The organism is Pseudomonas sp. R3-57 (assembly GCF_051132065.1).
GTDB lineage: Bacteria > Pseudomonadota > Gammaproteobacteria > Pseudomonadales > Pseudomonadaceae > Aquipseudomonas.
Window position 1 is genome coordinate 1084217 of sequence record NZ_CP071655.1, and the last position, 56321, is coordinate 1140537.

The 56321-nt window shown below is 59.8% G+C and carries 53 protein-coding genes, 1 other RNA gene and 1 riboswitch (2 of these 55 running past the window's edge); of the genes, 37 read left to right on the forward strand and 17 right to left on the reverse strand.

Going from position 1 to position 56321, the window contains the following annotated elements; genetic code table 11:
* Both J3P93_RS05070 and hemH read left to right on the forward strand, forming a co-directional pair.
* Positions 1 to 92, forward strand: partial view of a TIGR01777 family oxidoreductase gene (locus tag J3P93_RS05070; RefSeq protein WP_434595591.1) — the final stretch only. The gene continues 811 nt to the left of window position 1, outside the view; only the last 92 of its 903 coding nucleotides appear in the window; the start codon falls outside the window, past its left edge; it ends in the stop codon at positions 90 to 92.
* Positions 93 to 105: 13 nt separating this feature from the next.
* The gene (gene hemH / locus J3P93_RS05075) at positions 106 to 1131 is read left to right on the forward strand and encodes a ferrochelatase (RefSeq protein WP_434595593.1); all 1026 of its coding nucleotides are present in this window, start codon (positions 106 to 108) and stop codon (positions 1129 to 1131) included.
* A 136-nt stretch (positions 1132 to 1267) separates the two neighbouring features.
* Here hemH and J3P93_RS05080 read toward each other — a convergent pair whose 3' ends face one another.
* Together J3P93_RS05080 and upp are read right to left on the reverse strand one after the other, a co-directional pair.
* Entirely contained in the window at positions 1268 to 2542 is a 1275-nt protein-coding gene (locus J3P93_RS05080) for a uracil-xanthine permease family protein (RefSeq protein WP_434595595.1), read from the reverse strand.
* Positions 2543 to 2544: 2 nt separating this feature from the next.
* Positions 2545 to 3183: a uracil phosphoribosyltransferase gene (gene upp, locus J3P93_RS05085; protein ID WP_090286199.1), complete on the reverse strand. Its 639-nt coding sequence runs from the start codon at positions 3181 to 3183 to the stop codon at positions 2545 to 2547.
* A 164-nt stretch (positions 3184 to 3347) separates the two neighbouring features.
* Between upp and J3P93_RS05090 the strand changes: the two genes are divergently transcribed.
* From J3P93_RS05090 to J3P93_RS05100, 3 genes are all read left to right on the forward strand, one after another.
* Entirely contained in the window at positions 3348 to 3905 is a 558-nt protein-coding gene (locus tag J3P93_RS05090) for a hypoxanthine-guanine phosphoribosyltransferase (RefSeq protein WP_090286198.1), read from the forward strand.
* Positions 3906 to 4089: 184 nt separating this feature from the next.
* The gene (locus J3P93_RS05095; protein ID WP_434595597.1) at positions 4090 to 4569 is read left to right on the forward strand and encodes a hypothetical protein; all 480 of its coding nucleotides are present in this window, start codon (positions 4090 to 4092) and stop codon (positions 4567 to 4569) included.
* A 63-nt stretch (positions 4570 to 4632) separates the two neighbouring features.
* Positions 4633 to 4920: a PA4642 family protein gene (locus J3P93_RS05100; RefSeq protein ID WP_434595599.1), complete on the forward strand. Its 288-nt coding sequence runs from the start codon at positions 4633 to 4635 to the stop codon at positions 4918 to 4920.
* Between the two features lie 79 nt (positions 4921 to 4999).
* Here the strand turns inward: J3P93_RS05100 and mqo are convergent, their stop codons facing one another.
* Positions 5000 to 6508 carry a malate dehydrogenase (quinone) gene (gene mqo / locus J3P93_RS05105; protein WP_434595601.1) on the reverse strand — a complete coding sequence of 503 codons (1509 nt, stop codon included), beginning with the start codon at positions 6506 to 6508 and terminating at the stop codon, positions 5000 to 5002.
* Between the two features lie 706 nt (positions 6509 to 7214).
* On the reverse strand, positions 7215 to 7448 hold the full coding sequence (locus J3P93_RS05110; RefSeq protein ID WP_090286191.1) for a hypothetical protein: 234 nt from the start codon (positions 7446 to 7448) through the stop codon (positions 7215 to 7217).
* A 205-nt stretch (positions 7449 to 7653) separates the two neighbouring features.
* Between J3P93_RS05110 and J3P93_RS05115 the strand changes: the two genes are divergently transcribed.
* On the forward strand, positions 7654 to 8238 hold the full coding sequence (locus J3P93_RS05115; protein ID WP_008086137.1) for a YajG family lipoprotein: 585 nt from the start codon (positions 7654 to 7656) through the stop codon (positions 8236 to 8238).
* Between the two features lie 193 nt (positions 8239 to 8431).
* Here the strand turns inward: J3P93_RS05115 and J3P93_RS05120 are convergent, their stop codons facing one another.
* Positions 8432 to 8638, reverse strand: a complete 207-nt coding sequence (locus J3P93_RS05120; RefSeq protein WP_008083982.1) for a hypothetical protein — start codon at positions 8636 to 8638, stop codon at positions 8432 to 8434.
* 193 nt (positions 8639 to 8831) lie between these two features.
* On the opposite strand from J3P93_RS05120, the gene J3P93_RS05125 reads away from it, so the two are divergent.
* Entirely contained in the window at positions 8832 to 9110 is a 279-nt protein-coding gene (locus tag J3P93_RS05125; protein WP_090286189.1) for a hypothetical protein, read from the forward strand.
* Positions 9111 to 9170: 60 nt separating this feature from the next.
* Here J3P93_RS05125 and J3P93_RS05130 read toward each other — a convergent pair whose 3' ends face one another.
* A complete protein-coding gene (locus J3P93_RS05130; protein WP_434595604.1) occupies positions 9171 to 10334 on the reverse strand; it encodes a 1-acyl-sn-glycerol-3-phosphate acyltransferase in 1164 nt (387 codons plus the stop codon).
* A 141-nt stretch (positions 10335 to 10475) separates the two neighbouring features.
* Between J3P93_RS05130 and J3P93_RS05135 the strand changes: the two genes are divergently transcribed.
* The 4 genes from J3P93_RS05135 (at position 10476) to J3P93_RS05150 (ending at position 12881) form a co-directional block, all read left to right on the forward strand.
* On the forward strand, positions 10476 to 10658 hold the full coding sequence (locus J3P93_RS05135) for a CPXCG motif-containing cysteine-rich protein (protein ID WP_332766007.1): 183 nt from the start codon (positions 10476 to 10478) through the stop codon (positions 10656 to 10658).
* Positions 10659 to 10667: 9 nt separating this feature from the next.
* On the forward strand, positions 10668 to 10928 hold the full coding sequence (locus J3P93_RS05140; RefSeq protein WP_203419448.1) for a putative signal transducing protein: 261 nt from the start codon (positions 10668 to 10670) through the stop codon (positions 10926 to 10928).
* A 36-nt stretch (positions 10929 to 10964) separates the two neighbouring features.
* Positions 10965 to 11588: an SOS response-associated peptidase gene (locus J3P93_RS05145; RefSeq protein ID WP_434595607.1), complete on the forward strand. Its 624-nt coding sequence runs from the start codon at positions 10965 to 10967 to the stop codon at positions 11586 to 11588.
* A gap of 474 nt (positions 11589 to 12062) precedes the next feature.
* Positions 12063 to 12881, forward strand: a complete 819-nt coding sequence (locus J3P93_RS05150; RefSeq protein ID WP_434595609.1) for a M48 family metallopeptidase — start codon at positions 12063 to 12065, stop codon at positions 12879 to 12881.
* A gap of 100 nt (positions 12882 to 12981) precedes the next feature.
* Here J3P93_RS05150 and J3P93_RS05155 read toward each other — a convergent pair whose 3' ends face one another.
* From J3P93_RS05155 to J3P93_RS05165, 3 genes are all read right to left on the reverse strand, one after another.
* Entirely contained in the window at positions 12982 to 13566 is a 585-nt protein-coding gene (locus tag J3P93_RS05155; protein ID WP_394506834.1) for a TMEM165/GDT1 family protein, read from the reverse strand.
* Positions 13567 to 13654: 88 nt separating this feature from the next.
* Positions 13655 to 13779, reverse strand: a riboswitch (yybP-ykoY riboswitch).
* Positions 13780 to 13830: 51 nt separating this feature from the next.
* Positions 13831 to 14829 (reverse strand): methyltransferase, encoded by a 999-nt coding sequence (locus tag J3P93_RS05160; RefSeq protein ID WP_434595611.1) that lies wholly within the window; start codon positions 14827 to 14829, stop codon positions 13831 to 13833.
* 33 nt (positions 14830 to 14862) lie between these two features.
* Positions 14863 to 15828, reverse strand: a complete 966-nt coding sequence (locus tag J3P93_RS05165; protein WP_434595613.1) for a 2-hydroxyacid dehydrogenase — start codon at positions 15826 to 15828, stop codon at positions 14863 to 14865.
* Positions 15829 to 15919: 91 nt separating this feature from the next.
* On the opposite strand from J3P93_RS05165, the gene J3P93_RS05170 reads away from it, so the two are divergent.
* The 5 genes from J3P93_RS05170 to J3P93_RS05190 all read left to right on the forward strand — a co-directional run bounded on the left by J3P93_RS05170 (position 15920) and on the right by J3P93_RS05190 (position 25216).
* Positions 15920 to 16549 (forward strand): LysE family translocator, encoded by a 630-nt coding sequence (locus J3P93_RS05170; RefSeq protein ID WP_434595615.1) that lies wholly within the window; start codon positions 15920 to 15922, stop codon positions 16547 to 16549.
* A gap of 453 nt (positions 16550 to 17002) precedes the next feature.
* Positions 17003 to 18685 carry a fatty acid--CoA ligase gene (locus J3P93_RS05175; protein ID WP_434595617.1) on the forward strand — a complete coding sequence of 561 codons (1683 nt, stop codon included), beginning with the start codon at positions 17003 to 17005 and terminating at the stop codon, positions 18683 to 18685.
* Between the two features lie 337 nt (positions 18686 to 19022).
* Positions 19023 to 20912 (forward strand): DUF1302 domain-containing protein, encoded by a 1890-nt coding sequence (locus tag J3P93_RS05180; protein ID WP_434595619.1) that lies wholly within the window; start codon positions 19023 to 19025, stop codon positions 20910 to 20912.
* Positions 20913 to 20939: 27 nt separating this feature from the next.
* Positions 20940 to 22304, forward strand: a complete 1365-nt coding sequence (locus tag J3P93_RS05185; protein WP_090286162.1) for a DUF1329 domain-containing protein — start codon at positions 20940 to 20942, stop codon at positions 22302 to 22304.
* Positions 22305 to 22480: 176 nt separating this feature from the next.
* Positions 22481 to 25216, forward strand: coding sequence for a LuxR C-terminal-related transcriptional regulator (locus tag J3P93_RS05190; RefSeq protein ID WP_434595621.1), 2736 nt, complete (start codon positions 22481 to 22483; stop codon positions 25214 to 25216).
* Positions 25217 to 25300: 84 nt separating this feature from the next.
* Here the strand turns inward: J3P93_RS05190 and J3P93_RS05195 are convergent, their stop codons facing one another.
* Positions 25301 to 30883 carry a matrixin family metalloprotease gene (locus tag J3P93_RS05195; RefSeq protein ID WP_434595623.1) on the reverse strand — a complete coding sequence of 1861 codons (5583 nt, stop codon included), beginning with the start codon at positions 30881 to 30883 and terminating at the stop codon, positions 25301 to 25303.
* 201 nt (positions 30884 to 31084) lie between these two features.
* Between J3P93_RS05195 and J3P93_RS05200 the strand changes: the two genes are divergently transcribed.
* Complete coding sequence (locus tag J3P93_RS05200; protein WP_434595625.1) at positions 31085 to 31729, forward strand: MBL fold metallo-hydrolase; 645 nt, start codon at positions 31085 to 31087, stop codon at positions 31727 to 31729.
* A gap of 117 nt (positions 31730 to 31846) precedes the next feature.
* Positions 31847 to 32578: an OmpA family protein gene (locus J3P93_RS05205; protein ID WP_434595627.1), complete on the forward strand. Its 732-nt coding sequence runs from the start codon at positions 31847 to 31849 to the stop codon at positions 32576 to 32578.
* A 227-nt stretch (positions 32579 to 32805) separates the two neighbouring features.
* Here the strand turns inward: J3P93_RS05205 and J3P93_RS05210 are convergent, their stop codons facing one another.
* Positions 32806 to 33240, reverse strand: coding sequence for a YhcB family protein (locus tag J3P93_RS05210; RefSeq protein WP_016773251.1), 435 nt, complete (start codon positions 33238 to 33240; stop codon positions 32806 to 32808).
* A gap of 144 nt (positions 33241 to 33384) precedes the next feature.
* On the opposite strand from J3P93_RS05210, the gene J3P93_RS05215 reads away from it, so the two are divergent.
* From J3P93_RS05215 to zapE, 3 genes are all read left to right on the forward strand, one after another.
* Positions 33385 to 34014: an alpha/beta hydrolase gene (locus J3P93_RS05215; RefSeq protein ID WP_434595629.1), complete on the forward strand. Its 630-nt coding sequence runs from the start codon at positions 33385 to 33387 to the stop codon at positions 34012 to 34014.
* A gap of 24 nt (positions 34015 to 34038) precedes the next feature.
* Entirely contained in the window at positions 34039 to 35394 is a 1356-nt protein-coding gene (locus J3P93_RS05220; protein ID WP_434595631.1) for a tryptophan--tRNA ligase, read from the forward strand.
* A gap of 90 nt (positions 35395 to 35484) precedes the next feature.
* Positions 35485 to 36579 carry a cell division protein ZapE gene (gene zapE / locus J3P93_RS05225; RefSeq protein ID WP_090286153.1) on the forward strand — a complete coding sequence of 365 codons (1095 nt, stop codon included), beginning with the start codon at positions 35485 to 35487 and terminating at the stop codon, positions 36577 to 36579.
* Positions 36580 to 36775: 196 nt separating this feature from the next.
* On the opposite strand, the gene J3P93_RS05230 is transcribed toward zapE, so the two are convergent.
* The gene (locus tag J3P93_RS05230; RefSeq protein WP_172833317.1) at positions 36776 to 37672 is read right to left on the reverse strand and encodes a GlxA family transcriptional regulator; all 897 of its coding nucleotides are present in this window, start codon (positions 37670 to 37672) and stop codon (positions 36776 to 36778) included.
* A 250-nt stretch (positions 37673 to 37922) separates the two neighbouring features.
* Here J3P93_RS05230 and J3P93_RS05235 point away from each other — a divergent pair, with 250 nt between their 5' ends.
* A complete protein-coding gene (locus J3P93_RS05235; protein WP_434595634.1) occupies positions 37923 to 39059 on the forward strand; it encodes an acyl-CoA dehydrogenase family protein in 1137 nt (378 codons plus the stop codon).
* Between the two features lie 107 nt (positions 39060 to 39166).
* On the opposite strand, the gene J3P93_RS05240 is transcribed toward J3P93_RS05235, so the two are convergent.
* Positions 39167 to 40207 carry an NADP(H)-dependent aldo-keto reductase gene (locus J3P93_RS05240; RefSeq protein ID WP_093098461.1) on the reverse strand — a complete coding sequence of 347 codons (1041 nt, stop codon included), beginning with the start codon at positions 40205 to 40207 and terminating at the stop codon, positions 39167 to 39169.
* A gap of 244 nt (positions 40208 to 40451) precedes the next feature.
* Here J3P93_RS05240 and rplM point away from each other — a divergent pair, with 244 nt between their 5' ends.
* From rplM to J3P93_RS05275, 7 genes are all read left to right on the forward strand, one after another.
* Positions 40452 to 40880, forward strand: a complete 429-nt coding sequence (rplM, locus tag J3P93_RS05245; RefSeq protein ID WP_003228062.1) for a 50S ribosomal protein L13 — start codon at positions 40452 to 40454, stop codon at positions 40878 to 40880.
* Positions 40881 to 40894: 14 nt separating this feature from the next.
* Complete coding sequence (gene rpsI / locus J3P93_RS05250; RefSeq protein WP_003228056.1) at positions 40895 to 41287, forward strand: 30S ribosomal protein S9; 393 nt, start codon at positions 40895 to 40897, stop codon at positions 41285 to 41287.
* 275 nt (positions 41288 to 41562) lie between these two features.
* Positions 41563 to 42156: a ubiquinol-cytochrome c reductase iron-sulfur subunit gene (gene petA / locus J3P93_RS05255; RefSeq protein WP_007917031.1), complete on the forward strand. Its 594-nt coding sequence runs from the start codon at positions 41563 to 41565 to the stop codon at positions 42154 to 42156.
* Positions 42156 to 43367 (forward strand): cytochrome b, encoded by a 1212-nt coding sequence (locus J3P93_RS05260; protein ID WP_042608381.1) that lies wholly within the window; start codon positions 42156 to 42158, stop codon positions 43365 to 43367. The genes petA and J3P93_RS05260 overlap by 1 nt, the downstream gene beginning before the upstream one ends.
* Positions 43367 to 44149, forward strand: coding sequence for a cytochrome c1 (locus J3P93_RS05265; RefSeq protein ID WP_093098468.1), 783 nt, complete (start codon positions 43367 to 43369; stop codon positions 44147 to 44149). The genes J3P93_RS05260 and J3P93_RS05265 overlap by 1 nt, the downstream gene beginning before the upstream one ends.
* A gap of 145 nt (positions 44150 to 44294) precedes the next feature.
* Positions 44295 to 44912: a glutathione S-transferase N-terminal domain-containing protein gene (locus J3P93_RS05270; protein WP_090286143.1), complete on the forward strand. Its 618-nt coding sequence runs from the start codon at positions 44295 to 44297 to the stop codon at positions 44910 to 44912.
* A gap of 16 nt (positions 44913 to 44928) precedes the next feature.
* A complete protein-coding gene (locus J3P93_RS05275; RefSeq protein WP_208939826.1) occupies positions 44929 to 45342 on the forward strand; it encodes a ClpXP protease specificity-enhancing factor in 414 nt (137 codons plus the stop codon).
* A 51-nt stretch (positions 45343 to 45393) separates the two neighbouring features.
* Here J3P93_RS05275 and J3P93_RS05280 read toward each other — a convergent pair whose 3' ends face one another.
* The 4 genes from J3P93_RS05280 to J3P93_RS05295 form a co-directional block, all read right to left on the reverse strand.
* Positions 45394 to 45972, reverse strand: coding sequence for a BON domain-containing protein (locus J3P93_RS05280; RefSeq protein WP_203419433.1), 579 nt, complete (start codon positions 45970 to 45972; stop codon positions 45394 to 45396).
* Positions 45969 to 46562, reverse strand: coding sequence for a phosphoheptose isomerase (locus J3P93_RS05285; RefSeq protein WP_236484915.1), 594 nt, complete (start codon positions 46560 to 46562; stop codon positions 45969 to 45971). The genes J3P93_RS05280 and J3P93_RS05285 overlap by 4 nt, the downstream gene beginning before the upstream one ends.
* Before the next feature lie 104 nt (positions 46563 to 46666).
* Positions 46667 to 47029: a YraN family protein gene (locus J3P93_RS05290; protein ID WP_434595639.1), complete on the reverse strand. Its 363-nt coding sequence runs from the start codon at positions 47027 to 47029 to the stop codon at positions 46667 to 46669.
* The gene (locus J3P93_RS05295; protein ID WP_434595641.1) at positions 47029 to 48840 is read right to left on the reverse strand and encodes a penicillin-binding protein activator; all 1812 of its coding nucleotides are present in this window, start codon (positions 48838 to 48840) and stop codon (positions 47029 to 47031) included. Before J3P93_RS05295 ends, J3P93_RS05290 begins: the two co-directional genes overlap by 1 nt.
* Positions 48841 to 49017: 177 nt before the next feature.
* Between J3P93_RS05295 and rsmI the strand changes: the two genes are divergently transcribed.
* From rsmI to J3P93_RS05335, 8 genes are all read left to right on the forward strand, one after another.
* A complete protein-coding gene (gene rsmI, locus J3P93_RS05300; RefSeq protein ID WP_434595643.1) occupies positions 49018 to 49923 on the forward strand; it encodes a 16S rRNA (cytidine(1402)-2'-O)-methyltransferase in 906 nt (301 codons plus the stop codon).
* Between the two features lie 73 nt (positions 49924 to 49996).
* Positions 49997 to 50350: RNase P RNA component class A (gene rnpB, locus J3P93_RS05305), an RNA gene on the forward strand.
* Between the two features lie 401 nt (positions 50351 to 50751).
* On the forward strand, positions 50752 to 51207 hold the full coding sequence (gene mraZ / locus J3P93_RS05310; RefSeq protein WP_007917012.1) for a division/cell wall cluster transcriptional repressor MraZ: 456 nt from the start codon (positions 50752 to 50754) through the stop codon (positions 51205 to 51207).
* Complete coding sequence (gene rsmH, locus J3P93_RS05315; protein WP_418951622.1) at positions 51204 to 52151, forward strand: 16S rRNA (cytosine(1402)-N(4))-methyltransferase RsmH; 948 nt, start codon at positions 51204 to 51206, stop codon at positions 52149 to 52151. The genes mraZ and rsmH overlap by 4 nt, the downstream gene beginning before the upstream one ends.
* A complete protein-coding gene (ftsL, locus tag J3P93_RS05320; protein ID WP_016773269.1) occupies positions 52148 to 52441 on the forward strand; it encodes a cell division protein FtsL in 294 nt (97 codons plus the stop codon). The genes rsmH and ftsL overlap by 4 nt, the downstream gene beginning before the upstream one ends.
* Positions 52441 to 54180 carry a peptidoglycan D,D-transpeptidase FtsI family protein gene (locus J3P93_RS05325; protein WP_203422138.1) on the forward strand — a complete coding sequence of 580 codons (1740 nt, stop codon included), beginning with the start codon at positions 52441 to 52443 and terminating at the stop codon, positions 54178 to 54180. Before ftsL ends, J3P93_RS05325 begins: the two co-directional genes overlap by 1 nt.
* On the forward strand, positions 54180 to 55643 hold the full coding sequence (locus tag J3P93_RS05330; protein WP_434595647.1) for a UDP-N-acetylmuramoyl-L-alanyl-D-glutamate--2,6-diaminopimelate ligase: 1464 nt from the start codon (positions 54180 to 54182) through the stop codon (positions 55641 to 55643). Before J3P93_RS05325 ends, J3P93_RS05330 begins: the two co-directional genes overlap by 1 nt.
* Positions 55636 to 56321 carry the 5' portion of a UDP-N-acetylmuramoyl-tripeptide--D-alanyl-D-alanine ligase gene (locus J3P93_RS05335; RefSeq protein ID WP_434595649.1) on the forward strand. Its footprint extends 682 nt past the window's final position, so only the first 686 of its 1368 coding nucleotides appear in the window; its start codon is at positions 55636 to 55638; its stop codon lies beyond the right edge, outside the window. The genes J3P93_RS05330 and J3P93_RS05335 overlap by 8 nt, the downstream gene beginning before the upstream one ends.

A 56321-nucleotide genomic window follows, 5' to 3' on the forward strand; every position in this document is an offset into this window, starting at 1 on the left:
AGGCCATGCCGGTACGCTTGCTGGAAGCGGGCTTCACTTTCCAGTTCACGGATTTACGCGCGGCTCTGGACGATCTCTCCAGCCGCCTCTGAAATAGGACGTTGCATGACCGATCACGCCTTGCTTCTGGTCAACCTGGGTTCCCCGGCCTCGACCTCGGTGGCCGATGTGCGCCGCTACCTCAATCAATTTCTGATGGACCCGTACGTCATCGACCTGCCATGGCCGGTGCGGCGGCTGCTGGTGTCGCTGATCCTGATCAAGCGCCCGGAGCAATCGGCGCATGCCTATGCTTCGATCTGGTGGGAGGAGGGTTCGCCGCTGGTGGTGCTCAGCCAGCGTCTGCAACAACAAATGACCCAAACCTGGAAGCATGGCCCGGTCGATCTGGCGATGCGTTATGGCGAGCCGTCGATTGAAACCTGCCTGCTGCGTCTGGTGAAGGCCGGGCACAAGAAGATCACCCTGGCGCCGCTGTATCCGCAGTTCGCCGACAGCACCACCACCACGGTGATCGAAGAAGCCCGACGCGTTTTGCGCGAGCACAAGCTCGATGTGCAGCTGTCGATCCTGCAGCCGTTTTACGACCAGCCGGAATACATCGATGCGCTGGTAGCCAGCGCTCGCCCGCATTTGCAGCAGGATTTCGATCACTTGCTGCTGAGCTTCCACGGCTTGCCGGAGCGGCATCTGACCAAGCTCGATCCGAGCGGCAATCATTGCTTGAAAGGCGCCGATTGCTGCCAGACCGCGTCGCCGGCGGTGCTGGCGACCTGTTACCGCGCGCAGTGTTTCCGCACCGCCGCCGAGTTCGCCAAAAGCATGGGCCTGGCGGACGGCAAGTGGTCGGTGTCGTTTCAGTCGCGCCTGGGGCGGGCAAAGTGGATCGAGCCGTACACCGAAGCGCGGCTGGACGAACTGGCAAAAAGCGGCGCGAAAAAGATTTTGGTGATGTGCCCGGCGTTCGTTGCCGACTGCATAGAAACGTTGGAAGAGATCGGCGATCGCGGCAAGGAGCAGTTCCGCGAAGCGGGGGGCGAGGAGCTGGTGCTGGTGCCCTGCCTGAATGATGACCCGCAATGGGCCAAGGCCTTGGCAACGCTCTGCGAACGCGCGCCGCTGGCCCTCTGATAATCGAGCCCGGCTGACCGGATGATCGTTCCCACGCTCCGCGTGGGAACGCAGCCCGTGACGCTCCGCGTCACTGGACGCGGAGCGTCCCTAGAGGCATTCCCACGCAGAGCGTGGGAACGATCATGGGACAGGTTTAGATCAGCGGCTCATCCGCTTTCTTCTGCTTCCAGCCGTCATTGCCCGGCAGGATCAGGTTCAGCGCAATCGCCACCACCGCGCACAGCGCGATGCCTTTGAGACCGAAGTCGTCAGGGCCGGTGCCGGTGCCGACCAGCACACCGCCAATGCCAAACACCAGCGTCACCGAGACGATCACCAGATTGCGTGCTTCGCCCAGGTCGATCTTGTGGCGGATCAGGGTGTTCATCCCCACCGCAGCGATCGAACCGAACAACAGGCACAGAATCCCGCCCATCACCGGCACCGGAATGCTCTGCAGCAACGCGCCGAACTTGCCGATGAACGCCAGGGTGATGGCGAAGATCGCCGCCCAGGTCATGATTTTCGGGTTGTAGTTCTTCGTCAGCATCACCGCGCCGGTCACTTCGGCGTAGGTGGTGTTCGGCGGACCGCCAAACAGCCCGGCAGCGGTGGTGGCGATGCCGTCACCGAGCAGGGTGCGATGCAGGCCAGGCTTTTTCAGATAATCGCGACCGGTCACGCTGCCGACCGCAATCACCCCGCCGATGTGCTCGATCGCGGGCGCCAGGGCCACCGGAACGATGAACAGGATCGCCTGCCAGTTGAACTCCGGCGCGGTGAAGTGTGGCAGGGCAAACCAGGGCGCCGCCGCAATCTTCGCGGTGTCGACCACGCCGAAATAGAACGCCATGGCAAAACCGACGAGTACGCCGGAAATGATCGGCACCAGACGGAAGATGCCTTTGCCGAACACCGCCACGATCAATGTGGTCAGCAGCGCCGGCATCGAAATCAGCATCGCGGTCTGGTAGTCAATCAGTTCAGAACCATCGCCAGCCTTGCCCATCGCCATGTTCGCGGCAATCGGCGCCATGGCCAGGCCGATGGAGATGATCACCGGACCGATCACCACCGGCGGCAGCAGACGGTCAATGAACCCGGTGCCTTTGATCTTCACGGCCAGGCCGAGGAAGGTGTAGACGAAACCGGCCGCCATCACCCCGCCCATGGTCGCGGCGAGGCCGAACTGGCCCTTGGCGAGAATGATCGGGGTAATGAAGGCGAAGCTCGACGCGAGAAACACCGGCACCTGACGCCCGGTGACGATCTGGAACAGGATCGTGCCCAGACCGGCGGTAAACAGTGCCACGTTCGGGTCCAGGCCCGTGATCAGCGGCATCAGCACCAGCGCGCCGAACGCCACGAACAGCATCTGCGCGCCGGACAGCACCGTGCGCCAGAGCGGATCGTTGAACTCTTGCTGCATGCTTACGCGTCCTTCTGCTTGGTGCCGAAAATCTTGTCACCGGCGTCGCCAAGCCCAGGAATGATGTAGCCATGCTCGTTCAAGCGTTCATCGATGGACGCGGTGTAGATGGTCACGTCCGGGTGCGCCTTTTCGACGGCGGCGATGCCTTCTGGCGCGGCGACCAGCACCATGGCGCGAATGTCGCGGCAACCGGCCTTCTTCAGCAGGTCGATGGTCGCGACCATGGAACTGCCGGTGGCGAGCATCGGGTCAATGATCATCGCCAGACGTTCGTCGATTTCCGGCACCAGTTTTTCCAGGTAGGTGTGCGCTTGCAGGGTTTCTTCGTTGCGGGCAACGCCCACGGCGGACACCTTGGCACCCGGAATCAGGCTGAGCACGCCTTCGAGCATGCCGATGCCGGCGCGCAGGATCGGCACCACGGTGATCTTCTTGCCGGCGATCTTTTCCACCGACACGGTGCCGCACCAGCCGGCGATGTCGTAGGATTCGAGCGGCAAATCTTTGGTAGCTTCGTAGGTCAACAGGGCGCCGACTTCCTGAGCGAGCTCACGGAAATTCTTGGTGCTGATGTCAGCGCGGCGCATCAGGCCGAGTTTATGGCGGATCAGCGGATGGCGGATCTCGAGAATGGGCATGGAAAAACTCCGGCGGCGGGCAAAAAAACCGGCCTAGATTAATCTATCCGAGGGTGATGTCCTATAGGACATACAGTACGTTAGTCCATAAAGGCTTGATTCAGCCGTTGCGGATGCGTACCTTTGCCCGCTTTTCCGAATCCGAAGCCCCCCTGGAGAGCGCCATGTCCGCTGATCTCGAGCATATCCGTCAAGTCATGCGAGAGGCTGACTGCCTGTACACCGAAGCTGAAGTCGAGGCGGCCATCGCCCGTGTCGGTGCACAAATCAACGAACAACTGGCGGACACCAACCCGGTGGTGTTCTGCGTGATGAACGGCGGCCTGATCTTCTCCGGCAAACTGCTGACGCATCTGCAGTTCCCGCTGGAAGCGTCCTACCTGCATGCGACCCGTTATCGCAATGAAACCAGCGGCGGCGACCTGTTCTGGAAAGCCAAGCCGGAAGTCTCGTTCATCGACCGCGACGTGCTGATCATCGACGACATCCTCGACGAAGGTCACACCCTGGGCGCGATCATCGACTTCTGCAAACACGCCGGCGCGCGCAAAGTGCACACCGCCGTGCTGATCGACAAGGACCACGACCGCAAGGCGCGTCCTGACCTGAAAGCCGATTTCGTCGGCCTGCCGTGCATCGACCGCTACATCTTCGGTTACGGCATGGACTACAAGGGTTACTGGCGCAACGCCAACGGGATCTACGCCGTTAAAGGCATGTAATCCCTAGCATCCCCCAATCCCTGTGGGAGCGGGCTTGCCCGCGATGGCGGAATGTCTGACACATTGATGTTGGATGTGCTGACGCTATCGCGGGCAAGCCACGCTCCCACAGGGATTTTTGTATGCTGATTCTATTTCGTACACCCATGCTAGAGTGCTCGGCCCCGCCCCTCCGGAGCCTGTCATGCGCCTCTTGTCCCGCAGCCTTGCCGCGCTGTTGCTGTCCCTCAGCCTGCCGTTGTCCGCCGCGCCGATGCACAGTCAATTCCTGCCGCCCGACGATCTGACCGTGCGCGATGCCGAGCCCGAGCAGCAACAGCTGATGCAGGTCAGCGAGTACTCGGTGGTGGTCGGTGCACAGCGCCAATCCAACCAGCAGCCGATTCCGGTCACCTCCTCGTTGTTGATCCGCCTCAAGGGCAAGTCGCTGAACAAGGGCGCAACCATCAATCAGGTATTGGTGAGTTTTGACGGCGAAAGCAAAAGCCTGAAAAAACCCGCTTACGACGACAAGAGCAAAACCCTGACGCTGTTTTATCCGCTCGCTCAATACCGCGTGGTGATGGATTTGCTGCGCAACGACACCGTGTATGTGCAGTTCCTCAGTTACGCCAACGGCCACATCTGGGCCGATTTGCACACCGGTGCAGTGCGATCGCGTTGAGCAGGGCGGCCGGGCAGGGGTAAACTGCCCGCCCCGTGTCATGTCTGCGAGCTGGAGTCGGCAATGCGTAAAGATAAGAAACAAGTGATTGGTGACGAGATCGGCGATGAGCAGATCAAGCTGTTCCTCGATTTTGAGCCGGTCGACGCCACTTCGCCGTCGCTGCACAAACTGATCAAGGCGTATCGCGGTCTGCGCATCGATGACTTCGAGCGCTTTCTGGGCTTCTTCGTCGCGGCCGGTTACGACGTTGATGGCAAGGACGCGCAGGGCAAGACCTTCGTTGAGCTGATCGCCGATCAGCGCAACGCCCCGGACTACATCGAGTTGATCGACAAGGCTCGCGGCTGAGGCATTCGATACATTTGCCAAGGCATAAAAAAACGCCCCGCACTCATTGAGTACGGGGCGCTTTTTTTATGCCGCGAGATCAAGCGTAGCTTGGCGTCTCGCTGTTTTCTTCTACCAGTTCCAGCGCGATGTTGTTCTGCGTGTTGATCTTGCGATACAGCGCAGCATCGGTTTCCAGGACTTTCTCACGGGCCGGGAAAATCTCGGCCAGTTTGCCGGCCCATTCGCCCTTGGCTTTGTCCGCGAAGCACTTCTCGATCAGTTCCAGCATGATCGAAACGGTCACCGACGCGCCTGGCGAAGCGCCGAGCAGGGCGGCGAGCGAGCCGTCCTTCGCGGCGACCAGCTCGGTACCAAACTGCAGGATGCCGCCCTTTTTCGGGTCTTTCTTGATGATCTGCACCCGTTGGCCGGCCACTTCCAGGCGCCAGTCTTCGGCTTTTGCCTGCGGGTAGAAACGGCGCAGGGAATCCAGGCGCTGCTCCATCGATTGCATCACTTCGCTGACCAGGTACTTGGTCAGGTCCATGTTGTTTTTCGCCACCGCCAGCATCGGCCCGATGTTGCCGGCACGCACCGACAGCGGCAGGTCCATGAAGGAGCCGTGCTTGAGGAATTTGGTGGTGAAACCGGCGTATGGCCCGAACAGCAGGGATTTCTTGCCGTCGACGACGCGGGTGTCCAGATGCGGCACCGACATCGGTGGCGAACCCACAGCTGCCTGGCTGTAGACCTTGGCCTGATGCTGCTTGACCACTTCCGGGTTGTCGCAACGCAGCCACTGGCCGCTGATCGGGAAGCCGCCGAAGCCTTTGCTTTCTTCGATGCCCGAGGCTTGCAGCAATGGCAACGCCGCACCGCCAGCACCGAGGAAGACGAACCTGGCGTCGACTTCGCGGGTGTTGCCGTTGTTGACGTCCTTGATGCTTACGGTCCAGCCGTTGCCGTTACGCTTCAGGCCGGTGACGCGCTTGCAGTATTTGACCTGGGTGTCCGGGGCGCTGGTCAGGTGCTTGAGCAACTGATTGGTCAGGGCGCCGAAGTTGACGTCGGTGCCGTTCATCACGCGGGTCGCGGCGAGGACTTCGTCCGGCGAACGGCCCGGCATCATCAGCGGCATCCATTCGGCCATCTTGCCTTTGTCTTCGGTGTATTCCATGTCGGCAAAGGCGTGATGCTTGCTCAGGACATTGAAACGTTCCTTGAGGAACGACACACCACTGTCGCCCTGAACGAAGCTCAGGTGCGGCACCGGGCTGATGAAGGATTTGCACGAGCCGAAGGTGCCTTTCTTGGTCAGGTACGACCAGAACTGCTTCGACACCTCGAACTGGGTGTTGATGTGCACGGCTTTCTTGATGTCGACGCTGCCATCGGCAGCCTGCGGCGTGTAATTGAGTTCACACAGACCCGCGTGGCCGGTACCGGCGTTGTTCCAGGGGTTGGAACTCTCGGCGGCACCGGAATCCATCAGCTCGACGACTTCCAGCTTGATCGCGGGGTCGAGCTCTTTGAGCAGTACGGCCAGGGTGGCGCTCATGATGCCGGCCCCTACCAGAACTACGTCGACTGCTTCGTTATGCGCCATTTAACGCGTCTCCAAAATCTGCAGCACCAAATTGTCGGCATGGCTGCCAGGCGTTCCGGGACAGGTCAGTGGTGTCCGGGCTATCCGTGGTCAGGTTTGCCATGTCCGAATCTTCGCAATTTTTCGCAACTTCGACGGATGCGTGCGGCCTGGCTTCAAGGGTTCCATGAACTCATTTGTGCGCAAGGCTGGCAATTCGACTTATGGTCGAGACATCCGTTTTGTGCAACCAAATCCGTAGCGGACAGGCTTCAGGCTCCGGTATTCGAGGTATACCCGGTCCTGTGTCGTTGGGCTGTTTCAGACGCTAATGGTGCATGTTCAGACGCAAAACTATTCATTTGCTCGCCACACTCTTGTGAAGTTGTGAAAACCCGTTTTTTTCACGCTCTTTTGAAGACGTGAACCTCAAAAAAGGGCTGCCTTGGCCTGGCACCTGCCCGCAAGGGCAAAAACACGTGGTGGCCGAGCGTCATGACAGCTCTGCAGATTCGCGAAAAGCGGGCTTTTGCCGGAAGAACAGGCAAGCGCGCCAACTTCACTCGATCTGTGTGGGCGGCTCTCTGTGGGCGATTTTTGGTGTCGATGCACGTGCATTGACGCTGTTGCGGGGCCCGATCAGGAGACGTCCTTATAATCGGGGGGAGATTGTAGCGAAGAAATGCGCGCAGTTGCTCGTGTTTAATGACTTTTATTAGGCATCCGGTCAGATGCTCAACATCGCCTGTACTCGTGTGCGAGGCTGCGACGCTATGACGCGGGCGCTGGCCGGCAGTGGCTGGTGCAACCAGTTGAGGCGGATTTCTTCGATTTCCACCCAACCGTCGCCCATCGGTTGCAAGCTGCACTGCTTGAAGGCCTGGCAGTGGCCGTTGCGGTCGAGCAGGGCAAAGCAGCGATGCAGCGGGCGAGGGGCGAACAATGAGATCAGATAACGCATGGCTGAGTACCTTGTTGGGGGACTGAGGTGAAGCTTGGCCTCAAGCCGTGACGTCGTGGTGTATGGACGGTGAAGAATCTGTGACAGGAACCGCTTTCGACGGGGTTTGTCAGACATTTCAGTATTCACTGTGCGGCGCTGGTTACCCGCAGTGGCCCACCGCTATACTGCCGGCCTGTTTGTGCCTGATTCTGGAGAGAAGAGCATGTTGCAACGCCTGTTGTTCGGTTTGATCACTGTGGCCGGTTTGACCCTGGCCGGTTGCGCCCACAGCCCGCAACAACTGAACCCGGAGCCGAAGCTGACCACGCAACTGCCAGCGGTCGGCCGTGGCCAGCCGGTTGTCGTGCGCGTGGTCGACGGTCGTCCGTCGCCAACCCTCGGCACCCGTGGCGGCCTGTACCCGGAAACCAGCGCCATCACCGTGCAGCGCGAGCAGATCCTGCCCAAGTTGCAGGCTCAGGCTGAGGCCGCCGTGCGTCTGCTCGGCTTCACCCCGACCAACAACGCGCCGAACGCACCCCAGCTGACCGTGACCCTGGCCGAGCTGAAATATCAGTCGCCGAAGGAAGGCATGTACGTCACCGAAGCGACCATCGGCGCGACCTTCCGCTCCGACGTGCAAAACGCCAACCGCCGCTACAGCGGTCGCTACGGCGCTTCGCTGGACCAGCGCTTCGGTATGGCGCCGAACCAGGAAACCAATACCAAACTGGTCAGCGATGTGTTGAGTGATGCGTTGACGCGTCTGTTCAAGGATCCGACGGTGGGGCAGGTACTCGCCGAGTAAATTTCCAGCGATGTGAAAAAGCCCGGGGCCAGTGATGGTTTCCGGGCTTTATTTATGGATGTCGATAATTCTGACGCAACACCATCCCTTGTAGGAGTGAGCCTGCTCGCGATCGCGGTCTGTCGGCAACATTGATGCTGGCTGACAAGACGCTTCGCGAGCAGGCTCACTCCTACAGGGGATCTGCGGTGTTTCAGGCAGCCTGCGAATAAAAGTCGAGCACGCTCACTCCAGTCAGCAAGTCAGTCTCGGGCAAATCCGCATGCTGGTGCCCGCCCAGTGCGCAATACACCAGCCAATGCCGATCCTGCACGTTGAACGCGAGGCTGCCGACCAGACTTTGCTGTTCGTCGTAAGGCGTGATGAGGTACAGGCGATCCTGGTTTTCCGCGTGCAGCATGGTGCAATCCATTGAGGTTTTGAGGCACGCAGGGTGCAGCATCCACATGACGAAGCCGTGACACAGGACAGCCATCGGTCGATTGTCAGGTTATTTGTCGCAAAGGCTGGGGCAGGGCGCTCGGGTTTGGGTAGAATCCGCGCCGCGGTCGTCGGTCTGGCGTCTGCCGAACCGGTCTAGATTGAGGTCTGTGATGTCGCTGCACTTGATGACACTGTTTACCGCCCATCCCGCCAAATTGATCAATTTGCTGGCGCTGCTGCTGGCGTTTCCCGGCAGTTGGTTGCTGCACGCCACTCGCCGTCGTGAACAACGCGCGCAGGCCAGCCTCGCCGCCCAGCGTCAGGCGCAGCCGAATGCCGAGCCGCTGCTCGATTGGGCGACCTTGCGCATGAACCGCTTTTTCTATCGTTTCGGTTTTGCCTGCCTGGGCCTGGCCTTGCTGGTGTCGTGGATCAGCACGCGTTTCTGACTCGTTCAGGCATGAAAAACGGCGCCCGCAGGCGCCGTTTTTGTGTCTGGCTCAGACTGCTTACAACGGCAATCCAGCTTTGACCCGGTACTGATTGCGCACCGGCGTCGCGTATTGCAGCACCAGATACGGACGATGCTCCGCGGGGCAGGCGTCCAGCCGGCTCTGCCATTCTTCCTGCGCCTTGGCCAGTTCGTCGGCCGGGAACACCTCGGAAGCCTTCGGCACATTCAGTTGCGGATCAGCGTCAGCCCACTGCGCGTACGCCAGGTAATGCACCGGGAACAAGCGGTAACCGCCGAGAATCTGCTTGTCCATCTCGGTCGCCAATTGCTTGGTGTCTTCGTAGACCTCGGTGATCGGCGCGGCGAAGTTGATGTGCACGCGGCCCTTGTAGCCGGTGATGCCCTTGGCGATGCTCACGTCATCCTCGCCCGGCGCTTTGCAGTAAGTGCCGGTGGTGGCGCGGATGTACAGCTCGCGGGCCTTGGCCTGATCGCACGGGTCGTATTCATAGCTGATCGACACCGGCGTGACATTGAGCGAGCGGATCACTTCGCCGAACGGTTCGTCCTTGCGGCTCATGTGGAACATCTTGAGGATCGCCGACTCGGTGCGGTCGTCGCCGTCCTTCGCCCGACCTTCCGCTTGGGCGATCCAGATCGAGGCGCAATCGTTGCGGATCGAGTGGTTGATGTACGCCGACAGCAGCTGATACGCGGCCATTTTCTCGCGTCGACCGGTGATCGAACGATGCACGATAAAGCTCTTGTTCAAGCGCATCAGGTCGCTGACGAAGGGCTTCTGCAGCAGGTTGTCGCCAATCGCGATACGCGGCGTCGGCAGGCCAGCGTGGTACACCGCGTAGTTGACGAAGGCCGGGTCCATGACGATGTCGCGGTGGTTGGCGATGAACAGGTAAGCGCTGCCGGACTTGAATTGCTCGACCCCGGTGTAGGTCACGCCGTCGGTGGCGCGCTCGATGGTGTGATCGACGTAAGACTCGATCTTGTCCTGCAAAGTCGCCACCGAAACCACGTCGGCGAACTCACGACGCAGCCGATGCGCTATAAGAGGTTTGAGCATCCAGCCGAAGGCACCGGCAAAACGCGGGAAGCGGAAGTGGGTGAGGATATCTAGAAACGCCTTGTCGCCGAGCAGTCTTGCCAGTACCACGGGTACTTCGCTGTCGTCGTAAGGTCGGATGGCATCGAATTCGCCCATCATGCTCTCTTGTTGGAAACGGCTAGGGTAAGTAAAGGGTTTGATCGAAAACCCGCGGGGCACGGTCTGAAAAATAGCCAGACACCAATAGCCCTGCCAATAGACCGGCGATTATACGCACAAGTCACTTGGGAGACCGCGATGCTGGAAGATGCAGTGTACGAATGTCCGTATTGCGGTGAAGAAGTCGAAACGACGCTGGATCTGTCCGCTGGCGATCAGACTTACATAGAAGACTGTCAGGTGTGCTGCCGGCCGATCACCTTTGTTTTGCAGGTGCATGAAGATGAATGGCACCTGGAAGTCTTCAGCGAAAATGAATGAGGGGCGCCCATGCAGCGAATCTACGAACCGGCCAGCCTGATGGAAGGCGAAATGCTCAAGGGCATGCTCGCCAGCGAAGGCATCGAGGCGCACCTGAGCGGCCGCGATCTGCTCGGTGGCACGGGCGAGCTGCCGATTTTCGGGCTGTTGGGGCTGTCGGTGGATAACGATCAGGCCGAATACGCCCGTGAGTTGATCACCGCGTACAATGCCGCGCTACCGCTGCCCGGCGATGAACCGGAGAGCTATCCCGGTACGCTGGTCTGTTAGGCTGGCGTCGGTTTTCTTTCAGAGTCGTGTTGCCCCATGTGTGGACGTTATGCCCTGTTTCGCTGGAATCGCGACTTCGCGGCCCTGCCAGGTTTTCCCGCCGATCAGCAGGCGCAGTGGAACATTTCCCCCAATGATTCAGTGCTGATGCTGCGCGCCGGTGAAGACGGCGGGCGCACCCTGGCCCGCGCGCGTTGGGGGCTGACGCCGCGGTGGCTGACCGATTTGTCGAAAACCCCGGCCCATGCCCGCGCCGAAACCGTGGCCGAGCAACCGATGTTCCGCGAAGCGCTGCGCTTGCGCCGTTGCCTGCTGCCGGCCAACGGTTTTTACGAATGGCGCGGTACCCAGCGCAAACGTCCGTTCTGGCTGACGCCGGGCGAGGGCTCATCGCTGTTTTTTGCGGCGATCTGGGAGGCGTATCCGGTGCAGGAGCAGGTCTGGCTGAGTACTGCAGTCATTACCCAGCCGGCGGCCAGTCAGCGCCGGCCGTTGATTCTCGATGAGGCGGGGCAGGGGGCATGGCTTGATCCGGAAACACCGCTGCACGTGTTGCAGGGCTTGCTCGCCAGTGAGCCGGCGGCGTTGCGCGAGCGGGTGTTGGCGAATCTGGTGAATGATCCGAAGTTGAATGGGCCGGAGTGTTTGACGCCCGGCTGAAGCGTGTAGATCAAGAGCCCCTCACCCCAGCCCTCTCCCAGAGGGAGAGGGAGCTGACCGAGGTGTCTTGCGGCTTGAGTCGACCTGAAAAGTCGTGGCGATTATGGATTCGGTGAAATGCATACAAGTCGGCGTATATCGTCAATATCCCCCGATCAGTCCCCTCTCCCTCCGGGAGAGGGCTAGGGTGAGGGGGCTCTCGCCGCTGCTGCTCCGCCAGTTTGGTCAACTCCGCACTCGCCGAACTCGATTCATCTCCGCGCCGCCCGCCCTTCATTGGCCACCGCGCTCTGCGTGTTCATGGCGTTGAGCACCGACTCCGCGTGGGTGATCATCTCCGGCAGTGGCCGTTATTTTTTTTCGCGACATTACGCTTCGGGAAATGTCTGAAAGTCGCTTCAACCTATCCTTTGTATCTGGCATCGATACAATTACCCGCCTAGGATACGCCACAGGTTTTCAGGGAGCTTTTCAATGAACAAGACATTGGTTGTTGGTGCACTGAGCGCAGCGCTGTTGCTGGCCGGTTGTCAGTCGGTCAACACCACCAGCGGCGGCGCCGTCGGGGTGGAGCGCAAGCAGTACATGTTCAGCATGCTGTCGGCACAAGAGGTCGACCAGATGTACGCCCAGTCCTATCAGAAGACTGTCGGCGAGGCATCCAGCAAAGGTGTGCTGGACAAGACCAGCCCCGAGGCCAAGCGAGTGCAAGCGATTGCCAACCGCTTGATCGCCCAGGCGCCGAACTTCCGTCCGGATGCGGCGCAGTGGCAGTGGGAAGTCAACCTGATCAAGAGCGACGAGCTCAACGCCAACTGCGGTCCCGGCGGCAAGATCATTTTCTACACCGGGCTGATCGACAGCCTGAAGCTGACCGATGACGAAATCGCCGCAGTCATGGGCCATGAAATCGCCCACGCCCTGCGCGAGCACGGTCGTGAAGCGATGTCCAAGGCTTATGGCATCGAGATGGCCAAGCAGGGCGCCGGTGCGTTGTTCGGTCTGGGTCAGGACAGCCTGGCGCTGGCCGACACTGTGGCCAACTACGGCATGACCCTGCCCAACAGCCGCGCCAATGAAAACGAAGCCGACCTGATCGGCCTGGAACTGGCCGCCCGCGCCGGTTACAACCCGAATGCCGCGATCACCCTGTGGGACAAGATGAGCAAGGCTTCGGAAGGTTCGCCGCCGGAGTTCATGAGCACCCACCCAGCCTCGACCAGCCGGATCGCCGCGTTGCAGGCAGCGATTCCGAAGGTCATGCCACTCTACGAAAAAGCTCCCAAATCCTGATAAAGCAGCGGCAAGCTTCGAGCGGCAAGCTACAAGTCAAAGCAGATCGCTTGGCTTGCAGCTTTCTCTTGAAGCTTGCAGCTGAGAGCTTGTAGCTGCCTCAAACCCATCCGCTGCTCTGCATCGCTTTGTACACCGCGACAATCGCCAGAATGAAAAACGCCGAAGCCGCCAGGCGACGGATCAAGGTCAGTGGCAGTTTGTCCGCTGCAAAATTACCCGCCAGTACCACCGGCACGTTGGCAATCAGCATGCCCACGGTGGTGCCGATGATCACCAGCCACAATTCCGGATACTGCGCGGCGAGCATCACCGTGGCGATCTGGGTCTTGTCGCCGATTTCGGCGAGGAAGAACGCAATCAACGTGGTCAGGAACGGGCCGAACTTGCGCGCGGTGCTGGCTTCATCGTCATCGAGCTTGTCCGGCACCAGCGTCCACAATGCCGTGGCGGCGAAGCTGGCGGCGAGAATCCAGTGCAGGACGCTGTCAGAGAAGAAACTGCCGAACCAGGCACCCACCGCACCGGCAGCCGCGTGGTTGGCCAGCGTCGCGGCGACAATCCCGGCAATGATCGGCCAGGGTTTGCGGAAGCGAGCGGCAAGTATCAGCGCGAGCAGTTGCGTCTTGTCGCCGATTTCGGCCAAGGCAACGATTGCGGTGGGAACGAGTAACGAGTCCAGCATCAGGGATTTCCTAAGGGGCGGGTCGACACGGCTATGACACGTACAGCCTTCCCGCCCCGGGTAAGGTGTGCGTGTCATAGGTCTTGTCAAACCCTGCGATCCGTCTGTTGCGGACGCTTGGGTCGCATACGCCATGATCTGAGGATCAAGTATGTTGACGTATGCCGGACGAGCTTGGCGCTCGTGGGAGACTACTCCCCTAGGACGGAGCGGATTCTGCCTAGGCAAATCCGATTGGGCAAGCGACTTTTTTTCAGAGCGGCTTTAGCTGCGCTTGGCCCGATAGATCCGAAAACCATTGCCTTCGGCCTTGATTGCACAGACGCCCAAGTGCTCTTCGATCAACGGCTGGTACTTCAGGAAGCTGTTCGCCACCAAGCGTAGTTCGCCGCCGTTTTTCAGATGTTTCGCCGCTTTTCGCAGCAAGTTCTCGGTAGCGAAATAATCCGTGTGCACGCCGACATGGAACGGCGGGTTGCTCAGAATCGCGCTCAAACCCATCGGCGCAGCATCGATGCCGTCACCGGTCAGCACCTCGGCTTCGAGGCCATTGGCGGCGAGGGTCAGACGGCTGCTGGCGGCGGCGAACGCATCGACATCGAGCAACGTCACCTGATTGTGCGGATAGCGACGTTTGACCGCCGCGCCGAGCACGCCGGCGCCGCAACCGAAGTCGAGCAAATGGCCGCTTGGCAGCTTGTCCAGATGCTCCAGCAACAGGGCGCTGCCGCGATCGAGACGACCGTGGCTGAACACCCCCGGCAGGCTGATGACCTTCAACGGTCCTTCGGCCAACGGCAGTTCGTAGGTCTGCGCCAGGCTTTCCAGTGATTTGGTTTCAGGCGCGTTGGCCACGGTGACCTGCCAGAGCTGGCAATGCCGCGCGCTGTCGAGCTTGCGTGGTTTGCCGAACGGGTTGAGCTGTTTCGCCGCACCTTCGATGCCGCTGCGTTTTTCCCCGACCAGAAACACCTCCCGACCCGCCAGGCGCGAGGCGACGGCGTTGAGAATGTAATCGGTCAAATCCTTGGACTTGGGTAGAAACACCACGGCGCTGTCGAATTCGCGCTCGGGGACGTTCACGCCAAAATCGCTGCGGCCCTCAAAACGGGCGTCCAGCGCGGCTTGATCGCCGGCGTGCCAGCACCAGCCAAAGGCATTCGGCAGGCGCCCGAGCAAATCGTCGGCGGGCAAACCGGCGAGCAACAGCGAACCTTGAAACCATTCGGGCTGACGAAGCAGTACTTCACTGCGCGGATCCATAACTGCTCCTCGAAAAAAAAGTGCCGCAGTTTATCAACTGACGACCCGCAGCGCCTTAGCGCTGAAGAACGCCTGTGCGTTTTCACTGAGTTGGCCAACGATGCGCTGGCGTGCTTCGCGGCTGCCCCAGGCGTTGTGCGGGGTGACGATCAAGCGTGGAGTGTCGTTCGCCAGCAGCGGATTCCCCTGAGCTGGCGGCTCGACACTCAGCACATCCGTCGCCGCGCCGCCGAGGTGCCCGTTGCGCAGGGCGTCGGCCAGCGCCTGCTCATCGATCAGGCCGCCGCGTGCAGTGTTGACCACGAACGCACCGGGTTTCATCAAGCTCAATTCACGCGCACCGATGAAGTGGCGCGTGTGTTCATTGAGCGGGCAGTGCAGGGTCAGGGCGTCGATTTGCGGCAGCAGTTCATCCAGCGGCAAGCGATCCGGGCGGGCAGGGCGCCCGGGAATCTGCCCGAGCAGCACGCGCATGCCGAACGCGTCGGCCAGCCGCGCAACCGCGCTACCGAGTTCACCGTGACCGAGCAGGCCGAGGGTTTTGCCTTGCAGTTCGACGATCGGATAGTCGAGCAGGCAGAACTGCTTCGCCTGCTGCCAACGACCCTCGCCGACGGCTTTCTGATAGTCGGCCAGACGTGTGGCGAGGTTGAGCAACAGCATGATCGTGTGCTGCGCCACCGACGGCGTGCCGTAACCCTGGCAGTTGCACACCGTGATGCCTTGCGCGCGGGCGGCGGCGAGATCGACATTATTGGTGCCGGTGGCGCTGATCAGGATCAATCTCAATTGTGGATTGGCCGCCATGGCCGCCGCGTCGATCACGACTTTGTTGGTGATCGCCACGCTGGCGCCCTGCAGGCGTTCGGCAACCTGCTGCGGCGTGGTCTGGGCGAACAGCTGCAGATCGCTGAAGCAGTCGCGCAGTGGATTGAGGTCGAGGTCGCCGAGATCCAGCGACGGGTGATCGAGGAATACCGCGCGGTGCGTGTTCGTCATCAACTGTACCTTTTGTGCGAAGAGCGTAGGGCGTACTCTGCCGAGCCTACCAGATGAAACAAATTGATACGCCTGGCCGAAAGGAGCCCCCATGTACTGGACCGAGTTCTTGACCGTTGCACTGATCCACCTGCTGGCCGTCGCCAGCCCCGGCCCGGACTTTGCCGTGGTGGTGCGCGAGAGCGTGACCCACGGTCGTCGCGCCGGTACGTGGACGGCACTGGGTGTCGGCACGGCGATTTTCCTGCACGTCGGTTATTCGCTGCTGGGCATCGGCCTGATCGTGTCGCAATCGATCGTGCTGTTCAACGCCTTGAAATGGGCGGCAGCGGCGTATCTGCTGTACATCGGCTTCAAGGCGTTGCGGGCGCAACCGGCGAAAACAGTGACGGATGATCTGCACAAGGAAGCGGGTTTGCGCACCGCGCGTGGAGCCTTTACTTCGGGGTTCGTGACTAACGGCCTGAACCCGAAAGCCACGCTGTTTTTCCTGTCGCTGTTTACCGTAGTGATCAACCCGCACACACCTTTGGCGGTGCAGGCCGGTTACGGCGTTTACCTGGCTGTGGCCACCGCAATCTGGTTTTGCCTGGTGGCGATGCTTTTCAGCCAGCACCGCGTGCGTGCCGGTTTCGCCCGCATGGGCCACTGGTTCGACCGCACCATGGGCGCGGTGCTGATTGCTCTCGGCGTGAAAATCGCGTTGACCGAGATGCACTGAGTGGCGGGTGATTGATTCGAGATTCAAGGCGCCAGGCAGACGGTAGCCCCTCACCCTGGCCCTCTCCCGAGGGAGAGGGGACCGATTGGGGGAAGTTGGAGAAATACGCCGACGTGAACGACTTTTTCCGAACCCACAATCGCCTCGGTCCTTCAGGTCGGCGTTTGGCCCAGCACAACTCGGTCAGTTCCCTCTCCCTCTGGGAGAGGGCTAGGGTGAGGGGCTTTTGGAGCGGTTCAGATTTTCGTCAGGCGAAGCAACCTTTTGCTGCCGCTCTCACAGTCTTGCCCACCGCTCGGTTCGCATGGCCTCTGATTCAGTCACCGGATGCTGGCGCAAAGCTAGTATTTGTACGGCTGTGCAAATCATTCCTTTGGCTGATTTGACTGTCATGCAGGCGCACTAGAGTACAAAGCTCTCCGCCAACACCGTGCAGTCAGAAAAGGGATTCTTATGTTGCAGACTCGCGTCATTCCCCCGGCCGACGGGGCCTACCAGTATCCATTGCTGATCAAACGGCTGCTGATGTCCGGCGCCCGGTACGAGAAGACCCGCGAGATCGTCTACCGTGACCAGTTGCGCTACAGCTACCCGACGCTGATCGAGCGCGTCGCACGGCTGGCCAACGTGCTGACGGCGGCGGGTGTGAAGGCCGGTGACACGGTGGCGGTGATGGACTGGGACAGCCATCGTTATCTGGAATGCATGTTCGCGATCCCGATGATCGGCGCGGTGATCCACACCATCAACGTGCGCCTGTCGCCGGAGCAGATTCTCTACACGATGAACCACGCCGAAGACCGCTTCGTGCTGGTCAACAGCGAGTTCGTCGGCTTGTACCAGGCGATCGCGCCGCAACTGACCACGGTCGAGAAAACCCTGCTGTTGACCGATCTGCCGGAAAAAACCGCCGAGCTGCCAAACCTGGTCGGCGAATACGAGCAATTGCTGGCTGCTGCGAGTCCGCAATACGACTTTCAGGACTTCGACGAAAACTCCGTCGCGACCACGTTCTACACCACCGGCACTACCGGTAATCCCAAGGGCGTGTATTTCACCCATCGGCAACTGGTCCTGCACACCATCGGCGTGTCGACGATCATGGGCTCGATCGACAGCGTGCGTCTGCTCGGTACCAGCGATGTGTACATGCCGATCACCCCAATGTTTCACGTACATGCCTGGGGCTTGCCATACGTGGCAACCATGCTCGGGCTTAAACAGGTTTATCCGGGGCGTTACGACCCGGAGTTTCTGGTCGAATTGTGGCGCAAGGAGAAAGTGACTTTCTCGCACTGCGTGCCGACCATCCTGCAAATGCTGCTCAATGCCAAAGGCGCACAAAACACCGATTTCGGCGGCTGGAAGATTGTCATCGGCGGCAGTGCGCTCAATCGCTCCCTGTACGAAAACGCCAAGGCCCGGGGCATCCAGCTGACGGCAGCGTACGGCATGTCGGAAACCGGGCCGCTGGTGTCGTGCGCGCACCTCAACGATGAGCTGATGGCCGGCACTGAAGACGAACGCACCACTTACCGGATCAAGGCCGGTGTGCCGGGGCCGTTGGTGGAAGCGGCGATTGTCGATGGCGAGGGCAACTTTCTCCCGGCCGACGGCGAAACCCAGGGCGAACTGGTGCTGCGGGCGCCATGGCTCACCGAGGGTTATTTCAACGAGCCACAGAAGGGCGCCGAACTCTGGAGCGGCGGCTGGCTGCACACCGGTGACGTCGCCACACTCGACAGCATGGGCGTGATCGACATTCGCGACCGCATCAAGGACGTGATCAAGACCGGCGGCGAGTGGATCTCGTCACTCGACCTCGAAGACCTGATCAGCCGTCATGTCGCGGTACGCGAAGTAGCAGTGGTGGGGATTGCCGATCCGCAGTGGGGCGAGCGCCCGTTTGCCCTGCTGGTGATTCGCGAAGGCCATGAGATTGGCGCGCGCGAGCTCAAGGAACACCTCAAGCCATTTGTCGAACTGGGGCACCTGAGCAAGTGGGCGATCCCGAGTCAGATTGCCCTTGTTACCGAAATTCCCAAGACCAGTGTCGGCAAGCTCGACAAGAAGCGCATCCGCCTCGACATCAGCGAATGGCAAGCCAGCAACAGCACCTTCCTTTCGACACTTTGAGTGTCCGCTGGCGCGCCGAAACCGGCGCGCCAGACCCACCGAGCAAGCGCTTGGCTTGTGAAATCGAAAAAATCAGCCATCCTTGCCGTGCCGACTTGTGTCGGACTGGCGAAAGGACTGTTCCAGAGTGGTTGGCGACTGCAAATCACACTTTAGAGGGATCAAGCAGTACCCCCTGCTGGCTATAGTCCGCTCAAGGACTTTTTGAAAACGGAGCACACGCACTGATTGGGGCGAGCAACTTTGAAGCGGTTTCGGGCAGCCTTGGCTTCCGGCCCTTCACAGCGTTTTTGAAAGTACTCACTGCCATAACAATAATGCACATGGAGTAGCGTCGATGACCTCAGTAAACCAGTTCTGGCGCCGGGCGAAACTGCCTCTGGCAGTCAGTCTTGCCTCCTCGCTCGCCGGGCCCGCATTCGGCGTCAGTTTCAACGTCGGTGAAATCGAAGGCCAGTTCGACTCGTCCCTGTCGATCGGTGCCAGTTGGTCTACTCAGAGCCCGAACAAGAACCTCATCGGCGTCAACAACGGTGGCCGCGGCCTGTCGCAAACCTCCGATGACGGCCACGCCAACTTCAAGAGCGGCGAAACCTTCTCGAAAATCTTCAAGGGTATCCATGACCTTGAACTGAAGTACGGCGACACCGGCGTGTTCGTCCGTGGCAAATACTGGTACGACTTCGAACTCAAGGATGAAAGCCGCGAGTTCAAGGACATCAGCGACAGCAATCGCAAAGAGGGCGCCAAGTCCTCCGGCGGGCAGATTCTCGACGCCTTCGTCTACCACAACTATGCGATTGCCGATCAGCCGGGCTCCGTGCGTCTGGGCAAGCAAGTGGTCAGCTGGGGTGAAAGCACCTTCATCGGCGGCGGCATCAACTCGATCAACCCGATCGACGTTTCCGCATTCCGTCGTCCCGGCGCCGAGATCAAGGAAGGCCTGATTCCGGTCAACATGTTCTACGTCTCGCAGAGCCTGACCGACAACCTTTCCGCCGAAGCTTTCTATCAGTTGGAATGGGACCAGACCGTCGTCGACAACTGCGGCACGTTCTTCTCGCAGCCGGATATCGTGGCCGACGGTTGCGACAGCAACCTGCGCGTGCTGAACAAGCGTTCGCAGATTCCAGCCATTGCCCTTGGGCCTTTGGCGGGCGCAGGCGTCGATGTCAACCAGGAAGGCGTGCTGGTGCGCCGTGGCCCGGATCGCGATGCCCGCGACAGCGGTCAGTGGGGGGCATCCCTTAAGTACATGTTCGAGCCACTCGACACCGAGTTCGGCGCCTACTTCATGAACTACCACAGCCGTGCGCCGATCTTCAGCGCCACCGGTGCACCGCAATCGGTCTACAACACCGCTGCCGGCTTGCCGGGCCCGTTTGCCGCACTCGCACCACTGCTGGTAGCCGGCAACTCGCAATACTTCATTGAATACCCTGAAGACATTCGCCTCTACGGCCTGAGCTTCTCCACCACCCTGCCTACCGGTACGGCGTGGAGCGGTGAGATCAGCTACCGTCCGAACGCACCGGTGCAGCTGAACTCCACCGACATTCTGTTTGCTGGTGTACGTCCACTGGGCGGCGCGCTGACCAACGCTTCGCTGCTCACCGGCGTACCGGGTCAGGATCTGCACGGTTACGAGCGCAAGGAAATCACCCAGATCCAGACGACCTTCACGCACTTCTTCGATCAGGTCATGGGCGCCAGCCGTCTGACCCTCGTCGGTGAAGTCGGTGCGACCTACGTCGGCGGGCTGGAGAGCCGTTCCGACATGCGTTATGGCCGCGACCCGGTCTACGGTCCGGGTGAATTGCCAGCCACTGGCACTGCCAACACCTGCGCCAACATCCTCAACGCCAGCACCATCAACGGTGCAGGCCCGGGGTCGCCGCAGAACAACCGCAGCCGCAACTGTGACAACGATGGTTTCACCACGTCGATGTCGTGGGGCTACCGCGGTCGCGCCATCTGGGAATACAACGACGTGTTCGCCGGTGTGAACCTCAAGCCGAACGTGGCCTGGTCCCACGACGTCAGCGGTTACTCGCCAGGCCCTGGCGGCAACTTCGAGGAAGGTCGCAAGGCGGTCAGCCTGGGCGTCGATGCCGAGTACCAGAACACCTACACCGCGAGCCTGGCTTACACCAACTTCTTCGACGGCAAGTACACCACCGTGGATGACCGCGACTTCGTTGCGCTCAGCTTCGGCGTGAACTTCTAAGCACTGCATTTCAGGACGAACGAATTTATGAAAATAACAAAGAGTCTGTTCCACGCCGGTGTTCTGGGTCTGTCGCTGCTGGCAACCAGCGTCATGGCCGCCGTGCCTGCCGCTGAAGCCGACAAGCTGGGTAAAAGTCTGACGCCGATGGGCGCGGAAATGGCCGGTAACGCCGACGGTTCGATCCCGGCCTGGAAGCCACTGCCGAAGAATGCCGGCAGTGTCGACAGCAAGGGCTTCCTGTCCAACCCTTACGCCAGCGAGCAGCCGCTGTTCACCATCACCGCCAAGGATGCCGACAAGTACAAGGACAAGCTTGCACCGGGCCAGTACGCGATGTTCAAGCGTTACCCGGAAACCTTCAAGATGCCGGTCTACCCGTCCCATCGCGGCGCCACCGTGCCGGATAATGTGTTCGCGGCCATCAAGAAGAACGCCACCAGCACCAATCTGGTGTCCGGCGGCAACGGTCTGGAAAACTTCGATACCGCCGTGCCGTTCCCGATTCCGAAAACCGGCGTGGAAGTGATCTGGAACCACATCACCCGCTATCGCGGCGGCAGCGTGACCCGTCTGGTGACCCAGGCCACGCCGCAGCCGAACGGCTCGTACAGCCTGGTGTACTTCCAGGACCAGTTCGTGTTCCGCGACAAGATGAAGGATTACGATCCGGCGAACCCGGGCAACATCCTGTTCTACTTCAAGCAGAAAGTGACCGCGCCGGCACGTCTGGCCGGTGGCGTACTGCTGGTGCACGAAACCCTCGACCAGGTTAAAGAGCCACGTTCGGCGTGGGTCTACAACGCCGGCCAGCGTCGTGTGCGCCGCGCACCGCAAGTGTCCTATGACGGTCCGGGTACCGCAGCGGACGGCCTGCGTACGTCCGACAACCTCGACATGTACAACGGTGCCCCGGATCGCTACGACTGGAAGCTCGAAGGCAAGAAGGAGATGTACATCGCCTCCGACAGCTACAAGCTCGACGATCCGAAACTGAAGTACTCGGACATCATCAAGGCCGGCCACATCAACCAGGACCTGGCGCGTTACGAGCTGCGCCGCGTCTGGCATGTGACTGCGACGCTGAAGGAAGGCCAGCGCCACATCTACGCCAAACGTGACTTCTACATTGACGAAGACACCTGGCAGGCAGCGGTGATCGACCACTACGACGGTCGTGGCCAACTGTGGCGCGTCGCCGAGGCGCATGCCGAGAACTACTACGACAAGCAAGTGCCGTGGTATGCCCTGGAAACCCTCTACGACCTGCAGTCCGGCCGCTATCTGGCACTGGGCATGAAGAACGAAGAGAAGAGTGCGTATGACTTCGGCTTCACCGCTACCACCAGCGACTTTACTCCGGCCGCTCTGCGTCAGGACGGTGTCCGCTAAACCGCGGTAAACCCGAGGCCGCATCCTCGTGAAAACGCCCCGACCGGTTCGGGGCGTTTTTTTGTCTGTAGTCTTTTTGTAGCCATTTGTAGCAGCAACCTTCATAACCGGTTCGATTAAGGCTAGGCTGCGGACATCTGCAACGCCGCCAACCGCCATTCGAACAAGAGCCGGCCATGACTGATCTGTCCCCGCTTCCGGGTCCTGCAAAGGTTGCCATCACGGCATTGGACGGGCGTTTTTTCCGCCCTCCACTGCCCGACGGCTATGTGTTGCGACCGCGTCTGTGCGAGCGCCTGCAAGCCGGGCTCGGCGGGCGCCTGCTGCTGGTCAGTGCTCCGGCGGGGTTCGGCAAGAGTTCGCTGGCGGTGGAGTTCTGTCAGAGTCTGCCGGCGCACTGGCAAAGCCTGTGGCTCGGATTGAGCGCGCGCGACAGTGATCCCGGGCGCTTTCTCGAGCGTCTGCTCGAAGGTTTGCAAGATTACTTTCCAGCGTTGGGTGCCGGTGCCCTCGGGCTGCTGAAAATGCGTCAGCGCCATCAGCCGTTCGCCTTCGAAGAATGGCTCGACGGCCTGCTCGATGAGCTGGCGCTGCACCTTGATCCCGTCGCGCCGTTATTGCTGGTGCTCGATGATTATCATCTCGCCCAAGGCCCGGTGCTCGACCGTTGCTTGCAGTTTTTCCTCAATCATCTGCCCGATGGTCTGCTGGTCATGGTCACCAGCCGCCAGCGCCCGGACTGGCATCTGGCGCGGCTGCGCCTGTCGCGGCAGCTGCTCGAATTGCATGAACAGGATCTGCGCCTGACCCACGACGAAGCGTTGGCGCTGCTCGATCGCCACAGCACTTCACTGCGCGGCGAAGCGTTGGAAAACCTGATCCAGCGCAGCGAAGGCTGGGTCGCCGGTTTACGTTTCTGGTTGCTGGCGGTGTCCGAGGCGGGCAGCGAGGCGGCATTGCCGCAAGCGTTGAACGGCGGGGAAGGGCTGATCCGCGATTATCTGTTGGAAGAAGTCATCGATTGCCTGCCGGCCGAGGTGCAGGCATTCCTGTATGACACCGCACCGCAAGAGCGCTTTTGCAGCGAGTTGTGCGACGCGGTGCGCGAAGCCCATGACAGCGCCGAGATCTTGCGTTTCCTGCTGGCTCATCAGGTGTTTCTGGTACCGCTCGATGAGCATGGTCACTGGTACCGTTATCACCATTTATTTTCGGACCTATTGCGCAGCCGTCCTCCCACGCAAGCCTTGGTACCGACAGCGACACTGCACTTGCGCGCCTGTCGCTGGTTCAATGCGCAGGGCCTGCTCGATGAGGCGGTTGAACAGGCACTGCGCGCCGGTCACCTCGATGTGGCGGCGAATCTGGTGCAAAACCTGTCCGAGGAACAACTGCTCGCCGAGCAGAACGTCGGCATGCTGCTGCGCTGGAAAATGGACTTGCCCGACAGCCTGCTGATCAGCACGCCGCGGCTGATTGTTCTGTACAGCTGGGCACTGGGGCTCGCCTGTCAGCTCGATGCCGCCGAAGAGCTGTCCAGTCATCTGAGCCGCTTTTTGCCGGCGCCTTCGGCCACTGCGCAGAAGTCGATGCTGGCGCAATGGCTGGCGTTGAGCGGGATCATTGCCCGTGGGCGCGGCCATCGGGAGCTGACGATCAGATACTGCACCGAGGCCCTGGAAAGCTTGCCGGCCAAACGTTACGGGCAACGGCTGATGTGTTTGTCGACCCTGTCCAATCTGGCGATTGCCGACGGTGACCTGTGGCGCGCCCGCGGCCTCAACCGTGAGTCTCTGGAACTGGCGCAGCGTGTTGGCAATCCGCTGTTCGAAGCGCTCGCGCATTACGACCGGGCGCGGGTATTGCAGTCGCGGGGCGAGATCCTGCGCGCGCTGGATGAAGTGCATCAGGGCCTGGAACGCTTGCGCGGTCTGTCGCCGCAACGCTTGTATGCGGTGCGCGCGCGGCTGACGTTGTACGAAGGTTTTCTGCTGGCGATGCGCATGCAGCCCGACGCGGCGCGAGTGCACCTGCTGGCGGGCCTTGGCGAAGCGCGCGCCTGTCGCGATATCAGCGTGTTGATCGGCCATTGCGTGATTGCGCGTCTGGACGGCAGTCGTGGCGAATTCGCCAAGGCATTTGCCGAACTCGCCGAAGCCGAACGCCTGATGCACATCTGGGACGTACCGCCGATCTACTATCTGGCAATGATCACGTTGGTCAAATGCGAGTTGTGGCTGGCGCAGGGGCGTACCGATCTGGCCGAAGCCTGGCTCGCTCGGCTGGGGCAGACCTATACCGGCGAGCGTGCGGCGGCACCGCCGGAGTTTCATCCGCAGTTGCCGTTGCATGTTGAGTTGCAACAGGCGCTGCTGGACCTCATTAAAGGAAAGCCGACGCTCGCCGAAGGGCGGTTGAACATGCTGCATGAGAACGGACAGCAAACCGGGCGGCAGTTGCTCAGTGTTATGGCGTTGACGCAGAAAGTGGCGTTGTCGCTGGCGGTGGGCCGTGAGCCGGAAGCCCGCAAAGCGCTGTGGCAAGCCTTGGAAGCGGCGAGTGGAGGCGTGCTTCAGCCGTTCGATGCACTGATCGAACATCATCCGGACTGGGTTCGCGGTCAATTAATGGCGGTCGCTTCGCCCTCCGTCGCTCAGCATTTGCTCAGCCACATGCCGGTTGGTGTTGTGCGGCCCGGGCCTGAAAATTCGACCGCCGAGCAGCTCAGTAGCCGTGAACTGGCCGTACTGCGCCTCATCGCCCAGGGCTGCTCCAATCAGGAAATCAGCGATCAACTGTTCATTTCGCTGCATACCGTGAAAACCCATGCCAGCCATATCAACAGCAAACTGGGTGTCGAGCGGCGCACGCAGGCGGTGGCGCGAGCGAAAGAGCTGGGGCTGCTGATTTAGGCAGCGGAGAATGCAAACAAAAACACCCTGTCTTGGCAGGGTGTTTTTATTGATCGGTCTGGATTGTCCCGGACAGCCTGGGGGTCAGACGATTACGTCGTTCGCATTGAGCGAATTGACACCTAGCAGCTGTACTTCGAAATAACCTCCATTGTTTGCGCTCAAGTTCCCCGACAAAACGCTATCGACGAAACGCAATTGCCCGAAGCCGGTGAATTCGTCGGCGCCAATGAACGTCATGTGCTGCAGACCGAGCGTCATCGGGTCACTATCAAAGCTGGAGAAGTCGATCTTGTCTCCTTCCAGTGCGTTGAAGTCGGCAATGATGTTGTGCGACGGGCCTGAGCCGAACTCCAGGCCCAGGTTGATGATGTTGGTGAATGCGAAGGAGTCGGCTCCTGCCCCACCGTTCAACGTGGCGTTACCCCAACCGCCATAGAGTGTGTCATTGCCCTCAGCGCCGAACAGCTTGTCGCTACCTCCCAAGCCCATGAGTACGTTGTTTGCGGAGTTTCCGGTCAGAACGTTATCAAGGTTGTTGCCGGTCAGGCTCAGGTCGGCATTGCCGAGCAACTGGCCGTCTTCGACGTTTTCAGCCAGTGAGTAATTGACGAAGCTCTGGACGAGATCATGACCGCCATTGAAGGGGGATTCGAACACGCTGTCATTGACGTTATCCACGATGTAGATATCGTCGCCACCCTCACCAATCATGTGGTCAGCGCCAAGCCCGCCCGAGAGGATGTTGTTGCCGTCGTTGCCATGCAAGTTGTTATCCAGATCGTTACCGGTCAGGCTCAGGTTGGCGTTACCCATCATCTGGCCATATTCGACGTTGTCTGCCAGCGTGTAGTCGATACTGCTAAAGACGGTGTCCTCACCCTCGTTGGCGAGCTCAACAACGACATCATTGACGTTGTCGACGTAGTAGATGTCATAGCTATCGCCGCCGATCATCGTGTCGGCACCGAGTCCGCCGTCGATATAGTTAATGCCCGAATTACCCCTGATCACGTTGTCCAGGGCGTTTCCGGTCAGCGTCGAATTGTCATCGCCTGTCATCGTCAAGTCTTCGACGTTGGCGCTAAGGGTATAACTGAAACTGGTTCGGACCAGGTCGTGGCCTTCACCCACCTGTTCGGTCACCACGTCGTTGATGTTATCTACGACATAGATGTCATCGCCGGCACCACCGATCATCGTGTCAACACCCAGGCCACCGTCGAGAATGTTACTGCCGATGTTGCCGGTGATGCGGTTGTTGACTGCGTTGCCAGTACCGTTGAGGTTGGCGCTGCCGATCAGGATCAGGTTCTCCACGTTGGCACCGAGGGTGTAGTCGATGGAAGAGAACACGCGATCGAGAGCTGTCAGCGAGGCGTCGGTTTCAATTACCACATCAGCGACGTTGTCGACATAGAAAGTGTCGACCCCATCGCCACCGATCATGGTGTCAGCACCGAGGCCTCCATCAAGGGTATCGTTACCGGCTCCGCCATTCAGGGTGTTGTTGGCGCTATTACCCGTAAGTACATTGTTCAGGCTGTTGCCGGTGCCATTGATGGCGCTGCCAGTCAGCACCAGGTTTTCCAGGTTGGTGCCCAGAGTCCAGTCAACCGAGGCCCGAACAGTGTCGATTTCGGTGGCAAGAGTGCTGGTCTCGGTGATGATGTCAGCCGCGTTGTCGACGACATAGGTGTCGTTGCCGAGGGCACCGATCAGAGTGTCGATACCTGCGCCGCCGTCAAGGACGTTGTCGCCGTCGTTGCCGGTCATACGGTTGCTGACGGCGTTACCGGTGCCGTTGAGGTTGGCAATACCGGTGAGAATCAGATTCTCCACGTTGCTGGTCAGAGCGTAGTCGATCGACGAAAACACACGGTCAAGTGCAGTGAGCGATGCGTCGGTTTCGATGACCACGTCACCGACGTTGTCGACGTAATAGGTATCAACGCCATCGCCACCGATCATGGTGTCAGCGCCTGCGCCGCCATCCAGGGTGTTGGCCGCCGCATTACCGGTCAGGGTGTTGTTCAGCGCGTTGCCGTTGCCGTTGACCGCGTTGCCGGTCAGCACGAGGTTTTCAACATTGGCGCTCAGCGTCCAGTCCAGCGACGAACGCACAGTGTCGATTTCAGTGATCAGCGTGCTGGTTTCCGTCACGGTGTCGCCGATGTTGTCGACGATGTAAGTGTCATTGCCCAGGCCGCCGATCAGCGTGTCGGCACCCAGACCACCATCAAGGGTGTTGTCGCCGTCGTTGCCGGTCATACGGTTGCTGACGGCGTTGCCGGTGCCGTTGAGGTTGGCATTGCCGGTCAGGATCAGGTTCTCGACGTTGGCGCCGAGGGTGTAATCGATGGACGAGAACACCCGGTCGAGGGCAGTCAGTGAGGCGTCGGTTTCGATGACCTGGTCGCCGACGTTATCGACGTAGTAGGTATCGACACCGTCGCCACCGATCATGGTATCGGCACCGAGGCCACCATTCAGGGTGTTGGCCAGTGCGTTGCCGGTGATGCGGTTATCGCGCTCGTTGCCCGTGCCGTTGACGGCGTTGCCAATCAGGATCAGGTTCTCGACATTGGTGCCGAGGGTGTAATCAATGGAGGTGAACACGCGGTCGAGTGCGGTCAGCGAAGCGTCGGCCTCAATGACGACATCGCCGATATTGTCGACGTAATAGGTATCAACGCCATCGCCACCAATCATGGTGTCAGCGCCTGCGCCGCCATCCAGGGTGTTGGCAGCCGCATTACCGGTCAGGGTGTTGTTCAGCGCGTTGCCGTTGCCGTTGACCGCGTTGCCGGTCAGCACGAGGTTTTCAACATTGGCGCTCAGCGTCCAGTCCAGCGACGAACGCACAGTGTCGATTTCAGTGATCAGCGTGCTGGTTTCCGTCACGGTGTCGCCGATGTTGTCGACGATGTAAGTGTCATTGCCCAGGCCGCCGATCAGCGTGTCGGCACCCAGACCACCATCAAGGGTGTTGTCGCCGTCGTTGCCGGTCATACGGTTGCTGACGGCGTTGCCGGTGCCGTTGAGGTTGGCATTGCCGGTCAGGATCAGGTTCTCGACGTTGGCGCCGAGGGTGTAATCGATGGACGAGAACACTCGGTCGAGGGCAGTCAGTGAGGCGTCGGTTTCGATGACCTGGTCGCCGACGTTATCGACGTAGTAGGTATCGACACCGTCGCCACCGATCATGGTATCGGCACCGAGGCCACCATTCAGGGTGTTGGCCAGTGCGTTGCCGGTGATGCGGTTATCGCGCTCGTTGCCCGTGCCGTTGACGGCGTTGCCAATCAGGATCAGGTTCTCGACATTGGTGCCGAGGGTGTAATCGATGGAGGTGAACACGCGGTCGAGTGCGGTCAGCGAAGCGTCGGCCTCAATGACGACATCGCCGATATTGTCGACGTAATAGGTATCAACGCCATCGCCACCAATCATGGTGTCAGCGCCTGCGCCGCCATCCAGGGTGTTGGCAGCCGCATTACCGGTCAGGGTGTTGTTCAGCGCGTTGCCGTTGCCGTTGACCGCGTTGCCGGTCAGCACGAGGTTTTCAACATTGGCGCTCAGCGTCCAGTCCAGCGACGAACGCACAGTGTCGATTTCAGTGATCAGCGTGCTGGTTTCCGTCACGGTGTCGCCGATGTTGTCGACGATGTAAGTGTCATTGCCCAGGCCGCCGATCAGCGTGTCGGCACCCAGACCACCATCAAGGGTGTTGTCGCCGTCGTTGCCGGTCATACGGTTGCTGACGGCGTTGCCGGTGCCGTTGAGGTTGGCATTGCCGGTCAGGATCAGGTTCTCGACGTTGGCGCCGAGGGTGTAATCGATGGACGAGAACACTCGGTCGAGGGCAGTCAGTGAGGCGTCGGTTTCGATGACCTGGTCGCCGACGTTATCGACGTAGTAGGTATCGACACCGTCGCCACCGATCATGGTATCGGCACCGAGGCCACCATTCAGGGTGTTGGCCAGTGCGTTGCCGGTGATGCGGTTATCGCGCTCGTTGCCCGTGCCGTTGACGGCGTTGCCAATCAGGATCAGGTTCTCGACATTGGTGCCGAGGGTGTAATCGATGGAGGTGAACACGCGGTCGAGTGCGGTCAGCGAAGCGTCGGCCTCAATGACGACATCGCCGATATTGTCGACGTAATAGGTATCAACGCCATCGCCACCAATCATGGTGTCAGCGCCTGCGCCGCCATCCAGGGTGTTGGCAGCCGCATTACCGGTCAGGGTGTTGTTCAGCGCGTTGCCGTTGCCGTTGACCGCGTTGCCGGTCAGCACGAGGTTTTCAACATTGGCGCTCAGCGTCCAGTCCAGCGACGAACGCACAGTGTCGATTTCAGTGATCAGCGTGCTGGTTTCCGTCACGGTGTCGCCGATGTTGTCGACGATGTAAGTGTCATTGCCCAGGCCGCCGATCAGCGTGTCGGCACCCAGGCCACCATCAAGGGTGTTGTCGCCGTCGTTGCCGGTCATACGGTTGCTGACGGCGTTGCCGGTGCCGTTGAGGTTGGCATTGCCGGTCAGGATCAGGTTCTCGACGTTGGCGCCGAGGGTGTAATCGATGGACGAGAACACCCGGTCGAGGGCAGTCAGTGAGGCGTCGGTTTCGATGACCTGGTCGCCGACGTTATCGACGTAGTAGGTGTCCACACCATCACCACCGGACATGGTGTCAGCGCCTGCGCCGCCATCAAGAGTGTTATTCAGCGCGTTACCGGTCAGGATGTCATTGAACGCAGAGCCTGTGGCGTTCTCGATCTTTGCGCCATAAGCGATTGCCAACCCGTCATTGATAGCCGTCAGGTTGTTGTAATCGACGAACGCCTTGCCAATCTGACTGTAGGCGCCTTCATTGAGGTTAATGCTGACGGCCGCAAGCTGATTGCTGCCATCGATGGTGTCGTTGCCACCGCCATCCCAGATGGTTTCGAAAATCGACTGGTTGGCCGCCCACTTGTAAACGGTGTCGCCCGCCTGCCACGCCATGTTAGCGCCATACAGACTCTGGATCGCAATGATGTCCAGGACCATCGGTGTGGTTGGCTGGTACGAATAGTTGCTGTTGTAACTCATCACTGTGAAGTGAACATCGTCCAGCGTCGGGTCCAACAGAGTGTTGTTGGTTGAGCTGGTGTCGAAAGGGTGTTTTAGACCCAGCGCGTGGCCGATCTCATGCACGAACGTCAGGTAGTCGTAGCTTCCCTTGCCAGGATTCGCATCATTGGTTTGCGGGCCGATCCAGACGTCCCCGGCTACCGGAGTATTCGAGGGAAAGTAAGCCCAGGCAGCGGTTTTGTCGTCCATCAGTCGATAGCCGCCAAACCGCATGTCACCCACGTTGCTGATAGTGTCGGTGGTCAGGGTGAAATTGATGTTGGCAACAGCGCTCCACGCACCCAAGGCACTGGTAACAGCGTTTTTTTGGCCGGTTGTGAGTTCATACAAGGCGTTGTATTCGTTATCGGGGCTGTAGTCGATAACAAAGTAAGAGGTGCCTGGAGCCATGAAGCTATAGCTCAGATTGGTCGGTCCGGTTGGAGTCCAGTTAGCGCCCACCCAATACGTACCGGAAATGAGGCTGTCGACGATGGCGTTACCGGTCAGCGTGGATGGCAGGCTGAAGGAATAAGTCTTGGGCGTAGGCATGTGGGTTCCTGATGACTATGCGGCCCTTCCTGAATGCGACCGCTACAAAAAGAAATCGATTTTGCACCAGAATTCATCTCTTTGACATCATTGAGCCACTACTTTCTGATGTATGACGTCAAATTTCTGGCCAGCAACGTTTTTATCGGCTTGTAAAGTAGAATGCTGAGTAAACTTGTCCAGCCGCACGTCGAGAATTCAATGTCTGCTCCGGCACCCGCGCTCATCCGCGAAACCTTCCCCGTCGGCCCGCTCCAGTGCAATTGCACGATCATCGGCGACCCGATCAGCAAAAAAGCCATCGTCGTCGACCCCGGCGGCAACCCGGACCTGATCATGGCGCGCCTTGATGCCCATGGTCTGAAAGTCGTCAGCATCGTCCACACCCACGCACATCTCGATCACTTTCTCGCTTCCGGGCAGATGAAAGAAAAAACCGGCGCGACCCTGCATCTGCACAAGGAAGACCAGTTCCTCTGGGACAACCTCGAAATGCAATGCCAGATGTTCGGCGTGCCGTACACCCCGGTGCCGTCGCCGGATCGCTGGTTGAGCGATGACGAAGAACTGGCTTGCGGTTGCGGTGTGGCACTGCACACGCCGGGACATACGCCCGGCTCCATGAGCTTTTGGTTTTCCGAGGCTAAGCTGTTGATAGCCGGCGACACGCTGTTTCGTCGCGGGGTAGGGCGCACGGATTTGTGGGGCGGCGATCAGGCGACCATCGTGCGTTCGATCAAGCAGCGGCTGTATACGCTGGACGAGGACGCAACCGTGGTGACCGGCCATGGGCCGGACACTCGCCTGGGCGACGAGATGCGTGAGAACCCGTTTGTGCGTGCCTGAATTTTTTGTCACGGGTGCCGGGCGGAATTTTTAGGCATTGTCATGATCCAACGCCCGCACGGGTCCATTCATCGATGGCCGCTGCACCATAGAATGCAAAAAATGTAGGAGCTCTCCATGTTCACCACGCGTCGTTTGATTATTGTCGCTACTGCCGTGGCCTTGCTGTCCGGCTGCGCCTCGCCCAATCCGTATGACAATCAGGGGCAGGCCGACGGTGGCTCGCAAGGCATGAGCAAAACCGCCAAATACGGTGGCCTCGGTGCCTTGGCCGGCGCGCTCGCCGGTGCCGCGATCGGTCACGATAACCGTGGTAAGGGCGCGTTGATCGGCGCCGCCGTCGTCGGTGCCTCGGCTGCCGGTTACGGTTACTACGCCGACCAGCAGGAAAAGAAGCTGCGCGCGAGCATGGCCAACACCGGTGTCGAAGTGCAGCGTCAGGGCGATCAGATCAAGCTGATCATGCCGGGCAACATTACCTTCGCGACCGATTCGGCGAACATCGCTTCGAGCTTCTACCAGCCGTTGAACAACCTGGCCAATTCGTTGAAAGAGTTCAACCAGAACCAGATCGAAATCGTTGGCTACACCGACAGCACCGGCAGCCGCCAGCACAACATGGACCTGTCCCAACGTCGTGCGCAGAGCGTGGCGACCTACCTGACGTCGCAAGGTGTCAGCGGTGCCAACCTGTCGGCCCGTGGCGCCGGTCCGGATAATCCGATTGCCAGCAACGGTGACGTCAATGGCCGCGCGCAGAACCGCCGGGTTGAGGTCAACCTGAAGGCGATTCCGGGTCAGCAGTATGGTGGTCAGCAGCAGCCGGGTACGGTGCAGCAGTATCCGTAAGCGAATGCCTGAATGAAGAAATGCCCGGTCTTGTGACCGGGCATTTTTTTGTGTTGGCAATTATGGCCCCATCGCGAGCAGGCTCACTCCTACAGGGGCATGCATTTCAAAATGTAGGAGTGAGCCTGCTCGCGATGGCTATTAAATGGGCACCACAAAATCATCGGATACAAAAAAGCCCCCGGACAATACACTTTTCCGGGGGCTTTTTTATCAGCGAAGGCTGATTACTTCTTCAAACCGTAATGCTCGTCGAGCATGCCCGGCGAGTTTGGGCTCTTCGGCGCATAATCACGCGGCGGTTCCTGATCGCGCGGTGGCGTCAGGCGTTCGCGCGGTGCTTGCGCGGCGTCGGCATGCAGGGCGGCGATCAGGCGCTGGCGGGTCTGTTCGTCGAGGGCCAGACGATTGGCGCCCTCGGCAAGATGATCCTGCACTTCCTGATAGCTCTGAGTGAGCTTCTTGACCAGCATCGCGGTGCTGTTGAAGTGGGTGACCACCTCGTTTTGATAACTGTCGAAACGCTCCTGGATATCATCCAGTTGACGCTGCGTACGGCTCGGTGCGGCGTTCGGCGCAACGCGCGCGATCAGGAATCCAATGGCGACACCCACAACCAGGGCAAGAGTCGGTAACAACCAAACTAAGAGCGAGTGTTCCACGAGTCCTTCCTCTATAAACGGCTTTGCTTTACGTTAACGGCTCGAACCTGCGCTGTATACCGCGATTCACTCGCAATAGATCGGCACAGACAATTTGCTAGACGAGTCGACCCGATTCGAGGTCACGGAGTTCCTCCCTTGCTGATGCGTGAAACCCCTGTAGTAATTGCCGGCCCGGTGGGTCAACTGGAAAGTCTTTACCTGGACAACGAGCAGCCGCGCGGCATCGCGCTGATCTGCCATCCGAACCCGGTGCAGGGTGGCACCATGCTCAACAAGGTCGTCTCGACGCTGCAGCGTACCGCGCGCGATGCGGGTCTGATCACCTTGCGCTTCAACTATCGCGGCGTTGGCGCCAGCGAAGGCACGCACGACATGGGTACCGGTGAAGTCGATGACGCCCAGGCCGCCGCTGCCTGGCTGCGGGAAAAACACCCGGACTTGCCACTGACCCTGTTCGGTTTTTCCTTCGGCGGATTTGTTGCAGCAAGTCTCGGTGGCCGTCTCGAAGCCGATGGCGTGCAGCTCAAGCATCTGTTCATGGTCGCTCCAGCGGTGATGCGCCTCGGCGAGCAGGATCAACTGCCGCAGCGCGGCGAACTGACCGTGATCCAGCCGGAAACCGATGAGGTCATCGATCCGCAGCTGGTTTACCAATGGTCGGAACAACTCCAGCGCCCCCATGAGCTGCTGAAAGTGGCAGAATGCGGGCACTTTTTTCACGGCAAGCTGACCGATCTCAAGGATCTGATCCTGCCGCGTCTCTCGAATTGATTGCAGTCTGACAAGCGATTACCCATGACCAACCGTACCCGCATCCTCACTGGCATCACCACCACCGGCACGCCGCATCTGGGCAACTACGCCGGTGCGATCCGCCCGGCGATCCTCGCCAGCCGCGACAGCAATGCCGATTCGTTCTACTTCCTGGCTGACTACCACGCCCTGATCAAATGCGATGACCCGCTGCGCATCCAGCGCTCGCGTCTGGAAATCGCCGCGACCTGGCTGGCCGGTGGCCTGGATGTCGACCGCGTGACCTTTTACCGTCAGTCCGACATCCCGGAAATCCCCGAGCTGACCTGGCTGCTGACTTGCGTTGCCGCCAAGGGCCTGCTCAACCGTGCGCACGCCTACAAGGCCTCGGTGGACAAGAACGTCGAGACCGGTGAAGACCCGGATGCCGGTATCACCATGGGCCTCTACAGCTACCCGGTGCTGATGGCCGCAGACATTCTGATGTTCAACGCGCACAAGGTGCCGGTCGGTCGCGACCAGATCCAGCACGTGGAAATGGCCCGGGATATCGGCCAGCGTTTCAACCATCTGTTCGGCCAGGGCAAAGAGTTCTTCACCATGCCTGAAGCGCTGATCGAAGAAAGCGTGGCGACCCTGCCAGGCCTCGACGGTCGCAAAATGTCGAAGAGCTACGACAACACCATCCCGTTGTTCTCCAGCGCCAAGGAAATGAAGGACGCGATCTCGCGGATCGTCACCGATTCCAAGGCCCCGGGCGAAGCCAAGGATCCGGACAACTCGCACCTGTTCACCCTGTACACGGCGTTCGCTACACCGGCACAGGCTGACGAATTCCGCAGCGAACTGCTTGGCGGTCTGGGTTGGGGCGAGGCGAAGAACCGTCTGTTCCAGTTGCTCGACAACCAACTCGGCGAAGCGCGCGACAAGTATCACCAGTTGATCGAACGCCCGGCGGATCTGGAAGACATCCTGCAGATCGGCGCGAAAAAGGCCCGTGCCGTGGCCACGCCGTTCCTCAATGAACTGCGTGAAGCGGTGGGCCTGCGTTCGTTCGTCAACCAGGTGCAGGTCGCCGCCACCACCAAGAAGAAAGCCGCCAAAGCCGCGCGCTTCGTCAGCTTCCGCGAAGACGACGGCAGCTTCCGTTTCCGTCTGCTGGCGGCCGATGGTGAGCAATTGCTGTTGTCGCGCAACTTCGCCGATGGCAAAACCGCCGGGCAGGTGACCAAGCAGTTGCAGTCCGGCGAGCCGCTGGACGTGCGCAACGATGACTTGAGCTTCAGCGTCTGGCTGCAAGGCGAATGCGTCGGCGACAGCCCGGCGTTCGCCGACGCGGCTGCGCGGGACGCGGCCATCGAAGCTTTGCGCGTCGCGCTGACTCCGGCTCAGGACTGATCGGCGGCACGGCCCGACCAAGGGCCGATTGCCATTCCTGCGGGCCGTCGCTACAGTGACGGCCCGTTTTTGTTGCCTTGCTAACGAATTATGACGCCCCTAGAACGATATCAAGCAGATCTGAAACGCCCGGACTTCTTCCATGACGCTGCGCAGGAAACGGCTGTGCGTCATTTGCAGCGTCTGTACGACGACTTGATTGCCGCTGACCAGAACAAGCCGGGCTTTCTCGGCAAGCTGTTTGGCAAAAAGGATCAAACGCCGGTCAAGGGCCTGTACTTCTGGGGCGGCGTAGGTCGCGGCAAGACTTACCTGGTCGACACCTTCTTCGAAGCGCTGCCGTTCAAGGAAAAGACCCGCACCCACTTCCACCGTTTCATGAAGCGCGTGCACGAAGAAATGAAAACCCTCGGCGGCGAGAAAAACCCGCTGACCATCATCGCCAAGCGCTTCGCGACCGAGTCGCGGGTGATCTGCTTCGATGAGTTCTTCGTCTCCGATATTACCGACGCGATGATCCTCGGCACGCTGATGGAAGAGTTGTTCAAGAATGGCGTGACCCTGGTTGCGACCTCGAACATCGTCCCGGACGGTCTGTACAAAGACGGTCTGCAACGTGCGCGTTTTCTGCCGGCGATTGCGCTGATCAAGCAGAACACCGAGATCGTCAACGTCGACAGCGGAGTCGACTACCGTCTGCGTCACCTCGAACAAGCCGAGCTGTTCCACTATCCGCTCGACGAGGCCGCTCACGAAAGCCTGCGCAAGAGCTTCAAGGCGCTGACGCCGGAGTGCACCGCCGCGGTGGAGAACGATGTGCTGATCATCGAAAACCGCGAAATCCGTGCCTTGCGCACTTGCGACGACGTGGCCTGGTTCGACTTCCGCGAACTGTGCGACGGCCCGCGCAGCCAGAACGATTACATTGAGCTGGGCAAGATCTTCCACGCTGTGTTGCTCAGCGGTGTCGAGCAGATGAGCGTCACCACCGACGACATCGCCCGACGCTTCATCAACATGGTCGACGAGTTCTACGACCGGAACGTGAAGCTGATCATTTCGGCCGAAGTCGAGCTGAAGGATCTGTATACCGGCGGCCGCCTGACCTTCGAATTCCAGCGTACGCTGAGCCGTCTGCTCGAGATGCAATCCCACGAGTTTCTGTCGCGGGCGCACAAGCCTTAAGCGGAGTCTCGGCAACGAAAAAGGGCCTGCGATTGCAGGCCCTTTTTGATGCGCTGAAGAAAAACCCGAACGCACTTCAATCCCTGTGGGAGCTGGCTTGCCAGCGATGGCGTCGTGTCAGGTGATATTTCTTTCTCTGACAAGCCGCTATCGCTGGCAAGCCAGCTCCCACAGGTTTTGTATTTGCTTCGGGGGCTTATGCAGCCTGCTGAAATTGCTGCCGATACTGGTTCGGCGACAATTCGGTGTGCTGGCGGAACAGCCGCGCAAAGAAGCTCGCGTCGTCGTAACCGACCTCATAGCTGATGGTCTTGATGCTCTTGCGGCTGCCTGACAGCAAGCCCTTGGCGGTTTCGATACGCAGGCGTTGCAGGTAGTGCAGCGGCTTGTCGCCGGTGGCGGTCTGGAAGCGGCGCATGAAGTTGCGGATGCTCATGCCGTGCTCGCGCGCCACATCCTCGAAGCGGAACTTGTCGGCGAAATGCTCTTCGAGCCAGTGCTGGATCTGCAGAATGATCACGTCCTGATGCAGCTTCTGCCCGCCGAAACCGATGCGTCCCGGCGAATAGCTGCGCTGCACTTCGTAAAGAATGTCGCGGGCCACGGCTTGCGCCACGTTGGCGCCGCAAAAGCGCTCGATCAGATAAATGTACAAGTCGCAGGCTGACGTAGTGCCGCCGGCGCAATACAGGTTGTCGGCATCGGTCAGATGCTTGTCCTGATTCAGATAGACCTTGGGAAACCGCTCGGCGAAGGCATTGAAAAAGCGCCAGTAGGTGGTTGCTTCCTTGCCGTTGAGCAAGCCCGCTTCTGCCAGCCAGAACACCCCGGTCGCTTCGCCGCATAACACTGCGCCACGGGCGTGTTGCTCACGCAGCCACGGCAGGACTTGCGGGTAACGGCTGCACAGCGTGTCGAAGTCATCCCAGAACGCCGGAAGGATAATCACATCGGCGTTTTCCAGGCCGCCATCGACCGGCATCACCACGTCACTGAAACTGTTCACCGGTTTGCCGTCGGGGCTGACCAGACGCGTTTCGAACGCCGGTGTCAGGCCCTGGCCCAGTTGTTTGCCATACCGCAGGCTGGCCAGATGGAAGAAATCCTTGGCTTGCATGAGGGTGGAAGCGAAAACCCGGTCGATTGCCAGGATGCTGACGCGCCGCAAGGGCGTGGAGACGTGCTTGGACATAATTCAACTTTTGTTTTGTTTTTATAAGGGAAAGTGGTCACCAGACGGCTGGATCGTCTTATTTTTTGTCGGATGTGTCCAGTGTCCCGTGACGCTGGCGGCGCATAGTCTCTGAAGGACGTATCCCTCCAACAAGAAAGACAGGTGCCGCATGATCCCCAGAACCTTGTTCAGCGCAGAGCACGAATTGTTCCGCGACAGCGTACGAACCTTCCTCGAAAAAGAAGCCGTACCGTTCCACGCGCAATGGGAAAAACAAGGCCACATCGATCGCCAGCTGTGGAACAAGGCAGGGGAGGCGGGGATGCTCTGCTCGCACCTGCCGGAGGAATACGGCGGGTTGGGCGCGGACTTTCTCTACAGCGCGGTAGTCATCGAAGAGGTCGGGCGACTGGGTTTGACCGGAATTGGTTTTTCCCTGCATTCGGACATCGTCGCGCCCTATATCCTGCATTACGGCAGTGAAGCGCTGAAGCACAAATACCTGCCGAAACTGGTTTCTGGCGAGATGGTTACGGCGATCGCCATGACCGAGCCGGGTGCAGGCTCCGATCTGCAAGGGGTGAAAACCACGGCGGTGCTGGACGGCGACGAGTACGTGATCAACGGCTCGAAAACCTTCATCACCAACGGCTTTCTCGCGGACCTGGTGATTGTGGTTGCCAAGACCGATCCCAAGGCCGGCGCCAAGGGCACCAGTCTGTTTCTGGTGGAGGCGAACACCCCGGGCTTCGAGAAGGGCAAGCGTCTGGAAAAGGTTGGCATGAAGGCGCAGGACACGTCGGAGTTGTTCTTCCAGGACGTACGCGTGCCGAAGGAAAATCTGCTGGGGCAGGCCGGGGCAGGGTTCGCTTATCTGATGCAGGAATTGCCGCAGGAGCGTCTGACCGTGGCGATTGGAGGCCTCGCCTCGGCCGAAGCGGCGTTGCAGTGGACACTCGACTACACCCGCGATCGCAAGGCGTTCGGCAAGGCGATTGCCGATTTCCAGAATACCCGCTTCAAGCTGGCCGAGATGGCCACGGAAATCCAGATCGGCCGAGTGTTTGTTGACCGCTGTCTGGAGTTGCATCTGCAGGGCCAGCTCGACGTGCCGACGGCGGCGATGGCCAAATACTGGGGCACCGATCTGCAGTGCAAGGTGCTCGACGAATGCGTGCAGTTACACGGAGGATACGGTTTCATGTGGGAATACCCGGTGGCCCGGGCCTGGGCGGATGCGCGAGTGCAGCGGATCTATGCCGGCACCAATGAAATCATGAAAGAGATCATTGCGCGGTCGCTCTGACCCTCGCGCGACTGACAGACCGCTATCGCGAGCAGGCTCACTCCTACATTTTGGAATGCGTTCCCCCTGTAGGAGTGAGCCTGCTCGCGATTGGGTCTATGAATCAGTCAAGGGGCAGGATTCGGATGATCCTTGTGAATCGCCTCGATCCCGGCCAGCACTTCATCGGAAAGTTTCAGATCGAAACTGGCAATGTTGCTGTCCAGTTGCTCGAGCGTTGTCGCGCCAATGATGTTGCTGGTGACGAATGTTTGCTGATTGACGAACGCCAGGGCCATCTGCGCCGGATCCAGGCCGTGCTCACGGGCCAGGGCGACGTAACGGCTGCACGCTGCCTCTGACTGCGGGTTGAAATAGCGGCTGAAGCGGCTGTAGAGGCTCAGGCGACCTTTCGCCGGACGGGCGCCGCCCTCGTACTTGCCCGAGAGGAAGCCGAACGCCAGCGGCGAATAGGCGAGCAGGCCGCATTGTTCGCGGATGGCGATTTCCGCCAGACCCACTTCAAAGCTGCGGTTGAGCAGGTTGTACGGGTTCTGGATCGACACCGCACGCGGCCAGCCACGGGCTTCGGCCAAGGCCAGAAAGCGCATGGTGCCCCATGGCGTTTCGTTGGACAGGCCGATGTGGCGGATCTTGCCGGCTTTCACTTGCTCATCGAGGGCTTCGAGGGTGTCTTCCAGCGGCGTCAGGTTGGCTTCGGTCTTGTGCTTGTAGCCCAGCTGTCCGAAAAAGTTGGTGCTGCGTTCCGGCCAGTGCAGTTGATACAGATCGATGTAGTCGGTCTGCAGGCGCTTGAGGCTGCCGTCCAGCGCTTCAGTGATGTGCTGGCGGTTGTGGCGCAGGTTTTTGTCGCGAATGTAGTCGATGGTGTTGCCCGGGCCGGCGATCTTGCTGGCGAGGATCCAGTCGGCGCGGTCGCCGCGACTCTTGAAGTAATTGCCGATGTAGCGCTCGGTGGTGGCGTAGGTTTCGGCTTTCGGCGGCACCGGGTACATCTCGGCGGTGTCGAGGAAATTGATCCCGGCCTCTTTGGCGCGTTCGATCTGGGCGAAGGCTTCAGCTTCAGTGTTCTGCTCGCCCCAGGTCATGGTGCCGAGGCAGATTGCACTCACGTTCAGGTCGGTACGGCCTAGCTGGCGATAGTCCATCGGGTGCTCCTTGGGCAAAACAATCATAAAAGCAGGTTGAAATATTTTTCGCAATCTGCATAATTGCCGACCTCTTTCTGCAGTGGAAGTGATGCGCCGCCGCCGAAGAATCTTGCCGTTGAACGGACGCGCCGACCCGAGCCCCCGAAAGCGTCTGTATCCGGCTGCCTTTGACTTGTCAAAGTACGCACTATTCAGTAAGATCCGCCGTCTTATTTACAGGCGGCCCCTGAGGCTATAAAGAATGAAAACTTTTACTGCTAAACCGGAAACAGTAAAGCGCGACTGGTTTGTCGTCGACGCTGCTGGTCAGACCCTGGGTCGTCTGGCCACCGAAATCGCGAGCCGTCTGCGTGGCAAGCACAAGCCTGAGTACACTCCTCACGTTGACACCGGCGACTACATCGTCGTCATCAACGCCGAGCAGATCCGTGTTACCGGCGCTAAAACCACTGACAAAATGTACTACTCCCACTCCGGTTTCCCGGGCGGCATCAAGTCGATCAACTTTGAAAAGCTGATCGCCAAAGCCCCTGAGCGCGTGATCGAGACCGCGGTTAAAGGCATGCTGCCTAAAAACCCACTGGGTCGCGACATGTACCGTAAGCTGAAAGTCTATGCGGGCGCTGCACACCCTCATACTGCTCAGCAGCCCCAAGAACTGAAGATTTAACGGAATAGTTCATTATGTCGGCGACTCAAAATTACGGCACTGGCCGTCGCAAGACCGCAACCGCACGCGTTTTCCTGCGTCCGGGTACTGGTAACATCTCCATCAACAACCGTTCGCTGGATAACTTCTTCGGCCGCGAAACTGCCCGCATGGTAGTTCGTCAGCCGCTGGAGCTGACCGAGACTGTCGAGAAGTTCGACATCTACGTCACCGTGATCGGCGGTGGTGTAAGTGGTCAGGCTGGCGCAATCCGCCACGGCATCACTCGCGCTCTGATGGACTACGATGAAACCCTGCGTAGCGCACTGCGCAAAGCTGGCTTCGTTACCCGCGACGCCCGTGAAGTTGAACGTAAGAAAGTGGGTCTGCGTAAAGCGCGTAAGCGTCCGCAGTACTCGAAGCGTTAATACCGCTTCCACGTTCAAAAAAGAACGCCCGATTCCTCACGGAATCGGGCGTTTTTTTATGCCTGCATTTTTTCCAGAAAGAATTGCGCTGTGACAACTTGCCTCATTCGCAGACCCCCTATACTGCAAGGCTTAGGGGGTGAGAGCTCCGGGTAATTCCCTTGTCAGAATTGGGGGTTTTCATTACCATTCGGCAAAATTTTTATAAGTAGCACGCGGTTTATTTAGTAGACGCCTGATTTAACAGGCCAAAAAAGCTGATGGGAGAGGACTGAATGAGCAATGACGGCGTGAATGCAGGCCGGCGTCGCTTCCTGGTAGCAGCCACATCCGTGGTGGGTGCTGCAGGAGCGGTGGGGGCTGCGGTCCCGTTCGTAGGGTCATGGTTTCCCAGTGCCAAGGCGAAAGCCGCCGGCGCACCGGTGAAAGTGAATGTCAGCAAAATCGAGCCAGGCCAGCAAATGATTGCTGAATGGCGCGGCCAGCCGGTATTCATTGTCCGCCGTACCGAGGAAATCCTGGGGAATCTGAAAAAGATCGAGGGCCAGCTCTCCGATCCGACCTCGAAAAACTCTACGCAACCTACCTATGTCGACCCTGAAGTGCGCTCGATCAAGCCGGAAATTCTGCTGCTGATCGGGATCTGCACGCACCTGGGTTGCTCACCGACTTTCCGTCCCGAAGTGGCACCTGCGGATCTGGGCAAAGACTGGGTAGGCGGTTATTTCTGTCCTTGCCACGGTTCCCACTACGATCTGGCTGGCCGCGTCTACAAGTCGCAACCCGCGCCTTTGAACCTGCCGGTTCCCCCGCATTCCTATGAGACCGATGACCTGATTGTCATTGGCGTCGATACGGAGAAAGCGTGATGAGCAAATTCATGGATTGGGTTGATGCGCGCTTTCCGGCAACCAAGATGTGGGAAGACCATCTCAGCAAGTATTACGCTCCGAAAAACTTCAACTTCTTCTATTTCTTCGGCTCCCTGGCGCTGCTGGTGCTGGTCAACCAGATCGTCACCGGTGTCTGGCTGACCATGAGCTACACGCCGTCGGCAGAAGAAGCGTTCGCTTCCGTCGAATACATCATGCGCGACGTCGAGTACGGCTCGATCCTGCGTTTGCTGCACTCGACCGGCGCTTCGGCGTTCTTCATCGTGGTGTACCTGCACATGTTCCGTGGCTTGCTTTACGGTTCGTACCAGAAACCGCGCGAGCTGGTCTGGGTGTTCGGCATGCTGATCTACCTGGCGCTGATGGCCGAAGCGTTCATGGGTTATCTGCTGCCATGGGGCCAGATGTCGTACTGGGGCGCTCAGGTGATCATCTCGCTGTTCGGTGCGATTCCGCTGATTGGCGACGACCTGACCCAGTGGATTCGTGGTGACTACCTGATCTCCGGCATCACCTTGAACCGCTTCTTCGCACTGCACGTTGTGGCGCTGCCGATCGTGATTCTCGGTCTGGTGGTGTTGCACATTCTGGCGCTGCACGAAGTCGGTTCAAACAACCCTGACGGCGTCGATATCAAGAAGCACAAAGACGAAAACGGCATCCCGCTGGATGGCATTGCGTTCCACCCGTACTACACGGTGAAGGACATTGTCGGTGTCGTGGTGTTCCTGTTCATCTTCTGTTTCATTGTGTTCTTCTTCCCGGAAATGGGCGGCTACTTCCTCGAAAAGCCTAACTTCGAGCCGGCCAACCCGTTCAAGACGCCTGAGCATATTGCACCGGTCTGGTACTTCACGCCGTTCTACGCAATCTTGCGCGCGGTGCCGGACAAACTCCTCGGCGTTATCGCCATGGGAGCAGCGATTGCAGTGCTGTTCGTGCTGCCGTGGCTGGACCGCAGTCCGGTCAAGTCGATGCGCTACAAAGGCTGGCTAAGCAAGATCTGGCTGGTGGTGTTCTGTATTTCGTTCGTGATTCTCGGCATTCTCGGTGTGCTTGCGCCGACGCCGGGCCGGACGTTGCTGTCGCAGGTCTGCACCTTCCTGTACTTCGCCTACTTCATTCTGATGCCGTTCTACACCCGGCTCGAGAAGACCAAACCGGTACCGGAAAGGGTGACTGGCTGATGAAAAAGTTATTGCTTGCTCTGATTTTTGCTGCACTGCCTTCCCTGACTTTTGCAGCCGAGGGCCATGGTCCGGAACTGGAAAAAGTCGACATCGATGTTTCCGACAAGGCGGCTTTGCAGGATGGCGCACGGACCTTTGCCAACTATTGCATGGGCTGCCACAGCGCCAAATTCCAGCGTTACGAGCGGGTCGCCGATGACCTTGGTATTCCCCACGAATTGATGCTGGAGAAACTGGTGTTCACCGGTGCCAAGATTGGCGACCACATGAACATCGGCATGCAGCCGGCTGATGCCAAGACCTGGTTCGGTGCAGCACCGCCGGACCTGACTCTGGTAGCCCGTGTGCGGGGCACTGACTGGTTGTACGGTTACTTGAAGTCTTTTTACGAAGATCCTGCGCGTCCTTGGGGTGTGAACAACAAGGTCTTCCCGAACGTCGGCATGCCTAACGTACTGGTCGGCCTGCAAGGTCGCCAGGTGGTGGGCTGCAAGCAGGTGCAGATCGTCGAAGACGGCAAGAAGCAATATGATCCGTTGACCGGCACGGCTTTGACCCATGAAGCCTGCGATCAGCTGACCATCGTGCCCAAATCCGGTGCTCTGAACGAAGAGCAGTTCGATGAGAAGGTCAAGAATCTGGTAACCTTCCTGGCTTACTCGGCTAACCCGGTTAAGCTGCAACATCAGCGCATCGGTACTTATGTCTTGCTGTACCTGGCGTTCTTCTTTGTGTTCGCCTACCTGCTCAAGCGTGAATACTGGAAAGACGTGCACTGATACGCTTCAAGCATTGCTGTTAATCGCGCGCGCCCAAGGGCGCCTCCGATAAAGCAGGGTCTGCTCGGTCAGACTCTGTGGGGGCGCCCTCTGGGCGCGCGCGTTTTTCCGGTTCCGACAATTTCAACAAGCGAGGAGGATCGCCATGGGCGTGACCAATCGGTTGGCCTGTTACTCCGACCCCGCCGACCACTATTCCCACCGAGTGCGCATCGTGCTTGCAGAGAAGGGTGTCAGCGCCGAAATCATTTACGTGGAAGCTGGCCGCCAGCCGCCTAAACTGATTGAGGTGAACCCTTACGGCAGCCTGCCGACGCTGGTCGATCGCGACCTGGCGTTGTGGGAGTCGACCGTGGTCATGGAGTATCTGGACGAGCGTTACCCGCACCCGCCGTTGATGCCGGTTTATCCGGTGGCGCGTGCCAACAGCCGTCTGCTGATTCATCGCATTCAGCGTGACTGGTGCGGTCTGGTGGATCTGATTCTTGATCCCAAGGCCAAGGAAGCCGCGCGAGTGGTGGCGCGCAAGGAATTGCGCGAAAGCCTGACGGGCGTGTCGCCGCTGTTTGCCGACAAGCCGTTTTTCCTCAGTGAGGAACAAAGTCTGGTTGATTGCTGCCTATTACCCATACTCTGGCGTTTGCCGATCCTGGGTATCGAACTGCCGCGGCCGGCCAAGCCGCTGCTTGATTATATGGAGCGCCAGTTTGCGCGTGAGGCTTTCCAGGCGAGTTTGTCTGGTGTCGAACGCGACATGCGCTAAGGCTTAAGGAGCCGCTATGAACTCCAGTCGACCTTATCTGGTCCGCGCGCTCTACGAGTGGATTGTGGATAACGATTGCACCCCGCACATGCTGGTCAACGCCGAATACCCGGCAGTGCAGGTGCCGCAGGGTTTCGCCAGCGACGGGCAGATCGTGCTGAACATCTCGCCAAGCGCTGTGCGTCATCTGCACATGGACAACGACGTGGTGACATTCGAAGGTCGCTTCGGTGGTGTGCCGCACAGCCTGTATGTGCCGATCAGCGCCATTCTGGGCATCTACGCCCGGGAGAACGGTCAGGGCATGGTGTTCGATCTCGAGTCGCCGCTGGATGACGAAGACGATATCGAGCAGGATGACGACCAGCCGCCACCGGACAGCGAGCCGCCGCGTCCCAGCGGCCGGCCAAGCCTGAAAGTGGTGAAGTAATAAAAAAGGCGATCCGGATGGATCGCCTTTTTTGTGTCTGTCGTTCAGCGGTCAGTCGATGTACTCGAACAGCTTCACGATCTTCTGCACGCCGGAAACACCCTGAACCAGATTGGTTGCCTGTGTGGCTTCCTGTTTGGTCAGCAGGCCCAGCAGGTAGACGATGCCGTTCTCGGTAATGACTTTGATGCGCGAGCCCGGAATGCTGGCGTCGGTGAGCATCTGCGTTTTGATCTTGGTGGTCAGCCATGCGTCATTCTGGCGGGCCAGCAGGGACGAAGGCTGCAGCACTTGCAGCTCGTTGTGGACTTTCTTCACCCGTTGCACGTTGGCGGCAGCCTGTTCGGCCTTGGCCTTGAGGTCTTCGCGCGGGGTCTGGCCGGCGAGCAGTACCACGCCGTTGAAACTGGTGACGACGATGTGCGAATCGTTGTCCAGCGCCGGGTCGGCTTTGGCCACGTTCACGCCGACCTTGGTCTCGATCAACGAATCGTCGATCTTGCTGCCGAAGGTGCGCGTGCCGCGGTCGTCTTCAATCGGCGCTTCCCGGCTGGCATTCACCACCGAGGTGCAGCCGCTGATGCCGAGACACAGAGTCAAGGCCAGAAGGCCAAGGCGATTAGGGGTCATTCTTCACTCCCGAACAGTTGGCTGTCGATCAGATCGCAAAGGCAATGGATCGCCAGCAAGTGGACTTCTTGAATACGTGCAGTGACATTGGCCGGTACGCGAATCTCGACGTCCTCGGGCAACAGCAGCGACGCCATGCCGCCGCCATCGCGTCCGGTCAAAGCTACGACAATCATTTCGCGATCATGTGCGGCCTGGATCGCTTGAATAATGTTCGCCGAGTTACCGCTGGTCGAAATCGCCAGCAACACATCACCTGGCTGACCCAGCGCGCGGATCTGTTTGGAGAACACTTCGTTGTAGCTGTAGTCGTTGGCGATCGAGGTGATTGTCGAGGTGTCGGTGGTCAGCGCGATCGCCGGCAGGCTCGGGCGCTCGCGCTCGAAGCGGTTGAGCAACTCCGAGGAAAAGTGCTGCGCGTCACCGGCGGAGCCGCCGTTGCCGCACGAGAGCATCTTGCCCTCGTTGAGCAGGGCGTTGACCATGACCTGGCTGGCTTGCTCGATGTGCGGTGCAAGTACGTCCATCGCCTGTTGCTTGGTGTCGATACTGGCCTGGAAAAGCTGGCGAATTCGGGATTGCATGTCCATCTGTGTGACCTTAAGTAGCGCGGCTGTCCGGCACATGAATGTGCAGCCCGCAAAGCAAAGAGCAAAATGTGTCGGTGGGATTGTCCGGGTCGCAACGTCGGCGATCAACTGTCGAAAGCATTCTGCAACCAGTTCAGCTGATCCGGGTGGCTGTCGATGGCCACCACGTCGAAGCGGCAGGGGGAATTGGCCCAGCGCGGTTCACGCTGAAGAAAATACTGCGCGGCGAAAATCAGTTTCTGCTGCTTGCGCGCATCGATGCTGGCAAGCGCGCCACCCCATTGAGTGTTCTTTCTATAGCGAACTTCGACGAATACTACTGTATCGCCATCAAGCATGACCAGATCAAGCTCGCCGCGTTTGCATAACCAGTTCTGCGCCAGCAGGCGCAGACCCTGGTTTTGCAGATGCTCCAGCGCTTGGCGCTCGGCATCCTTGCCGCTTTGCGAGCGCGACCTGTCGGGCATCAGCGCGGGGTGTCCGGCAGACGCTGCACCTGACCGCTGACGAATTGTGCCCAAGGCAACTGACGGACGACGCGTTGGGTCTGGGTCATGCCGAGGCTGCCCGACTCACCGTCGATGCGGCTGTCCGGCAGTGCTTTGAGCTGGCCCAGACGCGGTGCCAGGCGATAGGCGTCCACGCCCATTGCGTACAGACGGCCGAGGCTGCCGGCGGCTTGCGGCCACTGGGCAACCACTTGCTGGCGCAGCGGATCACTGGTGTCCAGCAACCATGGGGTTTCGCAGAAGCGAATGCCGTTCATGTCGTTGTACTGGTTGACGTCACCGCTGGCGCTGTAGACGTGCGAAGTCGCGTAGACCGGAACGTCACCGGCGTACTGGAAGTTCAGGGTCGGCTTGATCTGCTGCGCCTGCTGTGGCGTGGCGGCGAGGAAGATGAATTCGATGTCCTGGCGACGCGAAGGCTGCGCGGCGACGTTGGTGCCGGCAGCATTCTGCAGGCTCTTGGCGCGGGCTTCACTCTGACGTAGCTGGAACATGTCGGCGATCTGCTGGGCCAGTTGCACCGGTTGATCAACGCGCTCGGTGGCGACGATGCTGCCACCGTTGGCCTGCCAGTCCTGGCTGAACGCACGCAATACGCGGTCGCCCCATTCGCCTTTCGGCACCATGATTGCGGCGCGGTGCAGGCCATCGGCACGGGCACGGCGCGAGACTTCGCGGGCTTCGTCTTCAGCGGCCAGACCGAACTGGAACAGCTGCGCCGGGCCTTGATCGCCTTCGCTGTAGTTCAGCGCAAGGGTAGTGATCGGCAGTTGCGGGCGGGTGCTCAGTTGCTTGACCAGCGGTTTTTCCAGCGGACCGACCACCAGCTGCACGCCGTCAGCCTGGGCCTTGCGGTAGAACTCGTCCATCGAGGTCAGTTTCGAGCTGTCGTAGAACTCGATGGCGGGCGGTTTTTGCCCGGCTTGTTGTGCCTGGTAGTGCGCCGCCATGAAGCCTTCACGCAAGGCTTTGCCGACTGCGGCCAGTTGGCCATCCTGAGGCAGCAGCAGGGCGATCTTGCTCAGTGGCTGGCTGGCCAGTTCCTTGAGTTTGGTCAGCGGCAGCGGCAGGTTGATCGCGGCCGGGTGCTTGGAGTTCTGCGCGCGCCAGTTGTCGATCGCCGCTTGCTGCTGCTCCAGCGTGCCAGCGGTTTTTACCGCCAGGGCCAGAGCCATCCAGCCGCCGAGGTCGTCGGTGCTGTTGGCTTGCAGTTGGTCGGCCGGCAGCGAGCCGATCAGGGTCCAGATCGCCTCGTGGTTCTTGCTTGCGGCTTCGCCTTCGAGCATTGGTGCGATGAACACGCGTTCGCGGGCCGCGGCCAAGGTCTGGCCATCGGCTTCCAGAGCGCGGGCATGCACGGTGCCGGTGCGCACTTGCTGCTCTTCCGGCATCTCGCCGAGTTTCTGCAGGCTTGGATGACTCAGGGCCGTCAGCGCGGCTTTCGGCTGATTGCGGGTCATGGCCAGTTCGGCGGAAAGCGTGTTGGCGAAAATCTGCTGGCCCGGCTTGAGTTGCTCGACAGGCACTTGTTGCAGGATTTGCGCGGACTGGCCGGCATTGCCCTGACGATAGGCCAGGTCGGCGGCGCTCAAGCGCAACAGAGCGGCTTTTTCCGGGGTCTTGGCCTGGGTCGCCTGTTCGAGCAGTTGCTCGATGCTGGCATCCGGAGTCCGTGGAAGTTCGCCAAGGCTGGAGGAAGGGGAGCTGGCGCAAGCCGCCAACAGGGCAGCGAGGCAGAGGGCAGTGAACAGCCGCAGGCAAGCGATCATGTAAGTGTTCCTGATACTCGATCAAATTAGCGTGGAATTGTACCCAAGCACTGGCCGGGGCGCGATGTTACTGGCGTGAAACGGGCAATTTAGCTGGAGTAAATGTTGCGGCGGACCACAACTGTGCGAAAAACCGCGCTCGGCGCGAGCACGTCGCAAGCCTCGTGACGCGCTACAATGGCCGCTTTTACCGATCACGAGGTGTGCGCTTTGACTGCTCCAGGTTCCCTGAATTCCGCTGCTGGCTCGCTTTATGTGGTGGCGACGCCCATCGGCAACCTGGACGACATCAGCGCCCGGGCCCTGAAAATCCTCCGCGAAGTGGCGTTGATTGCCGCCGAAGACACGCGGCACTCGGCGCGGCTGATGCAGCACTTCGGCATCACCACGCCATTGGCAGCCTGCCACGAACACAACGAACGGGATGAAGGTAGCCGCTTTATTACGCGTCTGCTGGCTGGTGACAATGTCGCACTGATCTCCGATGCCGGCACGCCGCTGATCTCCGATCCGGGTTATCACCTGGTGCGTCAGGCGCGAGCGGCGGGTATCAATGTGGTGCCGGTGCCAGGCGCCTGTGCATTGATCGCGGCGCTGTCGGCGGCCGGTCTGCCGTCCGACCGGTTTATCTTCGAAGGCTTTCTGCCGGCCAAGTCGGTGGGGCGCAAGGCGCGTCTCGAAGCCGTCATGGAAGAACCGCGCACCTTGATCTTCTATGAAGCGCCGCACCGCATTCTTGAATGCCTGCAGGACATGGAAGAAGTGTTCGGCGGCGAGCGTCAGGCGTTGCTGGCCCGGGAAATCACCAAGACCTTCGAAACGCTCAAGGGCTTGCCGCTGGCCGAGCTGCGCGCATTCGTCGAAGCCGACAGCAATCAGCAGCGCGGTGAATGTGTGGTGCTGGTGGCGGGCTGGACGGCGCCGGAATCCGAAGACGCGGTCAGCAGCGAGGCGATGCGTATCCTCGATCTGCTGCTTGAGGAAATGCCGCTCAAGCGCGCCGCTGCGCTTGCCGCACAGATCACCGGTGAGCGCAAAAACGTGCTTTATCAGGTTGCACTGGATAAGCAGAAGGGCGTGTAAGCCGTCGCCCATAGCGGTCTTGCGGGTTTTAGCGCTTGTTCTTCCGCCGCTCTGCCGTTAACCTTCGCGGCGGAGAGTCGATCGGACAGTCGCTGCCCTCTATGAAAATTAGGGGGGGGAGGAAAGTCCGGGCTCCATAGGGCGAAGTGCCAGGTAATGCCTGGGAGGCGTGAGCCTACGGAAAGTGCCACAGAAAATAACCGCCTAAGCGCGCAAGCGCCGGTAAGGGTGAAAAGGTGCGGTAAGAGCGCACCGCACGTCTGGCAACAGTTCGTGGCTAGGTAAACCCCACTTGGAGCAAGACCAAATAGGGTCCCAAGGCGTGGCCCGCGCTGGGACCGGGTAGGTTGCTAAAGATGTCCAGTGATGGCCATCGTAGACGAATGACTGTTCAAGACAGAACCCGGCTTACAGATCGACTCTCCACCTTTTCTTTCCCTGCTTGAATCAATGGCAACAGGGCTGTGTAATATCAGCAGGCCTGGGCTGAAAGTCCGGCAGCGGCAAACGCGGTAATAGCCATTTCCCACCTCGCTTCAATCAACAGCAGAAGCGCATTTGTAATACCGAAAAAATCTTACTCTTAACAAACTACTTTAACTTTCGAGCGCAGCTTTCAGTGCTGCATCAGGTTATTGGTCAAAAGCCTCCGTCAGATTCTCGTTGTGCCTCCTTTTAAGCTGCTAAATCTCCGTTCTGTAAGGGTTTTCCTTTAATCCGCGCCTTGACGGTGTGGTGGGCGCATTCCTATAGTGTGCGCAAGTGGCGGAAAGTGGCATGAAGTGGGTTTTTTGAGCTCAAAACGATAAAAATTGGAGAAACGCAGACGTGTTTCGCGGAGCTAACGCTATCAGTCTCGATGCAAAGGGCCGTCTCGCCATGCCGAGCCGGTACCGTGACGAGCTCGATTCGCGCAGTTCCGGCCAATTGATCGTGACCATTGATGCCGTAGATCCATGTTTATGTGTCTATCCGCTCGACGAGTGGGAAATCATTGAAACCAAGTTGCGCGCGCTCCCTTCGCTTCGCGAAGAGAACCGTCGCCTGCAACGTTTGCTGATTGGTAATGCCGTCGACCTCGAACTCGATGGCAGTGGTCGTTTTCTGGTTCCACCGCGTCTGCGCGAGTACGCCAAGCTCGATAAGCGGGCAATGCTGGTGGGCCAACTGAACAAGTTCCAACTGTGGGACGAGGATGCATGGAACGCGGTGTCTGCCGCTGACCTTGCTGCTATTCAACAACCGGGCGCGATGCCTGATGAACTGCGTGATTTGATCCTGTGACTATTGATAGCGGCTTTAACCACATCACCGTACTGCTTGACGAAGCCGTCGAGGCTCTCGCCGTACGTCCTGATGGCTGCTATCTGGACGGCACGTTCGGGCGCGGCGGGCACAGCCGGTTGATCCTGAGCCAGCTCGGCACGGACGGTCGGCTCATCGGATTCGACAAGGACCCTCAAGCGATTGCCACCGGGCAAACGCTAGCGGCCGAAGACGGCCGCTTTGTCGTTGTGCAGCGCAGCTTTGCCGAGCTCGGTTCGGTGGTTGCCGAGCAGGGTCTGGCCGGCAAGGTCAGCGGCATTCTGCTCGACCTCGGCGTATCGTCGCCGCAGCTGGACGATGCCGAGCGCGGTTTCAGTTTCCTCAACGACGGCCCGCTGGACATGCGCATGGACCCGTCCCGTGGCATCAGCGCGGCCGAGTTCGTCAACACCGCGCCGGCTGAAGAAATCGCCCGGGTGTTCAAGGAATACGGCGAAGAACGTTTTTCCGGGCGCATGGCCCGTGCCGTGGTCGAGCGTCGCGATATCAAGCCATTCGAGCGTACCGCCGATCTGGCTGAAGTGCTGAAAGTTGCCAACCCGGCGTGGGAAAAGGGCAAGAATCCGGCCACCCGCGCTTTCCAGGGTTTGCGCATTCACGTCAACAACGAACTCGGTGATCTGGAAGCCGGCCTCGAAGCCGCTCTGGATGCGCTGGAAGTCGGCGGTCGTCTGGTGGTGATCAGCTTCCATTCGCTGGAAGACCGCATCGTCAAACTGTTCATGCGCAAACTGGTCAAGGGCGAGGCCGATAACCTGCCGCGCAACCTGCCAGTGCGCCACGTTGCCTTCGAACCGAAAATCAAAATTCACGGCAAAGCGCAGACGGCCTCCGACGCCGAACTCAAAGCCAACCCACGTTCCCGTAGTGCGGTCATGCGTGTCGCGGAGAAGTTGCGGTGAGCAAGCTTTTCGCCAAGCCATTGCCTGGCGGCAGCTTTCTGATGCTGCTGCTGTTTATCGGCGTGCTTTTTTCGGCGATCGCCGTGTCGTACAGCGCGCACTGGAACCGTCAGTTGCTCAACACCCTTTATAACGAACTCAGTGTGCGCGACAAGGCGCAGGCCGAGTGGGGCCGGCTGATTCTCGAGCAGAGCACCTGGACCGCGCACAGCCGCATCGAAGTGCTGGCCACCGAACAACTGAAAATGCACATTCCCGGCGCGGCTGACGTGAAGATGGTGGCGCCATGATGAAACTCGAAGGCGCACTGTTCCCATGGCGCTTCCGCCTGATGGTGGCGCTGCTGGGCCTGATGGTTGCGGCGATCTGCTGGCGGATCATCGACCTGCAAGTGGTCGACCGTGACTTCCTCAAGGGGCAGGGCGACGCGCGCAGTCTGCGGCACATCCCGATTCCGGCGCACCGTGGTCTGATCACCGACCGTAATGGCGAGCCTCTGGCCGTGAGTACTCCGGTGACTACGCTGTGGGCCAACGCCAAGGAAATGCAGTCGGCCAAAGAGAAGTGGCCGGCACTCGCTGCCGCGCTGGGTCAGGACCCGAAAGCCCTGGCTGAACGTCTCGAAGCCCAGGCCAACAAAGAATTCATTTATCTGGTGCGCGGCTTGACCCCCGAGCAAGGCCAGGCTGTGCTTGACCTGAAAGTGCCGGGCGTTTACGGCATCGAAGAATTCCGCCGGTTCTACCCGGCCGGCGAAGTCACCGCGCACATGGTTGGCTTTACCGATATCGACGATCACGGTCGCGAAGGTGTCGAGTTGGCCTATGACGAATGGCTGGCCGGGGTCCCGGGCAAACGACAAGTGATCAAGGATCGCCGCGGGCGGCTGATCAAGGATGTCCAGGTCACCAAAAACGCCAAGGCCGGCAAGCCCTTGGCGTTGTCGATTGACCTGCGTCTGCAATACCTGGCCAACCGCGAGTTGCGCAACGCGATCATCGAGAACGGCGCCAAGGCCGGCAGTCTGGTGATCATGGATGTGAAGACCGGCGAGATTCTCGCCATGGTCAACCAGCCGACCTACAACCCGAACAACCGTCGAAACCTGCAACCGGCGATGATGCGCAACCGCGCGATGATCGACGTGTTCGAACCGGGTTCGACCATGAAAGCCATCTCGATGAGTGCGGCGATCGAAACCGGTCGCTGGAAACCGAGCGACACCGTCGAGGTGTATCCGGGCTCGTTGCAGATCGGCAAATACACCATTAAAGACGTGTCCAAGAGCGAAGGTCCGGTGCTCGACCTGACCGGGATTCTGATCAATTCCAGTAACGTCGGCATGAGCAAGGTCGCCTTCGATATCGGCGGCGAAACGATTTTCCGCCTCGCGCAAAAAGTCGGCCTCGGCCAGGACACCGGCCTGGGCTTCCCCGGCGAACGTGTCGGCAATCTGCCGAATTACCGCGAATGGCGCAAGGCCGAAACTGCAACCTTGTCTTACGGCTACGGTATTTCCGTGACCGCTATCCAGTTGGTGCACGCGTTCTCGGCGCTGGCCAACAACGGTCGTCTGGCGCCGCTGACCCTGATCAAAACCGACAAGATGCCGCAGACCACGCAAGTGCTGCCCGAAGCCGTGGCAAAAACCATGCAGGGCATGTTGCAGCAAGTGATCGAAGCGCCGCGCGGCGTGTTCCGTGCACAAGTGCCGGCTTATCACGTCGGCGGCAAGTCGGGTACGGCGCGTAAGACCTCGGTCGGCACCAAAGGCTACGCCGAAAACTCCTACCGCTCGCTGTTCGCCGGCTTCGGCCCGATGAGCGATCCGCGTTATGCAATCGTGGTGGTGATCGACGAGCCGACCAAGGCCGGCTACTTCGGTGGTCTGGTCTCGGCGCCGGTGTTCAGCCGTGTGATGTCCGGCACCCTGCGCCTGATGAACGTGACCCCGGATAACCTGCCGACCACGCAACAGGCCAACGCCACCCCGGTCATTCCGCTGAAAGCCAATGGAGGGCGCGGCTGATGTCATTGAGTCTGAACAAGATATTCCCCCACGCCGGCCACGATCTGTTGATCCGTGAATTGGCGCTGGACAGCCGCAACGTGCGCGCCGGCGATCTGTTTCTCGCCGTGCCCGGCGGCAAATTCGACGGCCGTGCGCACATCGCCGATGCCCTGCAACGCGGCGCCGCAGCCGTGGCGTATGAAGTGGAAGGCGCCACCGTGCTGCCGATCACCGATGTGCCGCTGATTCCGGTCAAAGGTCTGGCGGCGCAGCTGTCGGACATCGCCGGGCGCTTTTATGGCGAGCCGAGCCATCACCTGAATCTGATTGGCGTGACCGGCACCAACGGCAAGACCAGCGTGACCCAGCTGGTTGCGCAGGCACTGGATCTGCTCGGCCAGCATTGTGGCATCGTCGGCACCTTGGGTTCCGGCTTCTATGGCGCGCTGGAAAGCGGTCTGCACACCACGCCGAATCCGATCGCCGTGCAGGCAACCCTGGGCGATCTGAAAAAGTCCGGTGCCAAAGCCGTGGCCATGGAAGTGTCCTCCCATGGTCTGGATCAGGGCCGGGTGACCGCGCTGGCGTTTGACGTGGCGGTGATGACCAATCTGTCCCGCGATCATCTGGATTATCACGGCACCATGCAGGCGTACGCCGAGGCCAAGGCCAGGCTGTTTGCCTGGAATGACCTGAAATGCCGCGTGGTCAACCTCGATGATGATTTCGGCCGGCAACTGGCTGCTGAAAAACGCGAGTCGCGCCTGATCACTTACAGCCTGCTCGACAGCAGCGCTTACCTGTTTTGCCGCGAAGCGCAATTCGACGATCACGGCGTGCGCGCCACGCTGGTCACGCCGCAGGGCGAACATCACCTGCGCAGCACACTACTCGGGCGTTTCAACCTGAGCAACGTACTGGCGGCCGTCGGCGCCTTGCTCGGTCTGGATTACGCCCTCGACGAAATTCTCAAAGTGCTGCCGAAGCTCGAAGGCCCGGCCGGGCGCATGCAGCGTCTGGGTGGCGGCACACAACCGCTGGTGGTGGTCGATTACGCCCACACCCCGGATGCGCTGGAAAAAGTTCTGAGCGCCCTGCGCCCGCACGTCAAAGGTCAGTTGCTGTGCCTGTTCGGCTGCGGCGGTGATCGCGATCGCGGCAAGCGTCCGTTGATGGCCGAAGTGGTCGAGCGCTTGGCGGACAAAGTATTGGTCACAGACGACAACCCGCGCACCGAAGACCCGGCGGTGATCTTTGATGACATCCGCGCCGGGTTCACTGCTGTGGATAAAGTCACCTTCGTCGCCGGCCGTGGTCAGGCGATTGCGCAATTGATTGCCGGTGCGACGGCTGACGACGTGATTGTCCTGGCTGGTAAAGGCCACGAGGACTATCAGGAAATCAACGGCGTGCGCCATGCCTTCTCCGATCTGGTCGAGGCCGATCATGCCCTGACCGCGTGGGAGGTGGCCCATGCTTAAGGCCCTGACACTCAGCGAACTGACCAACGCCCTCGACGCCCGTCTGATTGGCAGCGATGCCAGCTTCAATGGCGTCAGCATCGACAGCCGCGCGATCCAGCCGGGTCAGCTTTTTGTCGCGCTGACCGGACCGCGTTTCGACGGTCATGATTATCTGAACGATGTCGCTGGCAAAGGCGCCGTTGCTGCACTGGTCGAGCGTGAAGTCGCCGACAGCGCGCTGCCGCAATTGCTGGTCAAGGACAGCCGTCAGGCGCTGGGCCAGTTGGGCGCCTTGAACCGTGCCGCTTTTACGCAGCCAGTGGCAGCGGTGACCGGTTCCAGCGGCAAGACCACGGTCAAGGAAATGCTCGCGAGCATCCTGCGCACTCGCGGTCCGGTGCTGGCCACTCGTGGCAATCTGAACAATGACCTCGGCGCGCCGCTGACCTTGCTCGAACTGGCCCCGGAGCACACTTCGGCGGTGATCGAACTGGGTGCCTCGCGTCTCGGCGAAATCGCCTACACCGTGGGCCTGACCAAGCCGCACGTCGCGATCCTCAATAACGCCGGTACCGCCCACGTTGGCGAGTTTGGCGGGCCGGAAAAAATCGTCGAAGCCAAAGGCGAAATCATCGACGGCCTCGCCGCTGATGGCATCGCCGTGCTCAACCTCGATGACAAGGCCTTCGGTATCTG

Bases quoted from the DNA above. Each gene is read 5' to 3' on its own strand.
- J3P93_RS05100 (WP_434595599.1), top strand. From the start codon at position 4,633: ATGCGTAAAGATAAGAAACAAGTGATTGGTGACGAGATCGGCGATGAG.
- J3P93_RS05120 (WP_008083982.1), bottom strand. From the start codon at position 8,638: ATGCTGCACGCGGAAAACCAGGATCGCCTGTACCTCATCACGCCTTAC.
- J3P93_RS05180 (WP_434595619.1), top strand. From the start codon at position 19,023: ATGACCTCAGTAAACCAGTTCTGGCGCCGGGCGAAACTGCCTCTGGCA.
- J3P93_RS05205 (WP_434595627.1), top strand. From the start codon at position 31,847: ATGTTCACCACGCGTCGTTTGATTATTGTCGCTACTGCCGTGGCCTTG.
- J3P93_RS05215 (WP_434595629.1), top strand. From the start codon at position 33,385: ATGCGTGAAACCCCTGTAGTAATTGCCGGCCCGGTGGGTCAACTGGAA.
- J3P93_RS05125 (WP_090286189.1), top strand. From the start codon at position 8,832: ATGTCGCTGCACTTGATGACACTGTTTACCGCCCATCCCGCCAAATTG.
- hemH (WP_434595593.1), top strand. From the start codon at position 106: ATGACCGATCACGCCTTGCTTCTGGTCAACCTGGGTTCCCCGGCCTCG.
- J3P93_RS05275 (WP_208939826.1), top strand. From the start codon at position 44,929: ATGAACTCCAGTCGACCTTATCTGGTCCGCGCGCTCTACGAGTGGATT.
- J3P93_RS05195 (WP_434595623.1), bottom strand. From the start codon at position 30,883: ATGCCTACGCCCAAGACTTATTCCTTCAGCCTGCCATCCACGCTGACC.
- J3P93_RS05260 (WP_042608381.1), top strand. From the start codon at position 42,156: ATGAGCAAATTCATGGATTGGGTTGATGCGCGCTTTCCGGCAACCAAG.
- J3P93_RS05265 (WP_093098468.1), top strand. From the start codon at position 43,367: ATGAAAAAGTTATTGCTTGCTCTGATTTTTGCTGCACTGCCTTCCCTG.
- petA (WP_007917031.1), top strand. From the start codon at position 41,563: ATGAGCAATGACGGCGTGAATGCAGGCCGGCGTCGCTTCCTGGTAGCA.
- J3P93_RS05135 (WP_332766007.1), top strand. From the start codon at position 10,476: ATGCTGGAAGATGCAGTGTACGAATGTCCGTATTGCGGTGAAGAAGTC.
- J3P93_RS05160 (WP_434595611.1), bottom strand. From the start codon at position 14,829: ATGGATCCGCGCAGTGAAGTACTGCTTCGTCAGCCCGAATGGTTTCAA.
- J3P93_RS05290 (WP_434595639.1), bottom strand. From the start codon at position 47,029: ATGCCCGACAGGTCGCGCTCGCAAAGCGGCAAGGATGCCGAGCGCCAA.
- J3P93_RS05240 (WP_093098461.1), bottom strand. From the start codon at position 40,207: ATGGACTATCGCCAGCTAGGCCGTACCGACCTGAACGTGAGTGCAATC.
- J3P93_RS05170 (WP_434595615.1), top strand. From the start codon at position 15,920: ATGTACTGGACCGAGTTCTTGACCGTTGCACTGATCCACCTGCTGGCC.
- J3P93_RS05140 (WP_203419448.1), top strand. From the start codon at position 10,668: ATGCAGCGAATCTACGAACCGGCCAGCCTGATGGAAGGCGAAATGCTC.
- J3P93_RS05200 (WP_434595625.1), top strand. From the start codon at position 31,085: ATGTCTGCTCCGGCACCCGCGCTCATCCGCGAAACCTTCCCCGTCGGC.
- upp (WP_090286199.1), bottom strand. From the start codon at position 3,183: ATGCCCATTCTCGAGATCCGCCATCCGCTGATCCGCCATAAACTCGGC.
- zapE (WP_090286153.1), top strand. From the start codon at position 35,485: ATGACGCCCCTAGAACGATATCAAGCAGATCTGAAACGCCCGGACTTC.
- J3P93_RS05080 (WP_434595595.1), bottom strand. From the start codon at position 2,542: ATGCAGCAAGAGTTCAACGATCCGCTCTGGCGCACGGTGCTGTCCGGC.
- J3P93_RS05325 (WP_203422138.1), top strand. From the start codon at position 52,441: ATGAAACTCGAAGGCGCACTGTTCCCATGGCGCTTCCGCCTGATGGTG.
- J3P93_RS05165 (WP_434595613.1), bottom strand. From the start codon at position 15,828: ATGACGAACACGCACCGCGCGGTATTCCTCGATCACCCGTCGCTGGAT.
- J3P93_RS05155 (WP_394506834.1), bottom strand. From the start codon at position 13,566: ATGCTGGACTCGTTACTCGTTCCCACCGCAATCGTTGCCTTGGCCGAA.
- J3P93_RS05285 (WP_236484915.1), bottom strand. From the start codon at position 46,562: ATGGACATGCAATCCCGAATTCGCCAGCTTTTCCAGGCCAGTATCGAC.
- J3P93_RS05235 (WP_434595634.1), top strand. From the start codon at position 37,923: ATGATCCCCAGAACCTTGTTCAGCGCAGAGCACGAATTGTTCCGCGAC.
- rsmI (WP_434595643.1), top strand. From the start codon at position 49,018: ATGGCCGCTTTTACCGATCACGAGGTGTGCGCTTTGACTGCTCCAGGT.
- J3P93_RS05130 (WP_434595604.1), bottom strand. From the start codon at position 10,334: ATGGGCGAATTCGATGCCATCCGACCTTACGACGACAGCGAAGTACCC.
- J3P93_RS05110 (WP_090286191.1), bottom strand. From the start codon at position 7,448: ATGCGTTATCTGATCTCATTGTTCGCCCCTCGCCCGCTGCATCGCTGC.
- J3P93_RS05185 (WP_090286162.1), top strand. From the start codon at position 20,940: ATGAAAATAACAAAGAGTCTGTTCCACGCCGGTGTTCTGGGTCTGTCG.
- J3P93_RS05115 (WP_008086137.1), top strand. From the start codon at position 7,654: ATGTTGCAACGCCTGTTGTTCGGTTTGATCACTGTGGCCGGTTTGACC.
- J3P93_RS05280 (WP_203419433.1), bottom strand. From the start codon at position 45,972: ATGACCCCTAATCGCCTTGGCCTTCTGGCCTTGACTCTGTGTCTCGGC.
- J3P93_RS05295 (WP_434595641.1), bottom strand. From the start codon at position 48,840: ATGATCGCTTGCCTGCGGCTGTTCACTGCCCTCTGCCTCGCTGCCCTG.
- J3P93_RS05270 (WP_090286143.1), top strand. From the start codon at position 44,295: ATGGGCGTGACCAATCGGTTGGCCTGTTACTCCGACCCCGCCGACCAC.
- J3P93_RS05090 (WP_090286198.1), top strand. From the start codon at position 3,348: ATGTCCGCTGATCTCGAGCATATCCGTCAAGTCATGCGAGAGGCTGAC.
- rplM (WP_003228062.1), top strand. From the start codon at position 40,452: ATGAAAACTTTTACTGCTAAACCGGAAACAGTAAAGCGCGACTGGTTT.
- rpsI (WP_003228056.1), top strand. From the start codon at position 40,895: ATGTCGGCGACTCAAAATTACGGCACTGGCCGTCGCAAGACCGCAACC.
- J3P93_RS05220 (WP_434595631.1), top strand. From the start codon at position 34,039: ATGACCAACCGTACCCGCATCCTCACTGGCATCACCACCACCGGCACG.
- J3P93_RS05190 (WP_434595621.1), top strand. From the start codon at position 22,481: ATGACTGATCTGTCCCCGCTTCCGGGTCCTGCAAAGGTTGCCATCACG.
- mqo (WP_434595601.1), bottom strand. From the start codon at position 6,508: ATGGCGCATAACGAAGCAGTCGACGTAGTTCTGGTAGGGGCCGGCATC.
- J3P93_RS05330 (WP_434595647.1), top strand. From the start codon at position 54,180: ATGTCATTGAGTCTGAACAAGATATTCCCCCACGCCGGCCACGATCTG.
- J3P93_RS05145 (WP_434595607.1), top strand. From the start codon at position 10,965: ATGTGTGGACGTTATGCCCTGTTTCGCTGGAATCGCGACTTCGCGGCC.
- J3P93_RS05150 (WP_434595609.1), top strand. From the start codon at position 12,063: ATGAACAAGACATTGGTTGTTGGTGCACTGAGCGCAGCGCTGTTGCTG.
- J3P93_RS05095 (WP_434595597.1), top strand. From the start codon at position 4,090: ATGCGCCTCTTGTCCCGCAGCCTTGCCGCGCTGTTGCTGTCCCTCAGC.
- J3P93_RS05175 (WP_434595617.1), top strand. From the start codon at position 17,003: ATGTTGCAGACTCGCGTCATTCCCCCGGCCGACGGGGCCTACCAGTAT.